Origin of the sequence: Zongyangia acetica (assembly GCF_038739695.1) — a bacterium.
Lineage (GTDB): Bacteria > Bacillota > Clostridia > Oscillospirales > Ruminococcaceae > Zongyangia > Zongyangia gallinarum.
This window is the reverse complement of record NZ_JBBEWN010000013.1, coordinates 1-57,671: the sequence shown is the minus strand read 5'-3', so window position 1 is coordinate 57,671 and position 57,671 is coordinate 1. Positions and strand designations below refer to the sequence as shown.

48 protein-coding genes and 1 pseudogene are annotated in these 57,671 nt (G+C 55.7%); 24 read left to right on the top strand and 25 right to left on the bottom strand.

All coding sequences use genetic code 11. The features are described from left to right. Window positions 1-408: 408 nt before the first annotated feature. From WGC32_RS11970 to WGC32_RS11955, 4 genes are all read right to left on the bottom strand, one after another. Entirely contained in the window at window positions 409-2,496 is a 2,088-nt protein-coding gene (locus WGC32_RS11970; protein WP_191482499.1) for a sodium-translocating pyrophosphatase, read from the bottom strand. A gap of 312 nt (window positions 2,497-2,808) precedes the next feature. Further along, window positions 2,809-3,483, bottom strand: coding sequence for a potassium channel family protein (locus tag WGC32_RS11965; protein WP_342682205.1), 675 nt, complete (start codon window positions 3,481-3,483; stop codon window positions 2,809-2,811). A gap of 21 nt (window positions 3,484-3,504) precedes the next feature. Beyond that, window positions 3,505-4,809 (bottom strand): TrkH family potassium uptake protein, encoded by a 1,305-nt coding sequence (locus tag WGC32_RS11960; protein WP_342682204.1) that lies wholly within the window; start codon window positions 4,807-4,809, stop codon window positions 3,505-3,507. Between the two features lie 74 nt (window positions 4,810-4,883). Then, window positions 4,884-5,123, bottom strand: a complete 240-nt coding sequence (locus tag WGC32_RS11955; RefSeq protein WP_342682203.1) for a hypothetical protein — start codon at window positions 5,121-5,123, stop codon at window positions 4,884-4,886. 597 nt (window positions 5,124-5,720) lie between these two features. Between WGC32_RS11955 and WGC32_RS11950 the strand changes: the two genes are divergently transcribed. The 3 genes from WGC32_RS11950 to clpB all read left to right on the top strand — a co-directional run bounded on the left by WGC32_RS11950 (window position 5,721) and on the right by clpB (window position 10,817). Continuing rightward, window positions 5,721-6,233 carry a ferritin-like domain-containing protein gene (locus tag WGC32_RS11950; protein WP_191510027.1) on the top strand — a complete coding sequence of 171 codons (513 nt, stop codon included), beginning with the start codon at window positions 5,721-5,723 and terminating at the stop codon, window positions 6,231-6,233. Beyond that, window positions 6,233-6,433 carry a (2Fe-2S)-binding protein gene (locus WGC32_RS11945; RefSeq protein WP_191510028.1) on the top strand — a complete coding sequence of 67 codons (201 nt, stop codon included), beginning with the start codon at window positions 6,233-6,235 and terminating at the stop codon, window positions 6,431-6,433. Before WGC32_RS11950 ends, WGC32_RS11945 begins: the two co-directional genes overlap by 1 nt. Before the next feature lie 1,753 nt (window positions 6,434-8,186). Beyond that, window positions 8,187-10,817, top strand: a complete 2,631-nt coding sequence (gene clpB / locus WGC32_RS11940; RefSeq protein WP_342682202.1) for an ATP-dependent chaperone ClpB — start codon at window positions 8,187-8,189, stop codon at window positions 10,815-10,817. An 83-nt stretch (window positions 10,818-10,900) separates the two neighbouring features. Here the strand turns inward: clpB and WGC32_RS11935 are convergent, their stop codons facing one another. The 3 genes from WGC32_RS11935 to WGC32_RS11925 form a co-directional block, all read right to left on the bottom strand. After that, window positions 10,901-11,821 carry a class II fructose-bisphosphate aldolase gene (locus WGC32_RS11935; RefSeq protein ID WP_342682200.1) on the bottom strand — a complete coding sequence of 307 codons (921 nt, stop codon included), beginning with the start codon at window positions 11,819-11,821 and terminating at the stop codon, window positions 10,901-10,903. 661 nt (window positions 11,822-12,482) lie between these two features. Continuing rightward, complete coding sequence (locus tag WGC32_RS11930) at window positions 12,483-14,129, bottom strand: GLUG motif-containing protein (protein ID WP_342682198.1); 1,647 nt, start codon at window positions 14,127-14,129, stop codon at window positions 12,483-12,485. Window positions 14,130-14,297: 168 nt separating this feature from the next. After that, window positions 14,298-15,632, bottom strand: a complete 1,335-nt coding sequence (locus tag WGC32_RS11925) for a carbohydrate-binding domain-containing protein (protein ID WP_342682196.1) — start codon at window positions 15,630-15,632, stop codon at window positions 14,298-14,300. 260 nt (window positions 15,633-15,892) lie between these two features. On the opposite strand from WGC32_RS11925, the gene WGC32_RS11920 reads away from it, so the two are divergent. Further along, the gene (locus WGC32_RS11920; protein ID WP_342682195.1) at window positions 15,893-16,318 is read left to right on the top strand and encodes an acyl-CoA thioesterase; all 426 of its coding nucleotides are present in this window, start codon (window positions 15,893-15,895) and stop codon (window positions 16,316-16,318) included. Window positions 16,319-16,375: 57 nt separating this feature from the next. Here the strand turns inward: WGC32_RS11920 and WGC32_RS11915 are convergent, their stop codons facing one another. The 13 genes from WGC32_RS11915 to dnaA all read right to left on the bottom strand — a co-directional run bounded on the left by WGC32_RS11915 (window position 16,376) and on the right by dnaA (window position 32,786). Further along, a complete protein-coding gene (locus WGC32_RS11915) occupies window positions 16,376-16,843 on the bottom strand; it encodes a nucleoside deaminase (RefSeq protein WP_342682194.1) in 468 nt (155 codons plus the stop codon). Between the two features lie 12 nt (window positions 16,844-16,855). Further along, window positions 16,856-17,953 (bottom strand): CPBP family intramembrane glutamic endopeptidase, encoded by a 1,098-nt coding sequence (locus tag WGC32_RS11910; RefSeq protein ID WP_342682192.1) that lies wholly within the window; start codon window positions 17,951-17,953, stop codon window positions 16,856-16,858. Between the two features lie 1,622 nt (window positions 17,954-19,575). Next, complete coding sequence (gene gyrA, locus WGC32_RS11905) at window positions 19,576-22,089, bottom strand: DNA gyrase subunit A (RefSeq protein ID WP_342682190.1); 2,514 nt, start codon at window positions 22,087-22,089, stop codon at window positions 19,576-19,578. A gap of 30 nt (window positions 22,090-22,119) precedes the next feature. After that, entirely contained in the window at window positions 22,120-22,884 is a 765-nt protein-coding gene (locus WGC32_RS11900) for a hypothetical protein (RefSeq protein ID WP_342682188.1), read from the bottom strand. 24 nt (window positions 22,885-22,908) lie between these two features. Then, complete coding sequence (locus WGC32_RS11895; protein WP_342682187.1) at window positions 22,909-23,424, bottom strand: YcxB family protein; 516 nt, start codon at window positions 23,422-23,424, stop codon at window positions 22,909-22,911. 18 nt (window positions 23,425-23,442) lie between these two features. Continuing rightward, on the bottom strand, window positions 23,443-24,036 hold the full coding sequence (locus WGC32_RS11890; RefSeq protein ID WP_342682186.1) for a YcxB family protein: 594 nt from the start codon (window positions 24,034-24,036) through the stop codon (window positions 23,443-23,445). 907 nt (window positions 24,037-24,943) lie between these two features. Next, a complete protein-coding gene (locus tag WGC32_RS11885) occupies window positions 24,944-25,171 on the bottom strand; it encodes a hypothetical protein (protein WP_191482516.1) in 228 nt (75 codons plus the stop codon). A 76-nt stretch (window positions 25,172-25,247) separates the two neighbouring features. Further along, entirely contained in the window at window positions 25,248-27,176 is a 1,929-nt protein-coding gene (gene gyrB / locus WGC32_RS11880) for a DNA topoisomerase (ATP-hydrolyzing) subunit B (RefSeq protein ID WP_342682185.1), read from the bottom strand. A gap of 31 nt (window positions 27,177-27,207) precedes the next feature. Next, complete coding sequence (remB, locus tag WGC32_RS11875) at window positions 27,208-27,477, bottom strand: extracellular matrix regulator RemB (RefSeq protein WP_191482518.1); 270 nt, start codon at window positions 27,475-27,477, stop codon at window positions 27,208-27,210. After that, window positions 27,434-28,603, bottom strand: a complete 1,170-nt coding sequence (gene recF / locus WGC32_RS11870; protein ID WP_342682183.1) for a DNA replication/repair protein RecF — start codon at window positions 28,601-28,603, stop codon at window positions 27,434-27,436. Before recF ends, remB begins: the two co-directional genes overlap by 44 nt. Then, window positions 28,593-28,817, bottom strand: a complete 225-nt coding sequence (locus WGC32_RS11865) for an RNA-binding S4 domain-containing protein (protein ID WP_191482520.1) — start codon at window positions 28,815-28,817, stop codon at window positions 28,593-28,595. The genes recF and WGC32_RS11865 overlap by 11 nt, the downstream gene beginning before the upstream one ends. Before the next feature lie 1,069 nt (window positions 28,818-29,886). Then, complete coding sequence (dnaN, locus tag WGC32_RS11860; protein ID WP_342682180.1) at window positions 29,887-30,993, bottom strand: DNA polymerase III subunit beta; 1,107 nt, start codon at window positions 30,991-30,993, stop codon at window positions 29,887-29,889. 452 nt (window positions 30,994-31,445) lie between these two features. Then, window positions 31,446-32,786 (bottom strand): chromosomal replication initiator protein DnaA, encoded by a 1,341-nt coding sequence (dnaA, locus tag WGC32_RS11855; protein WP_191482522.1) that lies wholly within the window; start codon window positions 32,784-32,786, stop codon window positions 31,446-31,448. Window positions 32,787-33,169: 383 nt separating this feature from the next. Here dnaA and rpmH point away from each other — a divergent pair, with 383 nt between their 5' ends. From rpmH to guaB, 13 genes and pseudogenes are all read left to right on the top strand, one after another. Next, window positions 33,170-33,304 (top strand): 50S ribosomal protein L34, encoded by a 135-nt coding sequence (gene rpmH, locus WGC32_RS11850; RefSeq protein WP_191482523.1) that lies wholly within the window; start codon window positions 33,170-33,172, stop codon window positions 33,302-33,304. Window positions 33,305-33,898: 594 nt separating this feature from the next. Further along, window positions 33,899-34,243 (top strand): ribonuclease P protein component, encoded by a 345-nt coding sequence (gene rnpA, locus WGC32_RS11845; RefSeq protein WP_191482536.1) that lies wholly within the window; start codon window positions 33,899-33,901, stop codon window positions 34,241-34,243. After that, window positions 34,243-34,446 (top strand): annotated as a pseudogene (gene yidD, locus WGC32_RS11840) (membrane protein insertion efficiency factor YidD); the annotation flags it as partial. The gene rnpA and the pseudogene yidD, both read left to right, overlap by 1 nt. A gap of 692 nt (window positions 34,447-35,138) precedes the next feature. After that, window positions 35,139-36,260, top strand: a complete 1,122-nt coding sequence (locus WGC32_RS11835; RefSeq protein WP_191509751.1) for a membrane protein insertase YidC — start codon at window positions 35,139-35,141, stop codon at window positions 36,258-36,260. Window positions 36,261-36,317: 57 nt separating this feature from the next. Next, the gene (gene jag / locus WGC32_RS11830; protein ID WP_342682175.1) at window positions 36,318-37,160 is read left to right on the top strand and encodes an RNA-binding cell elongation regulator Jag/EloR; all 843 of its coding nucleotides are present in this window, start codon (window positions 36,318-36,320) and stop codon (window positions 37,158-37,160) included. A 417-nt stretch (window positions 37,161-37,577) separates the two neighbouring features. Then, window positions 37,578-38,954: a tRNA uridine-5-carboxymethylaminomethyl(34) synthesis GTPase MnmE gene (gene mnmE, locus WGC32_RS11825; RefSeq protein WP_342682174.1), complete on the top strand. Its 1,377-nt coding sequence runs from the start codon at window positions 37,578-37,580 to the stop codon at window positions 38,952-38,954. Window positions 38,955-39,387: 433 nt separating this feature from the next. After that, window positions 39,388-41,283 (top strand): tRNA uridine-5-carboxymethylaminomethyl(34) synthesis enzyme MnmG, encoded by a 1,896-nt coding sequence (gene mnmG, locus WGC32_RS11820; protein WP_342682172.1) that lies wholly within the window; start codon window positions 39,388-39,390, stop codon window positions 41,281-41,283. Continuing rightward, a complete protein-coding gene (gene rsmG / locus WGC32_RS11815; protein WP_191509747.1) occupies window positions 41,276-41,992 on the top strand; it encodes a 16S rRNA (guanine(527)-N(7))-methyltransferase RsmG in 717 nt (238 codons plus the stop codon). Before mnmG ends, rsmG begins: the two co-directional genes overlap by 8 nt. Window positions 41,993-42,709: 717 nt before the next feature. After that, window positions 42,710-43,543: a ParB/RepB/Spo0J family partition protein gene (locus WGC32_RS11810; protein ID WP_191482530.1), complete on the top strand. Its 834-nt coding sequence runs from the start codon at window positions 42,710-42,712 to the stop codon at window positions 43,541-43,543. 321 nt (window positions 43,544-43,864) lie between these two features. After that, window positions 43,865-44,632, top strand: a complete 768-nt coding sequence (locus WGC32_RS11805; protein ID WP_342682170.1) for a ParA family protein — start codon at window positions 43,865-43,867, stop codon at window positions 44,630-44,632. A 12-nt stretch (window positions 44,633-44,644) separates the two neighbouring features. After that, the gene (locus WGC32_RS11800; protein WP_342682169.1) at window positions 44,645-45,508 is read left to right on the top strand and encodes a ParB/RepB/Spo0J family partition protein; all 864 of its coding nucleotides are present in this window, start codon (window positions 44,645-44,647) and stop codon (window positions 45,506-45,508) included. Window positions 45,509-45,523: 15 nt separating this feature from the next. Next, window positions 45,524-46,795: a serine--tRNA ligase gene (serS, locus tag WGC32_RS11795; RefSeq protein ID WP_342682168.1), complete on the top strand. Its 1,272-nt coding sequence runs from the start codon at window positions 45,524-45,526 to the stop codon at window positions 46,793-46,795. A gap of 1,017 nt (window positions 46,796-47,812) precedes the next feature. Beyond that, a complete protein-coding gene (gene guaB / locus WGC32_RS11790) occupies window positions 47,813-49,291 on the top strand; it encodes an IMP dehydrogenase (protein ID WP_191509744.1) in 1,479 nt (492 codons plus the stop codon). 352 nt (window positions 49,292-49,643) lie between these two features. Here guaB and aroE read toward each other — a convergent pair whose 3' ends face one another. Further along, window positions 49,644-50,498 carry a shikimate dehydrogenase gene (aroE, locus tag WGC32_RS11785; RefSeq protein WP_191509743.1) on the bottom strand — a complete coding sequence of 285 codons (855 nt, stop codon included), beginning with the start codon at window positions 50,496-50,498 and terminating at the stop codon, window positions 49,644-49,646. Between the two features lie 250 nt (window positions 50,499-50,748). Here aroE and WGC32_RS11780 point away from each other — a divergent pair, with 250 nt between their 5' ends. Next, window positions 50,749-51,441 carry an ABC transporter ATP-binding protein gene (locus tag WGC32_RS11780; RefSeq protein WP_342682166.1) on the top strand — a complete coding sequence of 231 codons (693 nt, stop codon included), beginning with the start codon at window positions 50,749-50,751 and terminating at the stop codon, window positions 51,439-51,441. Here the strand turns inward: WGC32_RS11780 and WGC32_RS11775 are convergent. From WGC32_RS11775 to WGC32_RS11765, 3 genes are all read right to left on the bottom strand, one after another. Next, complete coding sequence (locus WGC32_RS11775) at window positions 51,347-53,233, bottom strand: recombinase family protein (protein WP_342682164.1); 1,887 nt, start codon at window positions 53,231-53,233, stop codon at window positions 51,347-51,349. The two genes, WGC32_RS11780 and WGC32_RS11775, sit on opposite strands and share 95 nt — an antisense overlap. 100 nt (window positions 53,234-53,333) lie before the next feature. Continuing rightward, window positions 53,334-54,374 carry an Ltp family lipoprotein gene (locus tag WGC32_RS11770; protein WP_342682163.1) on the bottom strand — a complete coding sequence of 347 codons (1,041 nt, stop codon included), beginning with the start codon at window positions 54,372-54,374 and terminating at the stop codon, window positions 53,334-53,336. 528 nt (window positions 54,375-54,902) lie between these two features. Continuing rightward, window positions 54,903-55,256 carry a helix-turn-helix domain-containing protein gene (locus tag WGC32_RS11765; protein ID WP_342682162.1) on the bottom strand — a complete coding sequence of 118 codons (354 nt, stop codon included), beginning with the start codon at window positions 55,254-55,256 and terminating at the stop codon, window positions 54,903-54,905. 149 nt (window positions 55,257-55,405) lie between these two features. Between WGC32_RS11765 and WGC32_RS11760 the strand changes: the two genes are divergently transcribed. From WGC32_RS11760 to WGC32_RS11745, 4 genes are read left to right on the top strand one after another with little or no spacing between them, the layout of a single operon-like run. Then, complete coding sequence (locus WGC32_RS11760) at window positions 55,406-55,630, top strand: helix-turn-helix domain-containing protein (protein WP_342682161.1); 225 nt, start codon at window positions 55,406-55,408, stop codon at window positions 55,628-55,630. A gap of 60 nt (window positions 55,631-55,690) precedes the next feature. Next, the gene (locus WGC32_RS11755) at window positions 55,691-55,852 is read left to right on the top strand and encodes a hypothetical protein (protein WP_342682160.1); all 162 of its coding nucleotides are present in this window, start codon (window positions 55,691-55,693) and stop codon (window positions 55,850-55,852) included. A gap of 23 nt (window positions 55,853-55,875) precedes the next feature. Next, window positions 55,876-56,112 (top strand): helix-turn-helix domain-containing protein, encoded by a 237-nt coding sequence (locus WGC32_RS11750; RefSeq protein ID WP_342682159.1) that lies wholly within the window; start codon window positions 55,876-55,878, stop codon window positions 56,110-56,112. Then, a complete protein-coding gene (locus WGC32_RS11745) occupies window positions 56,082-56,237 on the top strand; it encodes a hypothetical protein (RefSeq protein WP_342682158.1) in 156 nt (51 codons plus the stop codon). Before WGC32_RS11750 ends, WGC32_RS11745 begins: the two co-directional genes overlap by 31 nt. 186 nt (window positions 56,238-56,423) lie before the next feature. Here the strand turns inward: WGC32_RS11745 and WGC32_RS11740 are convergent, their stop codons facing one another. Next, window positions 56,424-56,789, bottom strand: coding sequence for a hypothetical protein (locus WGC32_RS11740; protein ID WP_342682156.1), 366 nt, complete (start codon window positions 56,787-56,789; stop codon window positions 56,424-56,426). 80 nt (window positions 56,790-56,869) lie between these two features. Here WGC32_RS11740 and WGC32_RS11735 point away from each other — a divergent pair, with 80 nt between their 5' ends. Next, complete coding sequence (locus WGC32_RS11735) at window positions 56,870-57,136, top strand: hypothetical protein (RefSeq protein ID WP_342682155.1); 267 nt, start codon at window positions 56,870-56,872, stop codon at window positions 57,134-57,136. 98 nt (window positions 57,137-57,234) lie between these two features. Beyond that, window positions 57,235-57,671: transglycosylase SLT domain-containing protein (locus tag WGC32_RS11730; protein ID WP_342682154.1), on the top strand; the 437-nt coding region annotated here is incomplete at its 3' end.

Sequence of the window (57,671 nt, the reverse complement as noted above, 5' to 3'; positions counted from 1 at the left end):
CGCGCTGTGGTGTCAATCGCAACTCAGCTGCGGGCATCGCGGGCGGTGGTTTTGGCTAGGCCATGGGCGCGTCATCCCGCCCCGGCAGGGGCCCAGCTGCCGCTGGGGGATGTCGCGTTTATGTGTCAATCGCAACATGGTTGCGGGCATCGCGGGCGGCGAGTCGCCGCCGCCAAATCGCGCTGTGGCGTCAGCTATAACAAAAGCGCGTGGGCCGCGGCAATGTCGCTAACAAAACCCAGTGCGCGTCATGCCCGCCGCTAGGCGCGCCCCGGTAGGGGCAAAAGAAGCCGGGATTCAGACACCCACAAAAGGGTATCCGAATCCCGGCTTCTTTTCTTTTGCTATTTTTAAGCCACGGGGAAATCCCCGCCGGACAATGCTTTTAAAATAGAGTTCCCGTTTCTCTTAGCCCAGGATGGAGAACCATACAAACAGGGAAGAGGCCAGGGAAGATACCAGGGATACAACAGTGATCTGGGTATTGATGGAAGGACCAGCGGTATCCTTGAAGGGGTCGCCGACGGTATCGCCGATAACAGCGGCTTTGTGGGCTTCGCTGCCCTTGCCGCCTTCTTCGCCAGATTCCACATATTTCTTCGCGTTATCCCACAAACCGCCGGAGTTGGACATAAACAGGGCGATGAGCAGTCCGCTGACGATGTTGCCCAGCAGGAAGCCGCCGATGGCCAGAGGTCCGCCGATAAAGCCGACGATGAGGGTGGCGATAATGCTCATAAGGCCAGCGGGGATCAGTTCCCGGATAGCGCCGGAGGTGGCGATGTCGATGCACTTGCCGTACTCGGGTTTCGCGTCTTCCTTGCCTTCCTTCAGGCCGGGGATCTCCACAAACTGACGGTGGATTTCCTGTACCATCCGCTGCGCGTTCTTGTCCACGCCCAGAATCAGCATGGCAGAGAAGACAGCGGGGATGGCGGCGCCGATGAGGACGCCGAAGAAGACGGTGGGGGACATAATATCAAAGCCGGTAATCAGTTCTCTGCCGGCTGCTGCCAAGGCGTCGTTGGCCTCGGACATAAAGGCGCCGAGGAGGGAGATAACGGTCAGGCCGGCAGCGCTGATGGAAAAGCCCTTGGTGATAGCTTTTACAGTGTTGCCTGCGCTGTCCAGCTCGTCAGCGGTGCGGATGGTCTCGTCACCCAAGCCGCCCATTTCAGCCAGACCGCGGGCGTTATCCACGATGGGGCCATAAGCGTCGTTGGAGATAATCATACCGACGATGGAGAGCATACCAACAGCGGCCATGGAGATGCCGAAGATGGCGTAGCCAGCGCCCATGGGCTCACAGAGCTTGTAAGCGACCAGAGCGGAGAGGGCGATACCTACCATGGCGGGCAGAGCGGAGATAAAGCCATAGGACACACCGGAAAGAACGGTAAACGCCGGGCCGGAGCTGGAAGCATGGGCCACTTTTTTGACGATGGGTTTGGTGTCGTCGGTAAAGTAGTCGGTGGTAATACCGATGACAACGCCTACCAGCAGGCCTACTGCGGAAGCGCCCCAGATTCTCCAGGAGAAGCCGTCAAAGACCACAGTAGCCAGAGCGGTCAGCACCAGGAAGATGGCGGTGGTTACATAAGTAGAAGAGTTCAGCGCATGGGTGGGGTTGCCGTTTTTGCCAACCCTTGCGGTTGCGATACCGATGATGGAAGCCAGCAGGCCCAGGATGGCATAGCAGAACACCATGGAGATGTTGTTATATGCGCCGCCGGCCAGGGACTGGGCCAGAACCAGGGCGGAAGCCATAGCCGCTACGTTGGAATCGAACAGGTCGGCGCCCATGCCGGCCACGTCGCCTACGTTGTCGCCTACGTTGTCAGCGATAACAGCGGGGTTGCGGGGGTCGTCTTCGGGGATGCCCAGCTCTACCTTACCGGTCAGGTCGGCGGAAACGTCGGCTGTCTTGGTGAAGATACCGCCGCCGGCCTTGGCAAACAGGGCCAGGGAGCTAGCGCCGAAGGAGAAGCCCAGCAGGATGCTGGAGTTTCCTGTAATCCACAGAACAGCCGCCACGCCCAACAGGGAACAGCCTACCACCAGCAGGCCCATGACAGCGCCGCCGCGGAAGCCGATGAGGAAGGCGGGTTTCAGGCCCTTCTGGGCTGCTTCCGCCGTACGGCCATTGGAGTGGGTCGCCACCATGATACCGATTTTTCCGGCGATGGCGGACAGGACGGTACCTGCGATATAGGCGATGGCCATGGAGATGTTGTCAATAATGTTGCCTTGCCAGATGGGCATGGGCAGCAGCACCAGGATGACAATGGCCGCCACCAGGGCAAATTTGGCCAGTACCAGGTACTCACGGCGCATGAAGGTGTTGGCGCCTTCTTTAATTAAGGCGGAGACCTCCTGAATCTTTGCGTTGGTTGTCTTCTGTTTCTTTACCCACAGGTAGAGGTAAAACGCGAAGGCAAACGCGATGGCTACCGTGAGAAACGACAGCCCGTAGAAGAGTGACAGTTGACTTTCCACTTAAGGATCACCAAACCTTTCGATAAATTTTGAAAAAAGCAGGAGGGCAAATTCCAAACGCTGGAAAATTCCACGCGGTCAGAAAATAAAAAAGGGCAGCCCCCTTGGGTCTGCCCTTGCCTTAAAAATCGCGTCTTGTAAGAAAATTCCTTTCTTTTTTCGCAACCTTCTTGGAATAAATAGGGGTGTGATTGCTCCCTATGACAGACTCCACCGCTTATTCCATCATAAAGTATAAACGCTGGTTTTGCAATTGTCAATGCAATTGTGAATGCTTTGTTGCGAAAATTTAGACAAAAATTAACGGCAAATTTATTGCATATCGCTCTCAAACCGTTCTATGTTCCCCGTCTGCCCAATTACGGAGATAATGTCCCCCGCTTTGAACTGGTAGCTGGAAGAGAACTCCACATCTGTGTGATGATTATGCTCAATGGCAATGATGTTCAGCCCATATTTCTGCCGGAAATCCGTCTCCCGGACGGTGAGGCCAATCAGAGGCTCTGTCACCTGGATCCTGCGGACTTCTACGTTACCTTCCAACGCTACCGAGTCCAGGAAGCTGTGATAGACCAGGCCTTTGCCCAAGCGGATAGCCATATCCCGCTCCGGATAGACCACCTTGGCCCCCAGCCGTTTTAACACCTCGCCATGCATAATGCTGCTGGCCTTGGCCACTACATGGGGCACCTTCATATCCAACACCGTCATGGTGGTCAGGATGCTCACATCCACCTGCTCGGCGATGCAGATGATCACAGTATCGCAGTTCTGGATCCCCGCTTCTCCCAAGGACTCCCGATCCAGGGCACCCACTACCAGAGCCATATCCGTAAACCGTCTGGCCTCCCGGACCCTAGTTTCATCCTTGTCAATGGCAATGACCTCTTTGCCCGACTGGGCCAGGCACTCCACCAGGGCGGAGCCGAACCGGCCTAGGCCAATGACGCCAAAACTTTCCGCCGTCTCCCGTGTTTTCTTTTTCATCGTAGTATATCCTCCTCGAAATTAACCAACCGTAATCGCTTCTTCTGTGTAATGGGTTGTCGGAGCGGGACGCTCTATCCAGATGGAGAGCAGGGTGAACATTCCCACCCGTCCGGCAAACATGGTAAAGATGAGCACCAGCTTGCTGCCGTCGCAGAGCCCCGGCGTAATGCCGGTGGAAAGTCCCACCGTACCGAAAGCGGAAACCTGTTCAAACAGCAGCTGGATAAAGGTGCAGTCCGGCTCCAGAACGCACAGCAGGAAGGTGCCGCCGCACACCAGCAGCAGGGAGACCAGGGCGATCATGGACGCCTTGGCCAGCACGTCGTTGGAAATGCTCCGCTTAAAGGCGCCTACATGCTTTTTGGTGAAGATGCCCCGCACCTGCTGCATCAGGACAAAGAAGGTACTGGTCTTGATACCGCCGCCGGTAGACCCTGGGGAGGCGCCGATAAACATGAGCACGATTAAGGTAAACAATCCCGCGTTGGTAAACTCCCCGATGTTGTAGGTAGAAAAGCCCGCTGTACGGGCGGAAACGCTCTGGAAAAACGCCCCCAGCCAGGTGATATCCTCGGTGGCCTTCAGCAGCAGGGTCCCACCCACCAACAGGACAATGGTGGTGGTGATGACCACCTTGGAATGGAGGGTCAGCTTTTTAAAGGACCGTTTTTTCAAAACATCCAGAATGACCAGGAAGCCCAAGCCGCCGAAGATGATCAGCCCGCAGGTGGTCAGGTTGAGCAGCAGGTTGTCCGGATAGATGGTCAGGTTGCGGAGCCCTCCTAGGATGTCAAAGCCGGAGTTGTTAAAGGCGGCGATAGAATGGAAGGCGCTGATGCCCAGGGCGTGGGGGAAGGGGTAATCCTGGGCGAAGACAATAAGGCTCAGCACCATCCCCACCACCTCAAAGCAGAGGGTCATCAGCAGCACCGACCTCACCAGCCGCACCATACCTTTGATGCCATCCACGTTAAAGGCCTCTTTGACCAGCACACGGCCTTTGATGCCCACCCGCTTTCTAGCGGCCAGAATGAGCCCCACGCCGATAGAGGTCACACCCAGACCTCCGATCTGGATGAGGGCCGCCACCACCGTCTGCCCAAAAGCGGTAAAGTGGTCGGCCACATCAATGGCGATGAGCCCCGTCACACAAACGGCGCTGGTTGATGTAAACAGAGCGTCAATAAAGGTAACCGTAGCCCCATCCTTCACCGAAACCGGCAGCAGGAGCAGGGCGGTTCCCAGTAAGATGACCAGGGCAAATCCCATGACAATCAGCCTGCCGGGAGGCTGTTTTTTGATGGAAAATATAAAATGTTTCATTTTTGATACCGGGATTCTCAATACACCCGATGTTTTCCAACCTTTCTCTCTCTCATTATTTTCATCCGTGCTTCTCATTGCAGCATAGGAGCGCATTGAAAACCAGTACGCAGCATGGGTACAAAAGAATCCGGCCAATATCCATGGCAACTCAGGGTTTTTCGTCCCGCCAGGGAACCACCACCCTGCCTGTCCCGAATTTTATCCACCGATCCTTTTACAAAAAAATAGAAGGCCCATAAAACCCCGGCCCAAGGGCCTGGAGCGACTGCGCCCAATAAGTGTTTGTATGTTGCAAGAACCTGATCCATCATCGCCAGACTCCTTATGTTCCTCAGACTTTTCTTTCCCTCAAACAACCATGGAAAGAAGTCGATTCGGAAATATATCTCTGTTTCTTCTGTATTTATAAAGAAAGGACAAAACCCCGCTGTGGAAGTCCTGTCCCTCGCAATTCATCAAAAAATAGCCGATAACTCAGCTTTTCAAAAGCAAACACTGCGAATAAATAGAGACGATATTACTCCCTATGACAGACTCCACCGCTTATTCCAGCGATCTATAGTATAATGGACTTGCTATAGGAAGTCAAGTACATCTGAAACGAAAATTTCCCCCGGCTACCGCCGGGGGATGTCGCGTTTATGTGTCAATCGCAACTCAGCTGCGGGCATCGCGGGCGGCGAGTCGCCGCCGCCAAGTCGCGCTGTGGCGCAATTGGTAACCTAGTCGCGTGCGCCGCGAACAGTGTCGCTAACAAAAAACCCAGGGCGCGTCTTGCTGCCCGCTAGGGACTCTTTTCTCCATAAAGTTTGTATACTTTTTCGGTGTATATTTTGGTAAAAACCTTGTATACCACTGTTAGCGGTGCTATACTGAAGGCAAACAAACAGAAAAAGGAGTGTATTTTTATGTTGGATGCCAAAGTAGCTGCACTGTTAAACGAACAGGTCAACAAGGAATTTTATTCCGCCTATCTCTATCTGGATTTTGCCAATTTCTACACCGATGCAAGCCTGAACGGCTTTGCCAACTGGTACAATGTCCAGGCTCAGGAGGAGCGGGATCACGCTCTCCTCTTTATGCAATACATGCAGAACAACAGCGCTAAGGTGACGCTGGAGGCCATCGACCGGCCGGACAAAAAGCTGGTGGCGCTGAAGGATCCTCTGGTGGCCGGCCTGGAGCATGAGCAGTATGTGACCAGCCTGATCCACAACATCTATGACGCCGCTTACAGCGTCAAGGATTTCCGCACCATGCAGTTCCTCGATTGGTTTGTCAAGGAGCAGGGGGAAGAGGAGAAGAACGCCGACGACCTGATCAAGAAGATGGATCTGTTCGGCGGCGATCCCAAGAGCCTGTATATGCTGGATTCTGAGCTGGCGGCCCGTGTCTACACCGCTCCATCCCTGGTATTATAATGAACCCCCATAAGGTGGTCTGCCCCTGCCGCAAGGTGACCAAAGGGGATATTGCCCAGGCTGTGGCTCAAGGGGCCCAGTCCTATAAAGAGGTCAAAGCCCTGACCAAGGCGGGGAGTTCCTGCGGCAAATGCAAGGCCAAGGTGAAAAAACTAATCAAAAAGTTAAGGTCCGCGGACCTTGAAACAGGAGCCTCCTGAAATAGGAGGCTCCTGTTTTTGCACCCACGCTCCTGCGGAGAGCAGGTCGCGCCCACGGTCTAGTTGAAACTACTGTCGCGACACCCGCATTTTTGTTGCGAATAGCGCCACAACGCGACTCGGCTGCCGCCGAAACCGCCCATGCTCCCTCAGAGAGCATGACGCGCTCTAAGACTTATTTGCGACACTGTTCGCGAAGCACGCAAATAGGTCACTGACAGCGCTTATCCGCGACTCGGGAGCGGGCACTGCCCGCCAGCGCGATATCCCCCAGCGGTAGCCGGCTGGCTCTGCGCTCATGCCGCGGACCTGCGGTCAGCAGGTCGCGCCTCTGGTTTTATTTGCAACATTGCCGCGACCCACGCGTTTTTGTTGCGAATCGTGCCACAATGCGACTCGGCTGCGGCGACCCGCCGCGCCTTCCGGCGAGGATGACGCGCCTTCGGTTTTATTCGTGACATTGCCGCGTCACACGCAAATAGGTCTCGATTGACACATCAGCGCGACATCCTCCACCGGCAGGTGTTCTGCGCTCATGCCGCGCTCCTGCGGAGAGCAGGTCGCGCCTCTGGCTTTATTTGTAATACTGTCGCGTCGCACGCGTTTTTGTTGCCAATGGCACTACAGCGCCATCTGGCTGCGGACACTGTCCGCCATCCTTTTCTCTCAAGAAAAGGATGCAAAAGTGATCCAAGGGGGCACCCCTTGGATATCCCCCTAATGGGGCTCGCTGCTTTCCCAACAGTATGGGCGGCCCCTTCCGGGGCGGGATGACGCGCCCTTGGTCTTGTTCACAACACCGCCCGCGTTGCCCGCAGCTGCGTTGCGACTGACACATAAACGCGATATCCCCCACCGGCAGGTGGTGGCAGCGGGCACTGCCCGTCCGCGGCACACGCGATTTTGTTGCGAACGACACCACAGCGCAATATCCCCCAGCGGCAGCTGGTGTTCAAGAATTTCGTCATTTTTATTTTCATTTTATTCACCACCGTTTTGGGGAACCTGATATAATAAAGCCATAGAGAACAACAGAATTTCGGTTCTGGGTTCTCTGTCAATCCCCCTCCTTTATAATTAACTCCATACTACCTTTACTTGCGACGGGTTGCTTTGTAACCCGTCATCTTTTTTGCCCAAAAAGGATCCCCTGCCAGCTGTGGAAAGCACTGGCGGGGGATTCTCTCTTTTTCGCAAAGAATGTATACAAAATGTAATGGGAGGGCAAGATCTGGATATGAATTTTTCCACAACAGCCCTTTTTTCCCTTTTCCACCGCCTGTTGGGGGAAAACTGGAAAAGCAAATTTTGAAAAAACTTTGAACTTATGCGGTTTTCTCCTGACAAGCAGTCAGAAGTTTCCACGCTTTCCACCAAGTTATCAACTGGAAATCCGGACTTTTCACAAAACCAGTGGAAAAGTCGGTGGAATATGTTTAAAACTCGATTTTAATACCCGCCGTAGCATATCTACAATTTCTGGATTTTTAAAAAAATAAATCCACAAGATCTAGGATAAAATCCCCGTTTGCAATCTGTATAATTTTTGTTTCCCCCAAGCTTTTCCACGTTCCGGTTTCTGGAAAAAGTCTTTCATTCTTTACAAATTAGCACTCTCAATATTCGAGTGCTAATTTTTACAGTTTCGCCATAAAGTTTCTGTGATTTCTTCACAGCTGACCGGTATACTAAGTATCGTTGGCACAGGTGGGGCCTGGAAAGCCCTGCCCAGCCCCGAAAAGGAGGGAACTTTATGAACGCGCAGAAATTTACACAGAAGTCCCTGGAGGCCATCCAGGCGGCACAACAGATCAGTATAGAACATCAGAACATGCAGATTTCCCAGGAGCACCTGCTTTACGCGCTCCTGACCCAGGAGGGAGGCTTAATCCCCCAGCTGCTGCAGAAGATGCAGGTGGACGCCGGCGCCATGACCTCCCGGCTGGAGGGGATGATCGACGCACTGCCCCAGGTGTCCGGCCCGGGCCGGGATCCGGAGAAGGTCTATGTCTCTCAGGATGTAGACACGGCCCTGATCCAGGCGGAAAAGCTGGCCGACAACATGAAGGATGAATATGTCTCGGTGGAGCACATCTTCCTGTCCCTGATTTCCCAGGCCAACTCTAATCTGAAACAGCTCTTCCGGGACTACCGGATCACCAAGGACGGCTTCCTCAAGGTGCTCATGGGGGTCCGGGGTTCCGCCCGGGTCATGAGCCAGAGCCCGGAGGAAACCTACGACGCCCTGAAGAAATACGGCGACGACCTGGTGGAGCGGGCCCGGAACCAGAAGCTGGACCCCATCATCGGACGGGACGACGAAATCCGGAACGTCATCCGGATCCTCTCCAGAAAGAGCAAGAACAACCCGGTCCTCATCGGCGAGCCCGGCGTGGGCAAAACCGCCATTGCCGAGGGCTTGGCCCAGCGGATTGTCCGGGGGGACGTGCCCCATTCCTTAAAGGATAAAACCATCTTCTCCCTGGATATGGGTGCCCTCATTGCCGGCGCCAAGTACCGAGGCGAATTTGAGGAGCGGCTGAAAGCCGTCCTGGCGGAGATCAAAAAGAGCGAAGGGAAGATCATCCTCTTTATCGATGAGCTTCACACCATTGTAGGCGCCGGCAAAACCGAAGGCTCCATGGACGCCGGCAACCTGTTAAAGCCCATGCTGGCCAGAGGCGAGCTCCACTGTATCGGCGCCACCACCTTAAACGAGTACCGCCAGTACATTGAAAAAGACCCGGCTCTGGAGCGCCGGTTCCAGCCGGTGATGGTGGGCGAGCCCACGGTGGAGGACACCATCGCCATCCTCCGTGGCCTGAAGGAACGGTATGAGGTTTACCACGGGGTCAAGATCCAGGACAGCGCCATCATCGCCGCCGCCACCCTGTCTAACCGGTATATTACCGACCGGTTCCTCCCCGACAAGGCCATCGACCTGGTGGACGAGGCCTGCGCCATGATCCGCACCGAGATCGACTCCATGCCCACCGAGCTGGATGTGATCCAGAGAAAGATCATCCAGCACGAAATCGAGGAGGCGGCCCTGAAAAAAGAGAAGGACGCCCTCTCCCAGGAGCATCTGAAGGAGATCCAGAAGGAACTGGCCGAGATGCGGGAGCAGTTTAACGCCATGAAGGCCAAATGGGACAACGAAAAGGCCTCCATTGGCAAGGTCCAGAAGCTCAGGGAGCAGCTGGAGCAGTTAAACGGCCAGATTGAGAAGGCGGAGCGGGAATACGACCTGAACAAGGCCGCCGAGCTTAAATACGGCAAGCTCCCCGCCCTGAAAAAACAGCTGGAGGAGCAGGAATCCCTGGCCCAGAGCAGCAAGAAAGACTCCCTGCTCCGGGATAAGGTCACCGAAGGGGAGATCGCCCGGATTGTGGAGCGGTGGACCGGCATTCCTGTAGCAAAGCTCATGGAAGGGGAGAGGGAGAAGCTCCTCCACCTGGATGAGATCCTCCACAAACGGGTCATCGGCCAGGACGAAGCCGTCTCCCGGGTCACCGACGCCATCATCCGCTCCCGGGCCGGCATCCAGGACCCCAACCGTCCCATCGGTTCCTTCCTCTTCCTGGGCCCCACCGGCGTGGGCAAGACCGAACTTGCCAAGGCCCTGGCCGAATGCCTCTTTGACGACGAGCGCAACATGGTCCGGATCGATATGAGCGAGTATATGGAGAAATACTCCGTCTCCCGCCTCATCGGAGCGCCTCCGGGATATGTGGGCTATGAGGAAGGCGGCCAGCTCACCGAGGCCGTCCGCCGCAAACCCTACTCCGTGGTCCTCTTCGACGAGGTGGAAAAGGCCCATCCCGACGTCTTCAACGTCCTGCTCCAGGTGCTGGACGACGGCCGGATCACCGACTCCCAAGGCCGCACCGTGGACTTTAAGAATACCATCATCATCCTGACCTCCAACCTGGGCAGCCAGTTCCTCCTCGACGGCATCGACAAGGACGGCAGCATCACCCAGGAGGCCCAGGATCAGGTGAACGAACTGCTCAAACGCTCTTTCCGGCCTGAATTCCTCAACCGGCTGGATGAGATCGTCTTCTATAAGCCTCTGACCAAGGCGGATATCACCCAGATCATCGACCTGCTGGTGAAGGACTTAAACGAGCGCCTTGCCGACAAGCAGCTTTCCTGCCAGCTCACCGAGGAAGCCAAGGACTTCATCATCGACAGCGCCTACGATCCTGTCTACGGCGCGCGGCCTCTGCGGCGGTTTGTCCAGCATCATGTGGAGACCCTCATCGGCCGCCAGATCATCGCCGAGGACATCCAGCCCGGCAGCCGGATGATCATCGATTTCAAGGACGGCAAGCTGACGGTGGAGGTCATCCCCCCGGCGCCTCTCCAAACCACCCAAATATAATCCCAAGCCGGGGTTATCCCCTTGGGTTGTTATAAAAAAAGCGCGATGCTTTCTGCATCGCGCTTTTTTCTTTCTCAGGGGAATCAGCCTTCGCCGCCTTCGCCCAGCAGTTTGCTGGCGGCGGTGCAGTAGGTTCCTTCTACCTTCCAGGACTTGTCCTTGGAGCCTAAGTACTCGATCATCTCCAGTGCCTTTTCCATATAGGCCTCCTGGATGTACTGCCATACGTTGTAAGAGTTTGCCCCGGAGAAGTCCCGCTTCTGGAGGGATTTGGCAATGTTATCCATAAAGTCAAAGCCCATATTCACCTTGTTGATACCCATGGTTCCGGCTTTGGCAAGATCGGCATAGGGGACGCCGGAGCTGCCATGGACGACCAGGGGCAGGTTGCCTACCTCTTTTTTGATGGCTTTGATCCGGTCAAAGTCCAGCTTGGGGGTGGAGGTGTATACGCCGTGGGCCGTGCCTACCGCTACAGCCAGGCAGTCGATGCCGGTGCGCTCCACAAAGTCCTTGGCCATAGCGGGGTCGGTATACATGGAGGAACCGTCGGTGTCATATTTGGAGCCGGAGCCTACATGGCCCAGTTCCGATTCCACCGTCACACCCATGGAATGGGCGATTTTGGCCAGGATAGCGGTCTCTTTAATGTTTTCCTCATAGGGCAGGCTGGAACGGTCCACCATCACCGAGGTAAAGCCGGCGGTAATGGCCTGCATGATCTCCTCGGTGACCTCGTCAAAGCTCTTGTGGACGTCGCCGCCGTGATCCAGGTTCACCGCAACAGGAACTGCGGTTTGTTTCGCGATGTCCACCAGGTTGCGGCCGGTGACAACAATATCTTTGGTAGAACCGACGCTCAGATCGATAATCATGGGGGAATTGAGCTTCTCCGCCGCTGCAATGGCAGCCCGGGTGTCAATTTCACAGAACACGTTGGGGGCGATGACAGCGTAATTGCCTGTGCTTGCCCGATCCAGAATTTCCTTCATAGTGACTAACATAGTGCTACCTCCCTAAATAGATGATAATGACTTTACATATATTGTAGCCTCCCCGCTGGGCTTCTGTCAAGAAAATTCCCTTCATCCCACCAAAGGGGGAACAAGTACCACTCCTGCGGCGGGCATGACGCGGCCCTAGCGGGCAGCCCCTCATGCCGGGGCGGGCACATCCTTTTCTCTCAAGAAAAGGATGCAAAAGTGATCCAAGGGGGCTACCCCCCTTGGATATCCCCCTGATGAGGCTCGCTGCTTTCCCTGCGGTATGGGCGGCGATTTTTCCTCGATTCGCGGGGGCGAGACCTGAGGGAGTCCCCCGCTCAATTCGAAAAAATCGTCGGCTTTCGCCGAAACCGCCCACGCTCCTAGCGGAGGGCAGATCGCGCCCTGAGTTTTGTTTGCGACACCGCCGCATCACCCGCGGCCCTAGCGGGCGGCAGAACGCGCCTTGAATTTTATTCGCGACACCGCCGCATCACCCGCGGCCCTAGCGGCGGGCATGACGCGCCTTGAATTTTATTCGCGACACCGCCGCGTCACCCGCGTTTTTGTTACCAATGGCACTACAGCGCGATTTGGCTGCGGCGACTCGCCGCCCGCCCGGAAGGTGAAGAAACCGGCCCCCAACATTGGGAGCCGGTTTTCTTAATCATTCTATTTATTTTTATTTTCTCTTCTTAGAAAGGAGGATGCCGCCTACAGAGGCCGCTGCCAGCAGGGCAATGCCTGCCATCAGGGAACTGTCGCCGGTATCCGGGTTGAGCTTATCTCCGCTGGTGGAACCATTGGCGCTGCCGGATCCGCTGGTGGAGCCGCCGGAGGAGCTGGGCCAATCCCAGTCGCTGCCGCCTACCTGACCCACGTTGGAGCCGGGAATGCTGGGAGGAGCTGTGGCTGGCAGGGTGACAGAAGCGGGATCAATCTCAATGGTGCCCGTCTCGTCGGCAAAGCAAGCACCGCAGCGCTCACAGCGCCAGTACTCAATGTTGCCCGCAGAGGTGTCGGTGGGATCTACCTCCGGTACATGGACCAAGCTGTGACCACCGTAGTAGTCCTCACAGATGTTGCGGAGAACCTGGCTGGTAGAGACCGCCGCGATCGCATCCTCGCCTGGGACGGTGCCTTCCCCTACGCTGTTCAGGCCCGGGTTCTTATCGGCGTCAAAAGAGCAGCCGGTCAGGGTGGCGTCGTCCCAGTAGCCCACAAACCCGCCGGCGGGAATGGTGGGATGAGCGCCGGTGACCACTCCAGCCGCGTGGGAGTCGGTGATGGAGGGGGAAGTTCCGCCACTGCCGGCAAAGCCGCCAACCTTGGGCTGGAAGTTGGACGCGGAACTTGTCACATCCCCATAGGCAACGCAGTCGGTGATGGTTCCATCTTCCAGGAACCCGGCAAAACCGCCCAGGTTCCAGTCAAATCCGGTGACATCCACGTCCGCCGTACAGTGATCAAACACGTCGGGTCCTTCAACACCGATGGAAGAAGAGTAGCCGACAAAGCCGCCCAAAGACCAGCCGCCGTCCACCGTGCCGGTGGCGGTGCAGTCGGTGAAGGTGGACATGCCAGAAATCCCCGCGAAGCCGCCCATGTTGGTGCCGCCGGAGATGGCTACGCTATCGGCGTGGCAATCGGTATAGGTAACGCGGGTTGAGTCACCCACAAGCCCGCCGATTTTGTTGGATCCATCCGTCATCTCACATACGATCGTGCCCGAGACGGTGACGTTTGAGACGGTGATGCTAAGATTCGGATTGGCCATGACAAGTCCAGCCAGAATACCGGCGCTGTTTTCCATCAGGCCCTCTTCGGAAGTATAGATCGCCGCGTCCACAATGATCAGATCTTTGATGCCCACGTCCAAATGGTCATCTTTGGAGCAATTGACATAGCCGAACAGACCGGCGACGCTTTTGGTTTCCCGCTCGTCCACATAGAGCCCGGAGATGGTCTTGCTGTTCCCGTCAAAGTTGCCGGAAAAAGCAAGGCTTGTACTAGTCCCATTTATCGGCCAAATATAAGTGCCGATGGGGGTCCACACATGGGCCGAGAGGTCCAGGTCAGCCTCCAGCCTGAAATAGGTGTTGCTGTATTTTTCCCCCGCTTTCACGTCCGCGGCGAGCTTGGCCAGCTGCTCTGCGGTGGCGATGAGATAGGGATCGTCCTTGGCGCCGGTGCCGCCGGCGAATGCGTCCGCCGCGTAGTCGGCCCAGTTGCCTTCCGGCGTCCCGTTGGCCGCGAATGCCGCCGTGGGCAGCATGGCCAGGGCCATGACCAGTACGAGCAGCAGACAAATCCAATTTTTCCTCTTCACGAATATTACCTCCTTCGTTTTAGAAAGGAACATTTCTGTCCCTCAGAGATCTGTGGACAAAAAACGACTACTTATTTTATACCATATTTTTCATATATTTTCAATGAAATGGGCTTTTTAGAAATCAAAAACCCCCGGAGATTTCCGGGGGTTTTTGTGTAGGTTGGATTATTTCTTTCTAGTAAAGAGGATGCCGCCCAGGGAAGCCGCCGCCAGCAGGGCAATGCCTGCCACCGGGAAGCTGTCACCAGTGTTGGGAGGCAGTTTGCCAGAATCGGTGGAGGTGGAACCGGTGGAACCGGAAGAAGAACCGGAGCCAGAGGGCCACTGCCAATCACCGCCGCCTACCTGGCCCACGTTAGAGCCGGGGATATCCGCGGTGCCTTCCGGCGCCAGATAGGTGTCCGCCTCGGTGATCTCCTGGGCGCCCTCCGCGTCGGCAAAGTATGTGCCGCAGGCCTCGCAGTACCAGTACTCAATGTTGCCGGGTTTTGCCGGAGTGGGCGCTACTGCCGGCACATGGGTCAGCTCATGGGCGTGAGGCGCTACCTTTGCATAGAAATAGTTATCCATTCCTACAAAATACACGGTCTGGCCGGGCTCTATGGGGGAGCTTGCCGAGGGTTGGGCGCTTTCCGCGTCATCTCCCAACAGGACATCCACCCAGCCATCCGCCGGTGCGGTGACCTGGGTGCCGGTGGCGCCCCACATGCCGCCATTGGCGGTTATCTGGCAGTCCCCGGCGATGCGGAGCGAACCAGGGGTCCAGATGCCATAGTCGTCGGTGGAGGTAGCGGTGACGGTGGCATCCGTCAGGGAGATATCCCCTTGGCTATAGAGCGCGGGATAATAGCTCGATCCGATGAAGGTAGAATTTTCTATATTGATGCCATTTTGGCTAACAACGGCGTTGCCGTAATCTTCAGTAGCTTCAGCGTTCAGGGTGCTTTTTCCTGTCACTGAAACCTGCTGGGCGTTCACCCCATAATAACTGCCTGTCCCTTTTAGGGTAGCGCCGTTTTGGAGGGTGAGATTCGCCCCATCCGCCTGGATAGCGCCGTCATTTGTGGTAGTAACGGTGACCGTAGCGCCGTCGATCACCATGTCGCCTCTTGAAAGTAATCCAGCGGTGGTTCCCGTCGTAATGGTCAGGGTGCCCTGGCCGTCAATGGTCAATGGGCAGGAGGCCGTAATACCTTCAGAATGATTTTCTATGGTGTTATCTCCCACCAGGCGGATGGTCAATTCCCCTATACTGCTGGGGACGTCAATGACCCTGCTTTGCAAATTTGCCTGATTCAGGGTGGCGTTGGTCAGGGTCAGTATGGCGTTGTCCGGGTCATAGACCGCTGTGCCCTCGCCGCACTGGACGGTGTTGCCGTCCGCTGTCAGAATATCCACGCCGTTGACCCATAATTCACCGGCGGCAAAGGCTGTCACCGGCGCCAGGGCCAAGACCAGCACCGCGACCAGCAGGCCGCAGAGCAATTTTTTCATCTTCATCTTGCAAAACCCCTTTCTTTCCGTGGGAACAAAAATTCCTCCGGAAAATATCCGCTATTTTACAATATTAGGATGCCATTTTCCTTATGTTTTGTCATGGGTCCCCGCTGTTTTTTGCCCCTCCAGCGTGACAGTAAAAAACGGTTGCAAGGGGTTTCTTGGAAGTCCTGAATGGACTTCCCCCAATCGTCTAAAATGCGGTATAATAGCAGTAAGCTATGATACATTTTACAATGAAATCTTCGGAAAGGAAGAAACTCATGGTATATTCTGAGAGTAAAATTACAGTTCGTTATGCAGAAACCGACCAAATGGGGATCACCCACCATTCCGTCTATCCGGTGTGGTATGAGGTGGCCCGTACCGATTTCATCAAGCTCATCGGCGTCACCTATTCCCAGATGGAGCGGATGGGGGTCATGACCCCCTTGGTGGAGCTGACATCCCATTACAAAGGGGTGACCCGCTACGAGGACGAACTGACGGTGCGGGTCCATATTGGGCAGATCACGCCGGCCCGCATCCAGTTCTGCTATGAGGTCTACAAGGAGGGGGAGGGGAAGCCCTGCAATACCGGCTCCACCACCCATGCCTGGGTGGACTCCAAAACCTTTAAGCCCATGAATATGAAGCGGCATTATCCCGACCTGTATGAAAAGATGTACCGGATGGCCCAGGAGGGCTAGCCCGGTTCCCCAGAAGGGGCCCAAAAAAGCCTCCGGCTTCTGCCGGAGGCTTTTGTTCTATTTCTTTTTCCGCAGCTGCTGAAAAAACTGGGAGAGGATGGCCCTGCATTCCTCCTCCCGCACCCCTTGGGTCAGGGCGGGGCGATGACCCAGGGGCATATCAAAGAGGGAGCAGACCGATCCACAGGCGCCGGCCCTTGGATCCCGGGCGCCGAAGACCACCCGGGGCAGCCGGGCGTTGACGATGGCCCCGGCGCACATGGTGCAGGGCTCCAATGTGACATAGAGGGTGCAGCGGGTCAGCCGCCAGCCCCCTAAAGCTTTGCAAGCCCGGTCAATGGCCAGCAGCTCCGCGTGGCCCAGGGCATTTTTCTCCGTCTCCCGCAGGTTGTGGGCTCGGGCGATGACCTCCCCATCCCGGACGATGACCGCGCCGATGGGGACTTCTCCCAGCTGGGCGGCCTTCTCCGCCTCTTGGAGCGCCAAGCCCATATATTCCTGATCCGCCGCAAAATCCGTCTGCATCACGGTCCTCCTTTAACCAATCGCTGCGATATAAGGGTAAACTGTCAGCATGACCAGCAGCACCCCTGTAATGGTCATGGCCGGAGCCGCCGCAAAAGAGCGTATCTGCTCATAGACCCGGAGATAGCCGCTGTTGGGCCTCAGGGTAAACATACCGCTGTACCGGTTGACAAGCAGGAGCAGGGCCACAAATCCTAGAATAATCAGGGCGATACTGGATATATCTTGGAAAATAGGAAGCAATTCCGCCGGCATATTGGAGCCGATGAGCTCCTTGGTGAGCACATAGGTGTTGTTGACAAGGTGGATGGCCATTCCCGTCAGCAGGGAATTGGTTTTCATCACAAAATAGCCGATACACAGGCCCATGAGGAAGGTGTAAGGGATTTTGACCAAGCTCATATGAGCCAGGCTGAAGAGCCCAGCGGAGATGAACAGGGCCATTGGGTCAGAAAACTTCCGCAGGGACTGGAAAATAACGCCCCGGAATACCATCTCCTCCATGACGGCGGGCAATAGGGTCATCCGTAGGTAAAAGAGCACCAGCGCCGCCGTATCAGTGGGAGGTACAATGGAGAGCTCCTCTGTCATCGGGACGCCGATGGCGGAAGAGAGCGCCGCCAACATCTGGGTGGCCTCCATGGCAATGACCGTCACCGCCAGGCAGATGGGGATAGAAAGGAGCGCAATCCCACGGCTGCGGACCCGGAGGGGGAAGGAGTCTTGGCATTTTTCTTTGACCGAAAACCGGTAAATCAGAAGGAAGGGGAACAGGTATGCTATGATGGTAATCACCATACTCAGCAGTTCGTAGACCGCTGGATGGGCCACAAAGACCCCGTCGCCGGTGATCACCACATCACTAAAGATCATGGAGAAAAACACCATCATGATATTGGGAACAAAGGAGAGCACCAGGAAATAAACCAAAAAGGCGGCGCCTAAGGCGTTTCCACGGGATCGGATAGCCTGCCGCTCCGCCACATCCGGAGGGGTGGGGACAAATCCAAATCCAGAAACATAGGTATATGCATCATCCCCAGGGCCGTAAGAAGGCATTTGATAAGGATATTGATTGCTGTTATTGGGCTGTTCGTTCAAGTTTTCCACACCTGTTGCCTCCTTTCGTTGAAACTTTCTCCCGCGCCTAGCGGCGGGCAAGACGCGGACCTGCGGTCGGCAGATCGCGCTCTTGGTTTTATTCGCGACACCGCCGCGGCCCACGCAACTAAGTTACCCATTGCGCCATAGCGCGATCTGGCTGCGGCGACTCGCCGCCCGCGTAGCCCGCGCGCCTCCCGGCGGGGATGACGCGACCACGGTCTAGCCAAAACCGCCGTCGCGACACACGCGACTAAGTTACCCATTGCGCTACAACGCGGCTTGGCTGCGGCGACTCGCCGCCCGCTCGCCTTGCGGCGGGGATGACGCGACCACGGCCTAGCTAAAACCACTGTCCGCGATGCCCGCATTTTTGTTGCGATTGACACAACAGCGCGCTCCTAGTGGAGAGCAGGACGCGGACCTGCGGTCGGCAGATCGCGCTCTTGGTTTTATTCGCGACACCGCCGCGACACACGCGACCAAGTTACCCATTGCGCCGCAACGCGGCTTGGCAGCGGGCACTGCCCGCCAGCGCGGTGTCCCCCCACTGGCAGGTGGGTGGCGGCCCCTCATGCCGGGGCGGGCACATCCTTTTCTCTCAAGAAAAGGATGCAAAAGTGATCCAAGGGGAGCGCCCCTTGGATATCCCCCTGATTGGGGCTCGCTGCTTTCCCGCCAGTATGGGCGGCGATTTTTCTCCCAATCCCGGGGGCTAACACCACTGGATTCCCCCGGGATGTTCCAAAAAATCGTCGGCTGCCGCCGAAACCGCCCACGCTCCTGCGGCGCCTGGCGGCGGGCAAGACGCGCCTTTGGTTTTATCAGTGACTTTGCCGCGACACACGCGCTTTTGTTACAAACGATGCCACAGCGCGGCTTGGCTGCGGCGACTCGCCGCCCACCGGTAGGTGGGCCCCTACCGGGGCGGGAAGACGCGCCCGGAGTTTTATCTGCGACACTGTCCGCGATGCCCGCAGCTGCGTTGCGATTGACACATAGACGCGATATCCCCCACCGGCAGGTGGCCGCCCGCTGCGTCCATATTATAGCATATCCAACAATTGAAAAATACCGCATAAATATGAACAAACAGCCCTAGCGGGCGGCAAAACTCGCGCCTTCCGGCGGGGATGACGCGACCACGGTCTAGCTAAAACCACCGCCGTTTAGCCCGCGACTAAGTTACCCATTGCGCCATAGCGCGATTTGGCAGCGGGCACTGCCCGCCAGCGCGGTGTCCCCCCACTGGCAGGTGGGTGGCGGCCCCTCATGCCGGGGCGGGCACATCCTTTTCTCTCAAGAAAAGGATGCAAAAGTGATCCAAGGGGGCGGCGGCTGGCTGCCGCATAGCCTTTCTTTTATGGCTATGTCCTTTCTGCCAACACAGCCCTCCTGGGAATACGCCTCAGTCGCCCCATGGCCGCCTCTCCCCCTTGGATATCCCCCTGTTTGTGGGGTACGTCTAGCGGCGGGCAAATCGCGCTCTTGGTTTTATTCGCGACATTGCCGCGTCTCACGCAACTATGTTGCGATTGACACATGAGCGCGACTTCTCCCGGCGGTAGCCGGCCGCCCGGCGGCAGGTGGGGGTGAAAAAAGGACGCCGGATGGCGTCCTTTTTGATGGATTTATTCTTCTGCTTCCGGTTCCTCAGCGGGTGTTTCCTGCTCCTCTGGGGAGGGAGGCGTTTGCGTATCCTCTTCCTCTGTGTCGTCCTCCACCTCTTTGGGGGCCCGGGCCAGGGTAACCACGCTGGTATCGTCGGTCACCCGCATGCATTTTACCCCAGTGCTGTACCGGGAGTGGATGGGAATCTGGCTGACCGGGATCCGGATGATGACGCCGCCGTCGGTAATCATGATGACATCGTCATCCTCATCCACCACCTTGACGCCGGCCACATAGCCCTTTTCGTCGCTCACCCTGTAGTTGGTGACGCCTTTTCCGGCCCTGGACTGGGTCCGGTAGTCGGAAAGCCGGCTTCTCCGGCCTAAGCCCTTGTCGGACACGGTGAGGAGGGTTGCCCCCTCCCGGACCCGGGCCATGCCGATGACCATATCACCATCCTCCAGGGTGATGGCTTTGACGCCCCGGGCGGTCCGGCCCATGGGACGGACATCGTTTTCATCAAACTTGATGGCCATACCATTTTTGGTGGCCACAATCAGCTCATTGGCGCCGCTGGTCATCCGCACCCAGGCCAGCTCATCCCCCTCGTCAATGGTCAGGGCAATGAGTCCCGATTTGCGGATGTTGCGGAAGGCGCTGATGGCCGTGCGCTTGATGATGCCCTGGCGGGTGACCATGACCAGATATCCCTCCTGGTCAATGGAATCCAGCTTAATCATGGAGGCCACCTTTTCGTCGCTTTCCAGGGGCAGGAGGTTGACGATGTTGGTGCCCTTGGAGGTCCTGGAGCTCTCGGGGATCTCGTAGCACTTGAGCCGGTACATCCTGCCCTTGTTGGTCAGGAAGAGGAGGTAATCATGGGTAGAGGAAATATACAGATCCTCCACGAAATCCTCCTCCCGGGTGGTCATGCCGGAAATACCCCGGCCGCCCCGGCGCTGGGTCTTATAGGAATCCACCGCCTGGCGCTTGATATATCCAAAGTGGGTCAGGGTGACCACACAGTCCTCTTCGGGGATCAGATCCTCAATATCCACCTCGCCGGATACCGACTGGATCTCGGTGCGCCGCTCGTCACCGAATTTCTCCTTGATCTCCTGGAGCTCTTCCTTGACAATGGCGTAAACCTTGCCGTCGTCGGCCAGGATGGCCAAAAGCTCCTGGATCTTTTCATGGAGGGCAGCCAGTTCATCCTCAATTTTCTGCCGCTCCAAGCCGGTGAGCTGGCCCAGCCGCATGGCCACAATGGCCGAAGCCTGGGCGTCGGAAAGTCCGAAGCGCTCCATCAGCTGGGTTTTGCCGTCGGCAATATTCTTGGAAGCCCGCAGGATGGCGATGACCTCGTCGATGAAATCCAGGGCGATCTTTAAGCCCTCCAGGATATGGGCCCGCTCCTGGGCCTTCTTCAGGTCATGCTGGGTCCGGCGGGTGATGATCTGGAACTGGAACTGGTTGTAATGGGTGAGCATCTCCTTCAGGCCCATGACCTTGGGCGCCCCGTCCACCAGGGCCAGCATGATGACGCCGCAGGTCTCCTGCATCTGGGAGTAGGAATAGAGCTGGTTTAGGACCACCTGGGCGTTGGCGTCCTTTTTCAGCTCCACCACAATCCGCATGCCGTCCCGGTCCGACTCGTCCCGCAGGTCGGAGATGCCGTCAATCCGCTTTTCTTTGACCAGGTTGGCGATGGACTCGATGAGCCGGGCCTTGTTGACCATATAAGGCAGCTCGGTGACCACAATCCGCATCCGGCCCTTTTTGCCCTCCTCAATGGAGGCCCTGGCCCGGACAATGACCCGGCCACGGCCGGTGGCGTAGGCGCTGCGGATGCCGGCACGGCCCATAATCACCGCGCCGGTGGGGAAGTCGGGGCCCTGGATGTACTCCATCAGCTCCGGCAGGTCCGCGTCTGGGTTGTCGATGAGATGGCAGGCCCCGTCGATGACCTCCCGCAGGTTGTGGGGCGGGATGTTGGTGGCCATACCCACGGCGATGCCGGTGGAGCCGTTGACCAGCAGGTTGGGGAAGCGGGAGGGGAGGACCGCCGGTTCCTTCAGGCGGTCGTCGTAGTTGGAGACAAAGTCCACCGTATCCTTATCGATATCGGTGAGCATCTTCACCGCGATTTTGCTCATTCTGGACTCGGTATAACGGTAGGCGGCAGGGGGATCCCCGTCCACCGAACCGAAGTTGCCGTGTCCGTCCACCAGGGGATAGCGCATGGAGAAATCCTGGGCCAGACGGACCATGGCGTCATAGACCGAGGCGTCGCCGTGGGGATGGTACCGGCCCAGCACAGCGCCTACAGTGTCGGCGCATTTGCGGTAGGGCTTGTCCGGTCCCAGGCTGTTCTCGTAAAAGGTATAGAGGATCCGCCGGTGGACCGGCTTGAGCCCGTCCCGCACATCCGGCAGGGCGCGGCTGACGATCACCGACATGGAATAGTCCAGAAAGGACTTTTTCATTTCCTTTTCTATGTCGATGGTAATGACCTTGGATCCGTTGTTTTCCATAATATTTTTCACCCTAAATCTTTTTTATCGTTACCCGTTGGGATTATTTTCTTTCTCTTTTCCATGATCCGGGCTCTTGCTAAACCGGTTTTTCACCTTATCCCAGAACCTTACCGCCCCGGTGCCGATGGTGATATATTTGGCCATGAGCTTTGCCTTGAGGACGGAGCGGACCCTCTCTTCCTGCTCCCCTAACGCGGCCTTGGGGACAATGATAATATCCAGCCGGTTGTAGACAAAGAGCAGCACGTTGCCCGAATCATAGCATTTAAAGCTCTTGTTGGTAAATTCCAGCAGTGTGGTTTCGTCCCCCTCCCGCACCATCACATGGTCGGGGAAGATCTCCATGGTCCAGGGGGTCTGAGCGTCGGCCATCTTCCTCGCGTTTTGCAGCCGGTGGACCTTGGGGAAGTGCCAGGCGGCGTAGATGCCGTATATACAGGCCAGGATGATGACAATACCTACGATGAGGATGGCCGGATCCCGCCAGCCGCCGGAGATGGCGGGCCAGATGAAGGTGATAATCACAATGCCAAAGGCCACGGTCTGTAAGCTCCGCTGGGATTCCAGCAGCATCCTGGCCGCCAGCTTGAGCCCCTCTAAAGCGGTATCATAATCCAGGGTAAAGTCCACATGGATCCATTCGTCAGCACCCAGGGCGTCCTGGGCCTTTTTGTCCATTTCATCCATGTCCTCCCGGTCAATTTCCGCCAGGATTTCCTTGTCCTGTTCCGATAAATCCTCCCCCTGCTGGGGGATGTTTCCCTCTGTAGTCCTATCCTTTTTTTCTTCCATTGGCGCTTCCTCCTGCCGGTGATGTTATTTTCCAGCCTTGGCGGCACGGTATTTCTCCCCAAAGACCTTTGCGAAAAAACCGCTGACAGCCTGCTGCAGCTCCGGTTCCAGATCCCCCTTGGGGATGGGGATGATCTTTTCCTTTGTCACGCTGATCATAAAAAACTCCTGGGTCTCATAGATCTTATGGACATTTTCATAACCGATGTCATAGGGATGGTGCTCCTCGCCGAAAGGGGAGGATACATCCACGGTGATCTTAGGCTCTTCAAAGACCAGCCGGTAATAGAGCTTCTGAGCCGATGAAAAAGCCGCGGACTTCCGGATGCCAAAGAAGGGCACCAGCACCACCGCTACCGCGGCAGCCAAGCTGATTACACCTACAAAATAATTGGCGACCCAGAAAAAGTCCACGCCGGCCAGCAGAAAGACCAGGGCGAAAATCCCCGTCTTCCAGCCCTTCTGCCTGAGCCAGACCTGACTGAGGCTCATTCTGATCTCCTCTTCATCCAAGCGGTAATCAATCGAAAACTGCTCCATATCCTACCTCCCGCCCTATTACCGGGCAGCCGATTCCTTGTGGAGGGCTGTGATCTCATGGTGATGGATCTGCCGTTCCAGGTATTTGAGGAACTCGGTGTCAAAGTTACGGATGCTGGTTCTGGGGATGATGACACACCGCCGGTTTGCCAGCATCAGGACGATCAAATGGTCGGTGTAGAGGATCCGCTGGACCTCCTCCCAGTCCACCGTGTTGTCGGTTTCCGCTGAGATCTCCCGGAAGGCGTCCTCGTAAAAGCGGAATTCTACCTCATTTTGCAGATAAGGGTTCCTCGCGTATTGTTTCTTGGCCGCCTTTTTCAGACGGCTGGGGAAGACATAGCGGTAAAACAGCATGCCGTAAATTCCCAGCAGGATGAGCACCGCCGCCAGCAGGGAATAGACCCAGTTGGCCCTTTCCTGGGAAAAGAGGGTGACCAGCAGAAAAAGGACGCCAATGACAATCTCAATGATCCCCAGCACCTTGACCTGCCTTTTCTTGTTTTTTACCATATCCTCCACCATGAGGAAGTTGAAGTCCTCATAGGTCTGCTCATCAATCCTCTGCCGGATGGTGAAAAGGGCTTTCTGCTGTGCATTTTCTTCCGCCATATCTTTTCTCCTTTCAGGCCCCTGCCGGGGCGGGATGACGCGCCCACGGCCTAGTTAAAACCATTGTCCGCGATGCCCGCAGCTGCGTTGCGATTGACACATAAACGCGATATCCCCCACCGGTAGGTGGGCCCCTTCCGGGGCGGGATGACGCGCCCTGGGTTTTGTTTGCGACACTGCCGCGTCTCACGCAACTATGCTGCGATTAAAACCACAACGCGGCTTCCTCCGGCGGTAGCCGGCGCGGTTTGGCTGCGGGCACTGCCCGCCCGGCGGTAGCTGGTTCTGCGCTCATGCCGCGGACCTGCGGTCAGCAAGTCGCGCCCACAGTTTTATCCGAGACACTGTTCGCGTTGCCCACGACTTTGTCTTGAATGACGCCACAGCGCGGTTTGGCAGCGGGCACTGCCCGCCATCCTTTTCTCTCAAGAAAAGGATGCAAAAGTGATCCAAGGGGAGTGCCCCTTGGATATCCCCCTGATGGGGCTCGCTGCTCTCCCGGCAGTATGGGCGGCCCCTACCGGGGCGGGATGACGCGCCCACGGCCTAGTTAAAACCATTGTCCGCGATGCCCGCAGCTGCGTTGCGATTGACACATAAACGCGATATCCTCCAGCGGCAGCTGGCCCCGGGATGTTCCGAAAAATCGTCGGCTGCCGCCGAAACCGCCCATGCTCCTGCGACGCCTGGCGGTAGGCAAGACGCGGACCTGCGGTCAGCAAGTCGCGCCCACAGTTTTATCCGAGACACTGTTTGCGTTGCCCACGACTTTGTCTCGAATGACGCCACAGCGCGCTCCTAGCGGAGAGCAAGTCGCGCTTCGAACTTTATCTGCGACACTGTCCGCGACACCCGCGTTTTTGTTACGGACGACACCACAGCGCGGCCTGGAAGCGGGCACTGCCCGCTATTTTTTGCGGCCAAGGAAGACGGCGGCTACCGCGGCGGCCACAGCGATGGCGCCGCCGCCGATGGCCCAGGGCAGAATGCTGTTGTCACCGGTGCCGGGGTTATCCTTAACCTGGCTTGTGGTGGTCTCCACAGGCTCAGCCATGGCCACCATACCGAAGGCGTTCATGGTTGCCATGGAAAACATCATGATCAGTACCATCATCATTGCAGCTATTCTTTTCATTTTTCTTTCCTCCTGCGTTTTTTTCCTATCATATCATGTTTATGGAACAAAAGGATGAACAATTCCAAAGAAAATCTTAAATATCCAAATTATTGACATATTTGGCGTTCTGCTCGATAAATTCACGGCGGGGGAGGACCTTGTCTCCCATCAGGATGGTGAAGATCTCGTCGGCCTTGGCCGCGTCCTCCATACTCACCTGGAGCATGGTCCGGTATTCCGGATCCATGGTGGTCTCCCACAGCTGTTCAGGATCCATTTCGCCCAAGCCTTTGTACCGCTGGATATCCACCTTGCCGTGCTCAGGACCGCCCAGCTGTTCGATATACTCATCCCGCTCCTTATCCGAGTAGGCGTAGCGGACCTGCTTGCCCCGGGTCAGCTTGAACAGGGGAGGCTGGGCCAGATAGATGTTGCCGTTTTCGATGAGGGGCCGCATAAACCGGAAGAAGAAGGTCAGCAGCAGGGTGCGGATATGGCTGCCGTCCACATCGGCATCGGCCATGATGATGACCTTGCCGTACCGCAGCTTCTCAATATCGAACTCGTCGCCGATGCCGCAGCCCAGGGCTGTCACCACCGGCATCAGCTTGTCGTTGCCATAGACCTTGTCCAGGCGGGCCTTTTCCACGTTGAGCATCTTGCCCCACAGGGGAAGGATGGCCTGGAACCGGCGGTCCCGTCCCATCTTGGCGGAGCCTCCGGCGGAATCTCCCTCTACAATGTAGATTTCGGTATAGACATTGTCCCGGGAGGAACAGTCGGCCAGCTTGCCGGGGAGGGAAGCGGTCTCCAGCGCTGATTTGCGGCGGGTCAGCTCCCTGGCCCTCCGGGCGGCCTCCCTGGCCTTGGAGGCGGTGATGGATTTATCCAGAATGGCCCGGGCAATGGACGGATTCTCCTCAAAGAAGGTGTCCAGCTTCTCATAGACCATCCCCTCCACCAGGGAGCGGATGTCGGTATTGCCCAATTTCGCCTTGGTCTGTCCCTCAAACTGGGCGTCGGTGAGCTTGACGCTGATGACGCAGGTCAATCCCTCCCGCACGTCGTCGCCGGAGAGCTTTTCCCCGTCCTTGAGGATGTTGTATTTCTTCCCGTAATCGTTAAAGACACGGGTCAAGGCGTTTTTAAAGCCCATTTCATGGGTGCCGCCTTCGGTGGTGGGGATGTTGTTGGCAAAGGAGAGGATCAGGGCGTTATAACTGTCGTTATACTGCAAAGCCACCTCGGCGGTGGTATCCCCATCCACAGCGGAAAGGTAGATCACATCGTCGTGGAGCACATCCAAACCCCGTTTTTTGTGGATGTACTCCACAAAGGAGCGGATGCCGCCTTCATAGTGAAGGTGCTCCGACTGTTCCTTGCCCGGCCGTTTGTCCTCCACCACAATGTGGACCCCGGCGTTTAAGAAAGCCTGTTCCCGCAGCCGGGTCATCAGGGTGTCGTAATCGTATTCCACCGTCTCGAAGATCTCCGGGTCGGCGGAGAAGGTGACCTGGGTGCCGGTGGCGTCGGTTTCCTCGATGATGTGCAGGTCGTCCACCGCCTTGCCCCGCTCAAAGCGCTGTTTGTAGCGGTGCTGCCCGTCGCAGATCTCCACCTCCAGCCAGGTGGAGAGGGCGTTGACCACCGAAGCGCCTACGCCGTGAAGGCCGCCGGAAACCTTGTAACCGCTGCCGCCGAACTTGCCACCGGCGTGGAGGACGGTAAAGACCACCGTAGCCGCCGGGATGCCCAGCTTTGGCTGGATGCCCACCGGGATGCCTCGGCCGTCGTCCCGGACCCGGATGACCTCTCCGGGAAGTATCTCCACGCTGATCTTGTCGCAGTAACCGGCTAGGGCCTCGTCGATGGAGTTGTCCACAATCTCATAGACCAGGTGATGCAGGCCCCGGCTCCCGGTGGAGCCGATGTACATACCCGGCCGTTTGCGCACCGCTTCCAGGCCTTCCAGTACCTGTATCTGACTGCCGTCATAGGCAGGCGTTTGCTGCTTTTCGCTCACTGATGATTACCTCCGTATCTCAGTTTTTTCTCTATATAGAAATTTCTTTGACGAAATTGGTTCTCTTTTTTAGGGTGGCGGAGGAGATTTGGGAGATATACACGGTGTTTTTCCCCTTCTCATCCACACAGACCACAAAGGATTTGGGAAGCTCTGTGGATACGTTGACCACCAGGCCCTGTTTCTGGGCCAAAGCCAGATACCGCTTGGTGGCCTTGGCGATGGAGGCGTTTTCCAAATCAAAGATGGCTACCACCTCACTGAGCTTGACCACCGTGTCCTGTCCCAGATGCAGATACATGGGATTCCTCCTTTTCCTTGGTTTCCTCCTGGGTGAGCCGGCCCTTTTCAATGGAGAAAAGGAGCCCTTTTTCCAGATCCTCCCGGATATGCCGGTCACAGCAGGTGATAAACACCTGCATCCCCGCCATCTCCCCCAGCAGATAGGCCTGGCGCTTGGCGTCCAGCTCGCTTAGCACATCGTCCAGCAGGATCACCGGCGTGTCGTCCAGCACCTCCCGGAGGATCTGCCCCTCGCTGAGCTTTAAAGCCAGCACACAGCTGCGCTGCTGGCCCTGGCTGCCAAAGCTTCGGGCGGAAAGTCCGTTTAAGGTGATCTCCAGGTCGTCCCGGTGGGGGCCGACGGAGGTCGTTTTATAGGTCATATCGTTTTCCCGGCTCTCCTCCAGCGCCTTCTGATAGGCGTCTTTCAGCGCCGGGCCGTCCAGGCCCTGGATCTCCCGGCCCAGGCTGCACTGGTACCGGAGGGAAAAATCCTCCCGCCCGCCGGAAATCTCCCGGTAGAAGGCGGTGGCATGGTCTTTGAGCTTTTCAATATAGCTTCTGCGCATCACCGTAATGACAGCCGCCGTCTGGGACAGATGCTCGTCATACACCTCCAGCAGGGGGAGAAGCTCCCCGTGGGCCTGGACATCCTTGAGCAGGGTGTTGCGCTGGAGGAGGATGCGGTTGTAGTTTTGCATGTATTTTTGATACCGCTCTTTGATCTGGCCGATGGCCGTGTCCAGGAATTTCCGGCGTTTGTCCGGGCCGTCCTTGACAATCTCCAGATGGACCGGGGAAAATACCACAGCGCCGAAGGCTTCGGCCAGCTCCCCGTGGGAGGAGACCGCTACCCCGTTTAAGGCGCTCTGCCGCTTGGGGCCCAGCTGGATGGAGATGGACTGCTCCCGCATCTGGCCGAAGAAGGCGGCTTCAATCCAAGCCCTTTCCTCCCCAAACCGGATCAGGTCCCCGTCCCTGCTGCCCCGGAAGCTCCTGGCGCCGGTGAGCAGCCAGATGGCTTCGATCAGGTTGGTTTTTCCCTGGCCGTTGTCCCCGCAGATGAGATTGACCCCCGGGGAAAAGGATACCTGGGTATCCTCTAAATTGCGGTAGTTTTTTAATGACAGCCTTTCAATCCTCAAAACCTGTGACCTCGATCAAGATATCATCCACCTGCAGGGTATCCCCGGGGAAGAGCTTCTTCCCCCGCTGGATGCAGATGGCTCCGTTGACCTTGCAGACACCCTCCTCCACAATCTCCTTGGCGTGGCCGCCTGTCTCCGCCAGGCCGCAGAACTTCAGCATCTGGTCCAGCCGGATAAAGGGGGTGTCAATCTGTATTTCATGTTTTTCCATCTCAACTCTCCTTTCCGCCTACCGGCGGGGATGACGCGCCCTGGATTTTGTCTGCGGCACTGCTCGCGATGCCCGCGCTTATGTCTCGAACGACGCCACAGCGCGCCTACTGGTGAGGAAGACGCGCCCGCAGATCGCGCCCTGGATTTTGTCTGCGGCACTGCCGCGTCGCACGCGGACCTGCGGTCAGCAGATCGCGCCCTGGATTTTATCTGCGACACTGCCGCGTCTCACGCAAATAGGTCGCTGACAGCGCCCATCCGCGACATCCTCCACCGGTAGGTGGGCCCCTCCCGGGGCGCGCCTAGCGGCGGGCAGATCGCGCTCTGGGTTTTGTTTGTAACACTGCCGCGTCGCCCGCGCGCCTAGCGGCGGGCAGGTCGCGCCTCTGGTTTTATTCGCGACACTGCCGCGTCTCACGCAAATAGGTCGCTGACAGCGCCCATCCGCGACTTCCTCCACCGGCAGGTGGTTCTGCGCTCATGCCGCGCGGGCACATCCTTTTCTCTCAAGAAAAGGATGCAAAAGTGATCCAAGGGGTGCTCCCCTTGGATATCCCCCTAATGAGGCTCGCTGCTTTCCCACCAGTATGGGCAGCGATTTTTCTCCCAATCCCGGGGGCTAACACCACTGGATTCCCCCGGGATGTTCCGAAAAATCGTCGGCTGCCGCCGAAACCGCCCATGCTCCTGCGGAGAACAAAACGCGCCCGGAGTTTTATCTGCGACACTGCCGCGTCTCACGCAAATAAGTCGCTGTCAGCGCCCATCCGCGCCTCGCGGCGGGCAAAACGCGACCACGGCCTAGCTAAAACCATTGCCGCGTTGCCCGCAACTATGTTGCGATTGACACATAAACGCGATATCCTCCAGCGGCAGCTGGCCCCGGGATGTTCCAAAAAATCGTCGGCTGCCGCCGAAACCGCCCACGCTCCTGCGGCGCCTGGCGGCGGGCAAGACGCGACCACGGCCTAGCTAAAACCACTATCCGCGATGCCCGCATTTATGTTGCGATTGAAACCACAACGCGATATCCCCCACCGGTAGGTGGTGGCTGCGGCGACTCGCCGCTAGAGGTCGGATTTTAGGCGGACAGGGAGGACCAAGAACAGGAAGCTGTCGTCCTCCAAAGAGACAACCTTCATGGGGGACAGGCTGCCGGAGAGCAGGAGCTTGACCTTATCGCAGCCGGTGCCCTTGAGGGCGTCCAGGAGATAACGGTTGTTAAAGCCAATGGTCACATTTTCCCCCTGGATTTCACAGCCCAGGGAGTCGGATGCTTTTCCCATGGCGGTGACACAGTGGAGATAGATCATATTATCCTCAAACTTAACGCTTAAGGGACTTTTCAGCCGGTCGTTGATGAGCAGGGAAGTCCGTTCAATGGAATCGCAGAAAGCACGGGTATCCACAATCACGGTGGTCTTTTCCCCCTGGGGGATGGTGGCGTTATAATCCAAAAATTCCCCGTCCAGCAGCCGGGAGATGACATGATAGCTGTCAATGGAAAAGACAATATGCTTTCTGGAGAAGGAGATGGAGACATCCTCCTCCCCGTCGTCGATGAGTTTGGAAACCTCGGAAAGGGTCTTGCCCGGCACAATAAAGCGAAGCTCTTCATCCGAGTCGATTTTTTCCCTGCGCATGGCCAGCCGGTAACCGTCCACCGAAACCACGGTCAATTCCCCGTCCCTTGTCTCAAACAGGGAGCCGGTATACACCGGTTTGGCGTCGTTTTGTGCCACCGCGAACAGGGTCTGATCGATCATAGCCTTGAGTTTAAACTTGGGTACGTTGAAACCCTTTCCATCGGTGATGCTGGGCATCTCGGGGAACTCGGAAGGGGAGAGGCCCATAATGGAAAATTCACTGGGCCCGCTGATGATGGTGGTCATCAGGTTTTCGTCGCTTTTGATTTCCACCTGTTCCGCCGGCAGACGGCTGACCATGGAAAAGAAGATCTTGGCGCCCAGTACAATGGAGCCGGGCTCCTTGACCGCTGCTTCCATAGAGGTGGTCATCCCCATCTCCAGGTTATAGGCGGAAAATTTAACCTTTCCGTTTTCCGCTTCAACGAGGATGCCCTCCAATGCGGTAATGGCAGATTTGGAGCAGACAGATCGGGAAATATTGCTGACCGCCTGGGACAGGGTGTTTTTATCACAGACAATTTGCATGGGGTTTCCACTCCTTTGTTTGAGGATTTCCTATCAGATTCAAAAAACATGGAAAGAATAGGATAGGAATATATAGAAAAAATAGTATTAGTCGTAGAGGCTGTGAATTTGTGGAAAAGGCGGAAAATGCCTTTTTCTAAGCCAAAAACAGGATTTTTTCTTTGGGGAGGCCCTTGTGAGCCGGTTGTGGACAAGTGAAAGGAGAAGATCATTTTCCACAAGGCAGTGTAAAACAAAAGGTGCAATGTGAAAAATAGGGGGAAAATCCGGTGTAAAACAGGGGCTGTTTTTCCATCGGATTTTTTGCCTGTGGAAATGGTGGAATCTTTCCCTGTGGAAAGCCCCTCCCGGGGCGGGAGGACGCGGCCTAGGTTTTCTTCAGAAAATTGCCGCGACACACGCGTTTTTGTTTCGAACGACGCCACAGCGCGACTTCCCCCACCGGCAGGTGGCTAGGAGTTGCGAATGTTTTTGATGATATCCTCAATGGTCTCCTTATAGCGGGAGTTTTGCTCCATGTTCTTCTCCACCTGCTGGATGGCGTAGACAATGGTGGAGTGATCCCGGCCGCCGAATTCCTCGCCGATGGAGGACATGGACATCTGGGTGATCTCCCGGACAATGTGGATGGCCACCTGCCGGGCGTTGGAGATGGGAGCGCTGCGCTTGTTGGAGCGGATATCCGCGGCGGAGACGGAGAAGGTCCGGGCCACTTCGGAGATGATCCGCTCTACGGTGACAGGCACCGGCTGGTTGTCGTTGAGGATGTCCCGGATGGCGTTCTGGGCAATGGAGATGGAGGGCGGCGTATTGGCCAGCAGCTTGTAGGCCTTGAGCTTTTTCACCGCTCCCTCCAGCTGGCGGATGTTGTTTTTCAGCCGGTTGGCGATATATTCCGCCACCTCGTCGGGAATCTCAATATCTAAAAGCTGGGCCTTGCGGCGGATGATGGCGATCCTGGTCTCAAAATCCGGGGGCTGCACGTCGGCCAGAAGTCCCCATTCAAAGCGGGTCCGCAGCCGCTCTTCCAGGGTTTTGATCTCCTTGGGCGGCCGGTCAGAGGTCAGGACAATCTGTTTTTCCGCGGTGTAGAGGGCCTCAAAGGTGTGGAAGAACTCCTCCTGGGTGCTCTCCTTACCGCCGATAAACTGGATATCGTCCACCAGCAGCACGTCCGCCTGGCGGTATTTGTTGTGGAATTCCGGGGTGGTCTTGTTTCCAATGGCTTCGATCAACTCATTGGTGAATTCCTCGCCCTTGACATAGATGATGTTGGTGCCCGGCTTGTTTTCCCGGATCTCGGCGCAGATGGCGTGGAGCAGATGGGTCTTGCCCAGGCCGGAACCGCCGTAGATAAACAGAGGGTTGTAGGCGCCGGATGGATTGGCCGCCACCGCCAGGGAAGCGGCATGGGCAAACTTGTTGGAGGGGCCTACAATAAAGGTGGAGAAGGTGTATTCATAATCCCCGCCCTGGGCGCTTTTCTCCACCTCCTCGGGGGTATAGGTGGAAAGGACCTTCTTGGCCTGTTCCGAATCCACCTTATCCTCATCGCAGGTGATCTGGATGGTGACAGGGAAACCCAGTACCTCCTCAAAGGCCTTGTTGAGCAGGGCGGAATACTTTTGCTCAATGATATTTTTTTGGAACTCGCTGCGCACATAAAGCTTTGCCACCCTGCCGTCAAAGCCTACCGGTTCGATGCAGCTGATCCAAAGGTCATGGGCCACTGAAGAAATCTCGTGCTTACAGTAATCGCTGACCAGACCGAACACTTCTTTGAATGATTCCATGGCGATGAACATCCCCCTCAAACAGCATTTCTATGGGATAAAAAGAAGGAATCCACAGAAAATCAAGATTGTCTGTGGAAAACCTGTTGAAACAGTGGAAAAGTATCCTGGAAAACTTGGTGAGAAACTAAAAAATGGACAGAAATATCCGATTTCTATTGTAGCATATTTCCGGCCCGCAAGCAAGCTTTTCCACCGGTGTATTTGAACCTATTATAATATGTAAGGAGTGCGGATTTTTCCTTGCAAAGGGGAAAATGAAGCGAAAATGTGATGGATAGGCCAAAAAACCTGGATTTTCCGCCATAATGATATTGACACGGGCGGGTTTTATCCTTTATAATGTAACCTTGCAAGGTTAGCCTCGAAAGGAGGGTATGAAAGTGAAAAGAACTTATCAGCCGAAAAAGATTCATCGCGCTAAAGAGCACGGATTCAGAAAGAGAATGGCCACCAAAAACGGCCGTAAAGTACTTGCTCGCAGAAGAGCCAGAGGCAGAAAGCAGCTGTCTTACTAACATAGGGGCCACAAAACATTGTGGTCTTTCTTTTTACCACCGCTCCTGCGGAGAGCAAGACGCGCCCACGGCCTAGCCAAAACCACCGTCGCGACACCCGCGATTTTGTCTCGAACGACGCCACAGCGCGATATCCGCCCCGGGAGGGGCGCGGTCCGGCTGCGGGCACTGCCCGCCAGCGCGCCTAGCGGCGGGCAAGACGCGCTCCGAGTTTTATCCGCGACACTGCCGCGACACACGCGGCCACAGTCTAGTGGAAACCACTGTTTGCGACACACGCGCTCCTGCGGCGGGCAAGACGCGCGCCTGGTTTTATTCGCGACATTGTCGCGTCACACGCGCTTTTGTTTTCCGTTGTGATACAGCGCGACTCGGTTGCGGGCACTGCCCGCCAGCGCGCCTAGCGGCGGGCAAGACGCGCCCCGAGTTTTATCCGCGACACTGCCGCGACACACGCGACCCCTGCCGGGGCGGGATGATGCTCCCTGGGTTTTGTTTGAGACATCGTTCGCGACACCCGCAATTACGTTACGATTGAAACATCAGCGCGGTTTGGCAGCGGGCACTGCCCGCCGGCTGGGGGTGGGAGGAAGTATGGAACACACCCAGATGCTCAATGAAAATAGGGATTTCCGGCGGCTGTATGGAAGAGGAAAATCAAGGGCCGGAAATGTGCTGGTCACCTATGCCCTGCGCACAAGGCGGGGCTATAACCGGATCGGTATTACCACCAGCAAAAAAATCGGAAAAGCAGTACAGCGCAACCGGGCCCGCCGGGTCATTAAGGAGGCTTACCGCCTGCTGGAACAGCAGGTGCCCCCTTCCTGGGATATTTGCTTTGTGGCCCGGAGCAAAACCTGCCGGGTCCCCATGGGCCTGGTGCAGAAGATGATGCGCCAGCAGCTGGAGGCCATCGGCGCATTGCAAAAAGAATCATGATCAAAAAGTGCATGTTAGGGCTGATCCGCCTGTATCAAAAGTTTATATCCCCTTTAAAGCCTGCCTGCTGCAGGTTTTATCCTACCTGCTCTTCCTATGCCATGGAGGCGATTTCCCGCTTCGGCGTGGTGAGGGGCGGGCTATTGGCGTTTTATAGGCTGTTGCGCTGTCAGCCCTTTTGCAGAGGCGGCTATGATCCTGTGCCGGATCACTTCACCTTCCGCCGGTCCCTGCCAAAGCAGGACGACGCGCGCCTAGCGGCGAGCAAGACGCGCGCCTACCGGCGAGGATGACGCGCGCCTACCGGCGAGGATGACGCGCCCTGGGTTTTGTTTGAGACACTGCCGCGTTGCCCGCGTTTTTGTTGCCAATGGCACTACAGCGCGGTGTCCCCCAGTGGTAGCTGGCGCGCCCTGGGTTTTGTTTGAGACATCGTTTGCGTTGCCCGCAATTACGTTGCGATTGACACCACAGCGCGATATCCCCCAGCGGTAGCTGGCGCGCCCTGAGTTTTATTTGAGACATCGTTCGCGTTGCCCGCGATTTTGTTTCGATTGATGCCACAGCGCGACTTGTCAGCGGCAACTTGCCGCCAGCGGCCCTAGCGGGCGGCAAGACGCGCACTTAGTTTTCTTCGTAACTTTGCCGCGTCTCACGCGAATGGGTTACCGCTAGTGCCCATCCGCGACTTGTCAGCGGCGAGCAAGACGCGCGCCTACCGGCGAGGATGACGCGCCCTGGGTTTTGTTTGAGACATCGTTCGCGTCTCACGCAATTACGTTGCGATTGACACATAAGCGCGATATCCCCCAGCGGTAGCTGGCCCCGGCGGTAGCCGGTGATTTTGAAAATTACCCGGTAGAAGATACACTGCCGGTTTGGAGGATTAAAATCCATGAGTTTGCTTTATACCATCTTTGGAACACCTTTGGGCTATGTCATGTGGGCCTGTTATTCCCTGGTGCAGAATTATGGCATTGCCCTGATTTTCTTTACCCTGCTCGTCAAGCTGCTGCTGCTGCCGTTGGCGGTGAAACAGCAGAAATCCACCGTAAAAATGGCCATGTTCCAGCCAAAGGTGATGGAACTGCAGAAGAAATACGGCAACAACAAGCAGAAATATCAGGAAGAGCTGATGGCCCTGTATGAAAAGGAGCATTACAGCCCCACGGCTGGCTGCCTTCCCATGATCATCCAGATCCTGATCCTCTTTGGCTTGATTGACGTTATATACCGGCCCCTGACCCATATCCTTCATCTGTCGGCGGATACCATTACCACCCTGACCAATATTGCCACGGGAACGGGACAAGCACTCAGCTCCTACAGCCCCCAGATCAGTATCCTCAACATCTTCCACGCCAATCCGGAGGCCTTTGCGTCGGTGGGGGCGGAGATCACCGACAAGCTTTCTTCGGTGAGCCTGAACTTCCTGGGGATGAATTTGGGTGAGATCCCCACCTGGAGCCTGAATATCCTGATTTTGATCCCCATTTTGTCCGGTGTGACGGCGCTGTTATCCTCTCTGATTGTCACCCGGTTAAACCCCACCATGAACCAGGGCCAGGCCGGCGCCGGCGCTATGAAAGGCATGACCTTCATTATGCCTATCTTTTCTGTCATCATTGCCTTCCAGGTACCGGCCGGCGTCGGTATGTACTGGATTTTGTCCAACGTGTTCCAGACCGTTCAGTCCATTGTCCTCAACCGGATCTATAATCCCGCTGAAATGATCGCGGCGGCCAAGGAGAGGGAAGAGGAAGAGCGGGAAAGAAAACGGCAGGAGCGGTTGGAAGCCAGAAAACGGGCGGCGGAAGAGGCTGCAAAATACCACAACGAAAACGCGAAAAAGGGAAAGAATAAGAATATTAAGCCCATGAAAGTGGAGGAGTTCCTCAGCGATGAGGAGCTGACCCAGAAGGAAATCAACCGCCGTAAGCTGGCGGAGGCCCGGCGTCGGGACGCGGAGAAATACGGCGAAGAATATGTGGATGTAACCGACGACGACCTGAAGTGAGAAACTTTGGTTGCCGATCATTTACAGGAAAATCCAGGATAGAGGAGATGTAACAACATGGTACGAGAGATTGAGATGACAGGCCGGACGGTAGAAGAAGCGGTCAATCTCGCATGTGAAAGCCTGGGCGTAGAGCGGGATGCTGTGGAAATTGAAATTATCGATCTTCCGAAAAAGGGATTTTTCGGCTTGAAAAATACCCCCGCAAAGGTCAAGGTCACCTATCGGACATCCAAAGCCCAGCTGGCTGTGGATTATGTCACGGAAGTCCTTCACAACATGGGCCTTGAAAATGTGGAGATCCAGGTCAAAGAAGAAGAGGATAACGCCACCCTGGTTTTGGAAGGGGAAGGCCTGGGCATCATCATCGGACGCCGGGGCGAGACCCTGGACGCGCTCCAGTACTTGGCGGGCCTGGTGGCCAACCGGGGCGAGGGCGGCTATTTCAGAATTACCCTTGACAGCGGCAATTACCGGGAAAAACGGGAAAAAACCCTGGAGCATCTGGCTGTCAAGATCGCCAATACTGCGGTGAGAACCGGCCGCAGCACCACCTTGGAGCCTATGAACCCCTATGAGCGGCGGATCATCCATTCCGCTGTGCAGCAGGTAGAAGGCGCTACCTCCTCCTCTATTGGAGAGGAGCCAAACCGCCGGGTGGTCATCAGCTCCAAGAACCCCCGTCCGGCCCGCTACGGCAACCGTGACCGTGGCTCCAGAGGGGATCGGAATCGGGGCGGATACAACAAACGTCCCTATAAAGAGGGCCGTGGCTCCCGTCGGGACAACCGTCCGCCCAGGGAGGACAACGCTCCTTCTGAGCCGGCTAAGATCCGGTCCACCCCGCCCACCGAGGCGGAGGGAGCACCCCTGTTCGGCAAGATCAACCTGGACGACTGATCCGCGCCAAGGGGCATCAACTTGGCACCAAGGGGTTTCTTTCATAGAAACCCCTTTTTCTTTCGCGCGCCTAGCGGCGGGCAAGACGCGCCTTTGGTTTTATCAGTGACTTTGCCGCGGCGCACGCGACTAAGTTACCCATTGCACCATAGCGCGAAATCCCCCGGCGGTAGCCGGCGGACCAGCGGGCAGCAAAACGCGCCCGGAGTTTTGTCGGTGACATTGTCGCGATGCCCGCGATCAAGTTACCCATTGCGCCACAATGCGGCTTGGCTGCGGCGGGCAAGACGCGACCACGGCCTAGCTAAAACCACTGTCCGCGATGCCCGCATTTATGTTGCGATTGATACATAAGCGCGATATCCCCCACCGGCAGGTGGTGGCAGCGGGTACTGCCCGCGGAAGGAGGAGATTTGGATGGAAGAAAAGGAAACAACCACCATAGCAGCCATTGCCACACCGCCAGGCGTAGGCGGCATTGGCACGGTGCGGGTTTCAGGGCCCAGGGCCCGGCAGATCACCTCCTGTGTGTTCCGTTCCGCCATGGGGGATGACCTGTGCGGGATGGAGGGCTATACCGCTACCTTTGGCCATGTTTTTGACGGGGACGGCGATTTTGACGAAGCAGTGGTGCTGATCTTTAAAGCGCCCCGCTCCTATACGGGGGAGGATGTGGCGGAAATCTCCTGCCATGGAGGCCCCTATCTCCTCCAGCGGCTGGTGTCGGCCCTGATCCGCCAGGGCGCCAAGCCCGCAGGGCCGGGGGAATTTACCAAGCGGGCCTTTTTAAACGGCAAACTGGATTTGACCCGGGCGGAAGCGGTGGCGGATCTGATCGCGGCCCAGGGACGGCAGGCGGCCCAGTCCGCCCTGGCGGCTAAAGAGGGAACCCTCTTCCGAAAGATTCAACAAATCACCGGGGACTTGGTGGAAAACGCCGCCCATCTCGCCGCCTGGATTGATTATCCCGAAGAGGACGTCGAAGAGGTGGAAGGGGAAAGGCTCCTGGCCCGGCTGCAACAGACAGAGGAGGAGCTGAGATCCCTCATCGCCACCTTTGATACCGGCCGCCTGCTCCGGGAGGGGATTGATACCGCCATTGTGGGCCGGCCCAATGTGGGCAAATCCACCGTGATGAATATGATGGCCGGCTTTGATAAGAGCATTGTCACCGCCATCCCCGGCACCACCCGGGATGTGGTGGAGGATACCATCATTGTGGACGGCATCCCCCTCCGGCTGGCGGATACCGCCGGCATCCGGGCCACCGACGACCCGGTGGAGCGCATCGGTGTCCAGCGGGCCAAGGAGCGGATCAACCAGGCCAGCCTGATCCTGGCGGTCTTTGACAGCTCCAGCCCTCTCACCGAGGATGATCGGGAAATCATAGCCGCCTGCGGGGATAAGCCGGCCATTGCCATTATCAACAAGCAGGATCTGGATCAAAAAATTGACGAAAAGTATATTCAAAATAGATTTCAACATATAGTTTATACATCTGCCAAGGCGGGGGAGGGCCGGGAAGCCCTATCCCAGGCCATCAGCCAGGTTATGACATTGGAGCATCTGGATCCCCAGGCGCCGATGATTGCCAACGAGCGGCAGAAGGACTGTGTTTACCGCGCCCTTGCCGCTGTGCAAAGCGCAGTGGAAGCTTTGACCATGGCCTTCACCCTAGACGCGGTGGATGTCTGTGTGGAGGATGCCATCTCCTGCCTCATGGAGCTGACAGGGGAGCGGGCCTCCGAAGCTGTGGTGGAGCAGGTTTTTGCCCGCTTCTGTGTCGGCAAATAGCCCGCGCCTAGCGGCGGGCAAATCGCGCCCTTGGTTTTATTCGTGACATTGTCGCGGCGCACGCGACTTAGTTACCCACTGCGCCCATCCGCGGCTTGTCAGCGCTCCTGCGGAGAGCAAGACGCGCTTTGAGTTCTGTCGACGACATTGCCGCGTCTCACGCGACTTAGTTACCCATAGCGCCACAGCGCGGTATCCCCCAGCGGCAGCTGGCGCTCCTGCGGAGAGCATGACGCACCTTAGATTTTATTTAAGACATTGTTTGCGATGCCCGCAACTATGTTTCAATTGACACTACAGCGCGCGCCTAGCGGCGGGCAAAACGCGCTTTGAGTTCTGTCGACGACATTGCCGCGTCTCACGCGACTTAGTTACCCATAGCGCCACAGCGCGGTTCGGCGGCGGGCACTGCCCGCGGAAGGAGGAAGAGAGAATGGAATATGAAGCAGGCAGCTATGACGTAGCGGTGGTAGGCGCAGGCCACGCGGGGGTGGAAGCGGCCTTGGCCGCGGCGCGGCTGGGGGCGAAAACCATCCTGTTCACCATCACCTTAGACGGGATTGCCAACATGCCCTGCAACCCCTCCATTGGCGGCACGGCCAAGGGCCATCTGGTCCGGGAGCTGGACGCGTTGGGCGGGGAGATGGGGAAGGCGGCAGACGCCACCTTCCTCCAAAGCCGGATGCTCAACCGTGGAAAGGGGCCGGCGGTTCACAGCCTCCGGGTCCAGTCGGACCGGGAGCGGTACCATGTCTATATGAAACAGGTGGTGGAATCCCAGCCCGGCCTGGACATCAAACAGGCGGAGATTGTGGAGGTCCGAGCCGACGGCGGCCATGTTTCTCAGGTGGTCACTGGTTTGGGTGCAGTCTATCAGGTGAAAGCCTGCATCCTGGCCACCGGCACCTATCTGCGGGGCAAGATCTTTGTGGGGGATGTGTCCTATGCCTCCGGCCCTGACGGCACCCATGCCGCCGGGCCCCTCAGCGACAGCCTCCGGGCCCTGGGAATCGAGCTGCGCCGCTTTAAAACCGGCACCCCGGCCCGGGTCCATCAGGATTCCATTGACTATTCCCAGCTGGAGGTCCAGGGCGGGGATGAACCCATTACCCCCTTTTCCTTTGAGACAACCGGGCCTTTGGAAAATAGAAAGGTCTGTTATATCGCCTATACCAATGAGCGGACCCACCAGGTCATCCGGGACAATATCCACCGCTCCCCCCTCTACGGCGGCATGATCGAGGGCATCGGCCCCCGGTACTGCCCCAGCATTGAGGATAAGGTCATGCGGTTTTCCGATAAACCACGGCACCAGCTCTTTATCGAGCCCATGGGAGCCGAGACCCGGGAGATGTACCTCCAGGGGATGTCCAGTTCCCTGCCGGAGGATGTGCAGATCGCCATGTACCGGACCATCCGGGGACTAGCGCATGTGAAGATCATGCGCAACGCCTACGCCATTGAATACGATTGCTGCAACCCCCTGGACCTGCTGCCCTCCCTGGAGTTTATCAAGGTGGGAGGCCTTTACGGCGCCGGCCAGTTTAACGGCACCAGCGGCTATGAGGAGGCCGCCGCCCAGGGCCTCATCGCCGGCATCAACGCCGCCCGGGCTGTCCAGGGCAAGGAGCCGGTGATCCTGGATCGCGCCTCCTCTTATATCGGCACCCTCATCGACGACCTGTGCACCAAGGGGTGCATGGACCCTTACCGGATGATGACCTCCCGCAGCGAATACCGGCTCATCCTCCGGCAGGATAACGCCGACGCCCGCCTGACCCCTTTGGGCCATGAGATCGGCCTCATCTCCGAGGAACGATACGCCCGGTTCCTCCAGAAGGAGGAACAGATTGATGCGGAGATAGCCCGGCTGGAGAAGACCTCCGTCGCCCCCGGTGACGGCCTCAACCGCATGCTTGTTTCACATGAAACGGCGCCCCTTTCCACCGGCACCAAGCTGGCGGATCTCATCCGCCGGCCCCAGATCCACTATGAGGACCTGGCTCCCTTTGATCCCGACCGGCCGGAGCTTGACAGGGCGGTCCGGGAACGGGTGGAGGTGGAGATCAAGTACGCGGGCTACATCAAGAAGCAGCTGGCCCAGGTGGAGCAGATGCGGCGGCTGGAGCGAAAGGAGCTGCCGCCGGATGTGGACTATAAAACCATTGCCGGGCTGCGGCTGGAGGCCCAGGAGAAGCTCAACAGGATCCGGCCGCTGAATCTGGGACAGGCCTCCCGGATTTCAGGGGTCAACCCGGCGGATATATCGGTGCTGCTGATCTGGCTGTCCCAGAGAAACGGCCGGGGAGAGGAGGAAACCCATGATTAACAAGGAAAAGATGCGGCAATACGGGGCCATGATCGGGCTGGAGCTGGTAGAGGAAAAGCTGGATCAGCTGGACGAGTACGCCCGGTTCCTGGTCGAATACAACGAAAAGGTGAATTTGACCGCTATTACCGACCCGGATGAAATCATCCGGAAACACTTTGCCGACAGCCTGCAGCTGCTGGCTCAGGTGCCCATGGCCCAGGGAGCCCGGCTCATCGACGTGGGGACGGGAGCAGGGTTTCCCTCCCTGCCCCTGAAGATTGCCCGGCCGGATCTGCAGGTGACCCTGCTGGACAGTCTGAACAAGCGGATTGTCTTTTTACAGCAGCTCTGCCAAAGGCTGGGGATTCAGGCGGAGACCATCCATGCCCGGGCCGAGGAGGCAGGCAGACGGCCTCAGCTGCGGGAAGGGTTTGACTTTGCCACCGCCCGGGCGGTGAGCCATCTGAGGGAGCTGTCGGAATACTGCCTGCCCTTTGTTAAGGTCGGCGGCAGCTTCCTGGCCATGAAGGGCCCGGAGGTTGAGCAGGAATTGGAGGAAGGGGAGCGGGCCGTCAAACTGATGGGCGGACGGGTAGGTCAGGTGATCCACTATGAGCTGCCGGAAATTGGGGAAGGGCGCACCCTTTTGGTTATCTCCAAAGAAAAGCCAACCCCCAAAGAATATCCCCGCCCCTCTGCGAAAATCGCAAAAAAGCCATTGGATTAACTGGAGCCGCCTTTTGGGCGGCTCTTTTTTGCGCCTACCGGCGGGGAAGCCGCGGACCTGCGGTCGGCATGACGCACCCGGAGTTTTGTTTGCAACGCTGTCGTGACACCCGCGCTCCTGCGGCGAGCAAGACGCGCCCTGAGTTCTGTTTGAGACACTGCCGCGGCACACGCATTTTTGTTTTAGACAGCGCCGCAGCGTGACATCCCCCACCGGTAGGTGGGCCCCTCCCGGGGCGGGATGACGCACTCCAGGTTTTATGCGTAACACCGTCGCGGCACACGCGTTTTTATTGCCAATGGCACTACAGCGCGATATCCCCACCGGCAGGTGGCGCCCTGGGTTTTGTTTAAGACGCTGTCCGCGATACACGCGACTAAGTTACCCATTGCGCCTATCCGTGACCTCCCCCAGCGGTAGCTGGCGCGCCCACGGCCTAACTAAAACCACAGTCCGCGTCGCCCGCGTTTTTGTTTTAGACAGCGCCGCAGCGCGGACCTGCGGTCGGCATGACGCGCTCTAGGTTTTATCCGCGACATTGCCGCGTTTCTCGCGCTTTTGTTACAAACGACGCCGCAGCGCGATCTGGCTGCGGCGACTCGCCGCCCAGCGGCAGCCGGTGTCGAAAATGGTAGGAAATTTTTGGAAAAAATTTTTGGAAAAGACTGGAAATCCTTGTAAACATATGGTAGAATATGGATAAAGGATGTGACAGCAATGAAAATCATGGGACGAAATAAACAGCAAACAGAAAATCTCAATCAAATCCGAAATCTTCCTATTGCGCAGGTGCAGCCCAACCCCATGCAGCCGCGGAAATATTTCTCCCAGGAGGAGCTGGCCTCCCTGGCGGCAAGTATCCGGGAAAACGGCCTGCTCCAGCCCATCACCGTCCGGGCGATGGAGGGCCACTATGAGCTGGTGGCGGGGGAGCGGCGGCTCCGGGCCTCCAAGCTGGCAGGACTCACCGTCATCCCCGCCATTGTGCTGCGGATGGATGACAACCAAAGCGCCATCCTCTCCCTGGTGGAGAATATCCAGCGGGCCGACCTGAACTTTGTGGAGGAGGCCCTGGCCATCAAAAGGCTGATGGCCCAGTATAGTTACACCCAGGAGGATGTGGCCCGCCTGCTTGGGAAAAACCAATCCACCGTGGCCAATAAGCTGCGGATCCTTCGGCTGCCCCACCATGTGCTGCGCTACCTCAGTGAGCACCACCTGACCGAGCGCCACGCCAGAGCCCTCCTCAAGCTGGAGGGGGAGGAGCTGATCCGGGAAACTGCCCAATCCATTGTCAAGTATGACTGGAATGTGGCCCAGACCGAAAAATATATTGAGGACCTTTTGACCCGCAAGCCCAAATCCGCTCATAGCAATATCCTGGTGGTCAAGGATATCCGCCTCTTCCTCAACACCATCAACAAGGCCCTGGGGAAGATGAAAGCCTCCGGCATCCCCGCCACCGCCGTGAGTATGGAAAACGGGGATTACATCGAATACACCATCAAGATCCCCAAGATCACCCAGAAGCGGGGGAAATATCCCGCATAGAACAGCACCCCAACTGATTCCTGAGAAATTCGGAGGATTGCCTGCACCAGTCCGCCGGTTTCTATAGATTCCCCCATGCGGCCTTTACCATAAGGGGCCGCTGACAAACTTCCTGAACCGATGGAAAAGGCGGGAGGGCTTTCGCCCTCCCGCCTTTTCTTGCCTTTTTGGGGGAAGTTTCACGTGAAACATCCTGACAAGGGAGGGGGCTTTACAAAAATGTTTCATGTGAAACAGGGAAATTGGTTTAAAAGTAGAGGCAAGTGTGCTATAATATCCAACATACGGAAGATTGGAAAAGATCCGGAGGGATGCAGGAACATGGGAAGAATTATTGCCATCACCAATCAGAAGGGCGGGGTGGGGAAGACCACCACAGCGGTGAACCTGTCCGCCGCCCTGGGACAGCTGGGAAAACGGGTGCTCCTCATTGACATTGACCCCCAGGGCAACGCCACCAGCGGATTAGGTGTCAACAAGCGGGACATCCCATCCTCCACCTACGATCTCATCATCGCCGCGGCGGATGTAAAGGATGTGATCCGGAAGACGCCCTATGAGAATGTGGACATCCTGCCCTCCAACATTGAGCTTGCGGGGGCGGAGATTGAGCTGGTAGAGCTGGATCACCGGGAATCCCGGCTGAAACGGGCCATTGCCCCGGTGGTGGAGCAGTACGACTACATCCTCATCGACTGCCCTCCCTCCCTGGGGCTGATCACCCTCAACGGACTTACCGCCTGCGGCAGCATCCTGGTTCCCATCCAGTGCGAGTACTATGCCCTGGAGGGTCTCAGCCAGCTCATCGCCACGGTGCGGCAGGTCAAAAGGCTCTATAATCCCCGGATTGAGATTGAAGGCGTCCTCCTGACCATGTATGACGCCCGGCTGAACCTGACGGTCCAGGTGGTCCAGGAGGTCAAGAAATATTTTGCCGACAAGGTTTACGCCACCGCCATTCCCCGGAATGTGCGGCTGTCGGAGGCTCCCAGCTTTGGCCAGCCGGTGGCCTATTTTGACCGGAGCTCCAAGGGAGCCAAGGCCTATGAAGAACTGGCCAAAGAGATACTGGAACAGCATCGGCAGTAGAGGAGGGAAGACATGGCAGGAAGAAAAGGCGGATTGGGCAAGGGGCTGGAGGCTTTGTTCACAGACAACGCCACAGGGGATGTGAACAGCGCCACCCGGCTGCGGCTCAGCGAGATTGAGCCCAACAAGGCCCAGCCTCGAAAGGACTTCGACGAGGAGGCTTTGGCTTCCCTGGCGGATTCCATCAAAGAGCATGGGGTGATCCAGCCCCTGCTGGTGCGGCCCTTGGACAACGGCTCCTACCAGCTGGTAGCGGGGGAGCGGCGCTGGCGGGCGGCCCGGATGGCGGGAATGAGCGAGGTGCCGGTGATCATCAAGGAGCTCAGCGACCGGGAGACCATGGAAATCGGCCTCATTGAGAACCTCCAGCGGGAGGATCTCAACCCCATTGAGGAGGCGCTGGGCTATCAAACCCTGATGGAAACCTATGATTTCACCCAGGATGAGATTTCTAGGCGGGTAGGACGATCTAGACCGGCGGTGGCCAATGCCCTGCGGCTGCTGCACCTGCCCCAGGAGGTCATCGCCCTGGTACGGAAAAAAGAACTTTCCAGCGGACATGCCCGGGCCATCCTGGCCCTGCCCGACGAGGAGACCATGATCGAGACCGCCAAGAAGGCGGCCAAGGGGAATGTGTCGGTGCGGGAGATTGAACGCCTGGCCCAAGGAAAACGGGAGCGGCCCCAAAAGGGGAAGGCCGGCGCCCGGGACAGCTTTTACGACGAGGTCGAGCTGGCCTTGGCGGCGGAGCTGGGCCGGAAAATCGCCATTCAGGTGAAGAACCAGGAAAAGGACCGAGGCACCATTACGGTGGAATTTTACAGCAAGGAAGAACTTGCCGACATTGCCAATCGGCTGGCCGGCACAGAAAGATAGAAGGAGTTAATCGCTATGTTAGACATTAAGCTGATTCGGACGGAACCTGACAAGGTCAAGGCGGCCATGAGAAAGAGAAATAAGGACATGGACGCCCAGGTGGATGAAATTTTAGCCATTGACGAGCGGCGGCGGCAGCTGTCCAGCGAATCGGACAACCTCAAGGCCCAGCAGAACAAGGCCAGCAAAGAGATCCCCCGCATCAAGAAGGAGGGAGGGGACACCACCGCCATTATGGCGGAGATGAAGCTCATCGCCGAAAAGGTGAAAAACCTGGCGGGAGAGATCTCCCAGCTGGAGGAAAAACAGAGGAATATCCTTCTGAGCATCCCCAACATCCCCAATGAGGCGGTAAAGCAGGGGGTCGACGACACCGAAAACGAGGAGCTCCGCCGGTTTGGCGAGCCTCGGAAATTTGATTTCGAGCCAAAAGCCCACTGGAACATCGGCGCCGATCTGGGGATCCTAGATCCGGAGACGGCGGCTAAGGTCACAGGCGCCCGCTTCCATTTCTATAAGGGATGGGGCGCCAAGCTGGAGCGCGCTGTCATCAACTTTTACCTGAACACCCACAGCCAGCGGGGCTATACCGAGGTATTCCCGCCCTACATGGTCAACCGGGCGTCCATGACCGGCACCGGGCAGCTCCCCAAATTTGAGGAGGACGCCTTTAAGCTGGCCAATATGGATTATTTCCTCATCCCTACGGCAGAGGTGCCGGTGACCAATATGCACCGGGATGAGATTCTGGACGGGGACAGCCTCCCCATCAAATACTGCGCCTACTCCGCCTGCTTCCGGGCAGAGGCGGGCAGCGCCGGCCGGGATACCAGAGGGCTGATCCGCCAGCACCAGTTTAACAAGGTGGAGCTGGTTAAGTTCACAAAGCCGGAGGAATCCTATGCGGAGCTGGAAAAACTGACGGCCGACGCCGAGTATGTCCTCCAGCAGCTGGGCCTGCCCTACCGGGTGGTGCGGCTGTGCTCCGGGGATCTGGGCTTCTCCAGCGCCGAGACCTATGATATTGAGGTTTGGCTGCCCTCCTATAACAGGTATTGCGAGATTTCCAGCTGCTCCAACTTTGAGGACTTCCAGGCGCGGCGGGCCAACATCCGCTTCCGGAACGGCCCCAAGGAAAAACCCCAGTTTGTCCACACCCTCAACGGTTCCGGCGTGGCAGTAGGCCGCACCGTGGCCGCCATCCTGGAAAACTACCAGAACGCCGACGGCACTGTCACCGTGCCTGAGGTGCTCCGTCCCTACATGGGCACCGATCTGATCAAATAAACGCAAGAAAAGGGATACCGCTCCGGCGGTATCCCTTTTTCCACCTACCGGCTACCGCCGGGGGAAGTCGCGGATGAGCGCAATGAAAAACAAAAATGCGTGAGACGCGGCAATGTCGCCAATAAAACCTAGGGCGCGATCTGCCCGCCGCTAGGCGCGCGTGAGCCGCGGTAATGGCTTTAACTAGGCCGTGGGCGCGTCTTCCCGCCCCGGTAGGGGCCCACCTGCCGGTGGGGGTCATCGCGCTATGGTATCAATCGAGACATGGTTGCGTGAGCCGCGAACAGTGTCGCAAATAAGCCCAGGGCGCAACCTGCCGCCGCCACCACCTGCCGGTGGGGGAGGTCGCGGATAGGCGCAATGGGTAGCTTAGTCGCGGGTATCGCGGATAATGTTTTAAACAGAACTCAGGGCGCGTCATCCCGCCCCGGGAGGGGCCCACCTGCCGGTGGAGGACACCGCGCTATGGTATCAATCGAGACATGGTTGCGTGAGCCGCGAACAGTGTCGCAAATAAAGCCCAGGGCGCGACCTGCCCGCCGCTAGGCGCGCGTGAGCCGCGGCAATGGCTTTAACTAGGCCGTGGGCGCATCTTCCCGCCCCGGGAGGGGCCCACCTGCCGGTGGAGGACACCGCGCTATGGTATCAATCGAGACATGGTTGCGTGAGCCGCGAACAGTGTCGCAAATAAAGCCCAGGGCGCGACCTGCTCGCCGCTAGGCGGGCGCTGTGGGGATAGGTTCTATAATTTGCCGATTTATCATGAAAAAGCACAAAAGCAAAAATAGAATTTTGTAAAAACCAACAAGAAAAAGCGGTTTTTCTATTGAAAAGAATGATGGATCGTGATAAAATATAATACAAACTTTTTATCGTCATGCGGTAAGACTTCCCATAGAGAAAGCACAAACCGCAGGCAACAATGAGTAAGGAAATCCGGGGCAGGGGAGCTGAAATCGGCGCAGTTGCAACGGAGATTTTTTTCACTTTCGGACAAATCAAGAGAGGAGAAGGCAAATGTTGACAACAGACTTTTCAAAAAAGTTTCCCAAAGAGGGCCTGACATTTGACGACGTATTGCTGATCCCCGCCAAAAGCGATGTTCTGCCCAAGGAGATTGAGGTAAAAACGCGGCTGGCCGGGGATATTATGTTAAATACGCCCATTGTCACCGCCGCTATGGATACCGTCACCGAGACCGAGATGGCCATCGGGATCGCCCGGGAAGGCGGCATCGGCATCATCCATAAAAACATGTCCATCGAACGGCAGGCCGACGAGGTGGATAAGGTCAAGCGCTCGGAAAACGGCGTCATCGTCAACCCCTTCTCCCTCTCCCCAGAGCACTTTGTCTTTGACGCTGACGAGCTCATGGGGAAATATAAGATTTCCGGCGTCCCCATCTGTGAAAAAGGGAAGCTGGTAGGCATCCTCACCAACCGTGACCTGCGGTTTTTAGAGGATTTCAGCGTCAAGATCAAGGACGTCATGACCCATGAGAACCTGATCACCGCCCCGGTAGGCACCACCCTGGCCCAGGCACAGGAGATCCTGCGCCAGCACAAGATTGAAAAGCTGCCTCTGGTGGATGAGCAGGGCTACCTCAAAGGACTCATCACCATCAAGGACATTGAAAAGGCGGTACAGTATCCCAATTCCGCCCGTGACAGCAAGGGAAGACTGCTGTGCGGCGCGGCCATCGGCGTCACCAGCGATGTGCTGGACCGGGCCGCAGCGCTGGTGGAGGCACAGGTAGACGTGCTCTGCCTGGATTCCGCCCATGGCCACAGCAAAAACATCCTCAACTGTGTGGAGAAGGTCAAGAAGGCATTCCCCCAGATCCCCCTGATCGCAGGCAACATCGCCACCGCGGCTGCTGCTAAGGACCTGATCGCGGCCGGCGCCGACGCCATCAAGGTGGGCATCGGCCCCGGTTCCATCTGCACCACCCGTGTGGTCGCCGGCATCGGCGTGCCCCAGATTACAGCGGTTTATGACGCGGCCTGCGTAGCGGCGGAATACAACATCCCCGTTATCGCCGACGGCGGCATCAAATATTCCGGAGACATTGTCAAAGCTTTGGCCGCCGGCGGTTCCACCGTCATGCTGGGCTCCATCCTGGCTGGCTGTGAGGAGTCCCCAGGCGCCAGTGAGATCTATCAGGGCCGCCGCTTCAAGGTCTACCGGGGCATGGGCAGCCTAGGCGCCATGGCCCAGGTCAATGGCAGCCGGGACCGCTACTTCCAGGAGGACAACAAAAAGCTGGTGCCCGAAGGGGTGGAGGGCCGCGTCCCCTACAAGGGCCCGGTATCCGACACCGTCTATCAGCTCATGGGCGGCCTGAAGTCCGGTATGGGCTACTGCGGCTGCCGGACCATTGAGGAGCTCCACGAGAAGGCCCAGTTTGTCCGGATCACCGGCGCCGGCCTGAAAGAGAGCCATCCCCACGACATCTATATCACCAAAGAGGCGCCCAACTACTCTGTCAATCCCTAACCCACGGTTTTCCGGGGGCGGAGGTCATCCCTCCGCCCCCTTTTTTGGGTAAGAGAACCACCGCCTCCGCCGGTGGAGGTGACCGGCAAAAAAGCTTTAGCTTCAAGCGACGAGGGAAGGAAGCTGCTAACAGCGGGCCGCCCATAAGGAAAAACTTTCGTTAGAGGGGTGGTTGCCCGTTTACGGGCCGCTGGGCAAGTGATGCGAGAGAAATAAAATTCAGCGCGTCTTAAGACGTATGCCGGTAACAGGCCCTGATAGGCCCACTCCAAGCCTTCGGCTCAGCCGGTGGTTATGACTGGCGCAAAAAAGCCCGGGACAGAAACTGTCCCGGGCTTTTTTCCCGTTTCGCTTAAAGGCCGAATTCGTCCTTTAAAGTCTGGGTCATCACATCAATAGGCGCTTCCACACCGGTCCAGAGGGTGAAGTTGACAGCGCCCTGGTTGACCAGCATCCCCAGGCCGTTGACCGTTTTAGCCCCACGTTTCTCCGCCTCCTGGAGGAAGAGGGTGTGGGGATCGTTAAAGATGACGTCGCTGACCACCATGTTGGAGGTGACGGTATCATAGTTGACGTCCGGTTTTTCGTTGACATTGGGGAAAAGTCCTACCGAGGTGGCGTTGACAAAGATATCGGTGTCAGCGGGAACCTCCACCGGATGATCCCACAGGATAAACTCCGCGTCCGCCTGGGTTCGCTCATTGATCAGCTTCACCAGCTCTTCACCGGTTTCTTTGTCAATATTGGCGATGGTTAGCTTTTTGGCTCCGGCCAGGGCACACTCTACCGAAATAGCCCGGGAAGCGCCGCCGGCTCCCAGGACGGTGATATTTTTGCCCGCCACAGAGACGCCTGCGTCCTTCAGGGCAGTGATAAACCCTTTGCCGTCAGTGTTCTCTCCAAAGAGCTTGCCGTCGTTGTTGATGATGGTGTTGACGGCGCCGATGATCTCGGCGGCTTCAGAAAGCTCATCCAGATATTTGAGCACCTCCACCTTGTGGGGGATGGTGCAGTTGACGCCCCGCATATTGAAGGCCCGGACCGCCTGGACGGCCGGTTCCAGATCTCCCTTGTTGACCTTGATGGTCAGATAGCGGTAGTTGAGCCCCTTGGCGGCGAAGGCAGCTTCCTCCATGACGCCGGTGGGATTTTCATCGATGGGGCAGCCAAAAGCGCCCACCAGTTCCGCGCGGTAACATTTTGCCATAATCTTGCTCCTTTTCTCCGGAAACACCCGGTTTTCTAAGGGATACCGCCTTCGGCCCTGCGCCGGAGGATCAGTACAGGCATCGCCTTGCTTTGTGTTTTTAGTATACCACGGAAAAGGGAAGGGAAGCAACCATACAGTCCAAGGGATTCAAAAAGGGGGCCGTAAATCCATACTTTACGGTTAAAAAGGCGGAAAAGTTCCATAATAGTAAGGAAAGATGACAGATGAGAAAGGCAGGGGAGGCAGGATGGGACCGCTTATCCAATTGGATCATATCTATAAAATCTACAACCAAGGGGACAACGAGGTCCGGGCCCTGGAAGATGTATCCATCACCATGATGGACGGGGAATTTACCGCCATCATTGGACATTCGGGATCGGGAAAGTCCACCATGATGAATATCCTGGGCTGCCTGGATGTGCCCACCTCGGGAGAATATCTCCTGGCAGGGGAGAAGGTTTCGGATATGGATGACGACCGGCTTTCCCGTATCCGGGGCAGGCAGATTGGCTTTATCTTTCAGGGGTTTAACCTGATCCCCAGCCTGGACGCCATGGAAAATGTGGAGCTGCCCCTCATCTACCGGAAGGTGCCCCGGGAGGAGCGCCGCCGGATGGCCCGGGAAAGCCTTTGCCGGGTGGGCCTCCAGCACCGGCTTCATCACCGGCCGGGCCAGATGTCCGGCGGCCAGCAGCAGCGGGTGGCCATTGCCCGGGCCATTGCCGCCCGGCCCCCCATCCTTTTGGCCGATGAGCCCACCGGCAACCTGGATTCCGGCTCCGGCCAGGAGGTCATGGAGATCCTCCGGGGTCTGCATCAGGAGGGTCACACCGTCATCCTCATCACCCACGACGGGGAGATCGCCGCCAGCGTCCCCCGGGCCATCCGCCTGCTGGACGGCAGGGTGGTGGAGGACACCCCTCCCGGGGTGGGATGACGCGGCCCCTCCCGGAGCGGGATGACGCGCTTTGAGGCTCATTTGTAACATTGCTGCGGCACACGCGCTCCTGGCGGAGAGCAAGACGCGCCTCAGGTTTTCTTCGAGACACTGCCGCGTCGCCCGCGCTCCTGCGGCGAGCAGGTCGCGCCCATGGCCTAGCCAAAACCACTGCCGCGTTGCCCGCGATTTTGTTGCGCATAGCGCCTATCCGCGACATCCTCCACCGGCAGGTGGGTGGAAAAAGAGCCGGTACGCAATGCGTACCGGCTCTTTTTTGCTCCTGGTGAGCCATTGCTTGCTCAATACGAACATTATCCGCGACATCGAAAGATTCGACCATCTCTTGTGTCTTTTCTATATCTCCTATATAAGAGGATTGTTGACCTCCTTTTATATTATAATAAACCACAACTTTGTCATCGTATAAGTAGATCGAATTGATAAAGACGTCGATAATTTTTTTTCGGAATGACTCATCCATAAGATCGCCTTTACAAAATTGCTTCAGCCATACGATAATATCTTCTTTCCTTATACGAATATCGTTAGCGATCTTGAGTTTTGCTAAGTCTGCGGAAATGTCATCCCGCTGGAAATCCAATGATTCGAGTTTGTCATAAATCGCCTTTCTCGCGCTTTTAGGCATGTCCACAACAATGTCTACATTTTTTTGTATTTCTCGGTCTATCTTGGCAATGCGTTTTTCCAATTCCTGAATACGGTCATCATTGAATTCTTTATCATATTCGGCGACGATGCGTTCGGCAATGTATTCTATGCGAGCTGGATCAAGAACATAAAGGATTGTCTGTTCTACCACATACCATTCAATGAAGTCTTTCCGCTCGTTCTTTTTTCTGCACTTATGTGATTTCTTTTTGGTGGCGCAAGCGTAGTAATTATATACAGCGCCTCCAGCGCTCCTTCCGCTCTCTCCTACCATTTTATCACCGCAGTAGCCGCAATAAGCCTTTCCACGAAGATAATACTCAACAATGGCCTTGGGGGACTTTTTAGCTCGTTTGCGCAGCGCCCGCCGGTCTTGTACCCGATCAAATAATTCTTTGTCTATGATAGGCGGCCAAGAATAAGTCTCAATTCCATTCCAAGAAGAAAGCCCGTAATATTTGGTGTTTGACACCATGCTGTTGATTGTCGAAATGGAGCACGGGCCGCCTTTGGCATTGGTTACGCCCTTGCTGTTAATCCATTTCACTATATCTGTCGCAGAAGTTCCCTCTGCGTACATCCGAAATACACCGCGGACTATTTCTGCCTTTTCTTCGTCAATCACAGGATTTTTATTAACGCGTTTGTACCCAAATGGAGTAACTCCGCCGGTAGACGTGCCTTTCATAGCGCTTTCTCTCATGCCACGCAGCACTTTTTGAGAAAGGTCACGGCTATAGTATTCGGCACTGGCCTCTAATACAGCCTCTAGGATAATGCCCTCCGGGTTATCTCCGATGTTCTCCATGGCCGAAAGCACTTTAACGCCATATTGTTTAAGTTTGTGTTTGTAAATGGCGCTGTCATAACGATTACGGGAAAAACGGTCTAGCTTATAGACAATGACATACTGGAACTGGCGTTTAGCCGCATCAGCAATCATTTTCTGAAACTGTGGGCGGTCATCACTTCTGCCAGTGAGCGCGCGGTCAATATATTCCCCGATAACAGTCAGCCCTTCCCGATCGGCAAAGTTATGGCAATCGCGCAGCTGTCCCTCGATGCTTTGTTCAGTTTGAGAAGAACAACTATAGCGGGCATAAATAACGGCATTATTCATAATATGGCCCTCCTTTTACGGGAAAATAAACGGGTCGAAACCGGCCCGGTTAAAAACGGTATCCCGTCTGGTGTTGGCGCACCGGGCGGGATTTTTGTCGTTAATAGCCATTTTGAGTGACACCATAGACAGCTTGATCATAGGTGAAACCTTCATACTGAAGTTGCTCAATAAGTCCTTCCCGAGAGAATGACATGATCTCAAGATAAGAGGCGGCGGATTTTGCAGCCTGTTCATTCCAATCAGCTCCGCAGTTATCAGCTCCGTATGTAGCTTGTTCAGTGGTGAATTTCTCATATTCCAACTGTTCAATAAGACCAGTATAGGAAAAAGAACTAACTTCTAAATAGCTTTTGGCGGATGACAATGCTTGTTCGTTCCAGTCGGCTCCACAATGATCTGCACCGTAGGTCGCTTCGTCAAGAGTGTATCCCTCATATTCCAACTGATCAATTAATCCCTCATACGAGAACGACGTGACCCGAAGATAGCTTAATGCTTGTTCTAAAGCGTTTAACTGACCAAATGTAGCGCTGCTGGCGGACGGATCCTCGGTTGCAGGGACAGATGTGGTGACGGGAGCCTCTGAAACCGGAGCCTCGGTGATAGGCGCCTCTGCTGTTGGCGATTCAGAAGAGCCTTCTCCAACTTCTAACAGATATTCTGTTTCAACATCGTTGTGATTTAGTGTAAAGTAGTAGGGTTCTCCATAAAAAGGAGGCCAATAACTGGCAGAATAATCCCCGCAATAAATGAAGACATATTCCAGTTGCTCGAGTCCTATTTTTTCTAATAAATAATCGATTGTGGAACCGAATAAATTGGGAGCCTGTGCTTCTTCTGGCGATGCATCATAAATACTTACCGTGATATAATTAAAACCAATAGAGTCAGACACCTTGTGCTCTAAAGAGAATCTGAAACTCTGATCTTTTGAGTTAATCATCAACGTTTTTTCAGTGTCACTCTCTAGGCAGCGGTCAAAGGCATCCGCATATTCTTCGTAGGCTTCGGCCACATAGTCAGGCAAAGAAGCGATATCGAAGGGTACATCCATACTTTTAACTTCGGTTTTTGAATTGCATCCGGCCAAAGAAAACGCCATACAAAAAGCTAGGACAACGGAAATTATTTTTTTCATGCCCAAATCCTCCCCCTACCGACACAGCGAGGATAATACTACATAAAATGGAAAGATTATATTGAATTTTGTCGGTATTTGAAATATAATATATTTTGATAGGAGAACCAACCTATACTCCCTATCCTTAAAGCCGTCTTGGTGTTGCAGCACTGAGGCGGTTTTTTATATTTAACACAAAATTGCACGAATTAAAATACCAATTCCCAAATATTGTAGAAAGAATCAAATACATGCGGCTTTTTTGACAGAAATGACGAAAAACGCCACAAACATTTGTACGCAATTTGGATTGAAAGCGCATTCAATACGAGTTATAATAACAATAAATTGAACTAATGTTCAAAATAAATATAAATGCAACCATGAACAAGGTGTTTCTATTTGATGTTGGTTAGGGAAGACCATAAGGGGGAAGCATGATGGATAATGGCCAGAAGCTGAAACTTAAACATTTAGCAACACAAGAACTTAGAACTTTAGCCCTCTACCTATTTTCCAGATTAAGCGAAAACAAACGTGAAGAAGCTATTCATTATCTTTGCGAGAAGAAAGATCGTCAAGAAAAGAAATAAACTCAATTAAATCATCATTGTCTAGTTGTGAAATTTTATCTATTATTTGATCAAAATCAATATTACTATCAAGGTTGTTGAGTCTGTCGATTTTGCCGTCGATGGGCTCATTTTTATCGGACAAAAAGAATGAGACATCTATACCAAGCACATTGGAAATAGATAAGAGTGTGTCAACGCTAGGATGATATCTATTACCCTCAATATCACCTAAATATGATCTAGAAATATTGGCCTTTTCGGCCAACTGAACTTGAGTAAGCCCTTTCATTTTACGGGCCTTTTTGATTTGACGCCCTATATCCATTGGCCGCTCCTTTCTCTTGTCGGTATTTCCGTCAATTCTATTATAACAGTTTTTTTGAAAATATCTACAGAAAAGGGTTGACATTTTGACGGAAATACCTTACAATACAGTTAAAGACGGAAATACAAGACAAAAACGGAGGTGAAACAATGACCGTAGGAAAAGTGATCGCAGACTACCGCATCAAAAAAGGGATGACTCAAGATAAATTATCCGAGTTATCTAAATTGAGCCGCAGTTATATTTGTGATATAGAGAACGACCGGTACAATCCGTCAGTAAAGACGCTGGTTATTTTAGCAGATATATTAGATATAGACTTAAATTTTTTACGAGAAATGACGGAAATACAAGATTTTAAAACTATCAACTAGAAGAGGATGAGCAACCAGTGACTTTCATCTCATCGCCAATCAGGAAAGGAGGGAAAGATAATGGAAATCATCATCGAAGGTAATCCCAAAGAAATAGCCGCTCTTGTATTAGAGTTACAAGAACGGCAAGTTGGAACACTTAAAAAAGATATTGAAGAAATTCAGCAATACATTTTATGCAACAGAAAAGAATGGATTGAGAGCGACAAATCAAAAAACTAATTCGTTTAAAAGGAGGTGAGACAATGCGAATCGACAGAGTAAAGCTAATTGCCGAAATGGCACGGCAGGAAATCAAGGTGCAGGAGCTGGCCAAAAAGGCCGGAATCTCCCGCATGACGGTTTCCGCCATGAGAAGTGGCAAATCCTGCACGGAAAATTCCGCGAAACACGTTGCCCGGGCGCTGGGTGTACCCATAGAGGCCCTGATGATGGATGAGGAGGATTCCAATTGTTCGAGAGAAAAGAGCTTCCCTACCTAATTGCGGCAATGCTGCTGCAAAAGCTGCCGGAAGAAAAGCGCAATATAGCAGAATGCGAGAAGGTGCTTGCTGAGGCTATGGCAGCCCTAAAACTAGTTACTTTAGATAGCTCAGAATTGCAATAAAGGAAGGATAAGAAGTGAAAAGACCATATGCAGAGATCATGCATGATGTGGCAAAAGCGCCCTACGGAAAAGAACAGCGAGAGCTGCACCGGGAACTCAAAAAATACTACCATAGCGGGTTGCCGCTGTTCATGAGATATCCTAAAGCTCCATCGACATGTTTCATAATTTACCTGGTTGTTTCCCTTATACTGCTTGCAATATTAACGGGGCTAATTCTTTTAGAATTTGCCAAAGTGCTGCCGCCAATGATACAGCTGCTGACAAGGTAGAGATTGCGACGGGAATCCACCAGTGATGGAAAGAAGCTTTGTACGAATAGAGCTGGGCTTTGCCGGACTGAGTTAATTCTAGCTTCTCTGGCAATGAACGTTCAACGCAGACTAATTTTGTAGCATGATCAAGATGGGAAAATTCCCTAGATTTTAAGAGTTCCTGATTCATAAGGAATTTACAGATTTCAAGTTCGTATTCTGACATTTCGGTGGCATTGATTTTTGACTTATTAATGCGTTTTAACATTTTGTATTGTTCTTTGTCAATTTCAACCACAGTAATCACCTCAAGGCAGATTATATCACGGTTCGTTCAAGTGCAACAACTAATTATCGCGTAGAAAGGAGGGAAATAGGATGAAGGAAACGTTTGTACAGGTAGGATTTTCTGGTTTGCGAGCGCCGGACGGTTCGTTTCTCCCATCGGTGCCCATTTACATAAAAGTGCCCGCTGAAACTGTTAATCCAGAGACGGGAGAATATACGGGAGAGGATAAGATGGTTAGGGAATTTTCCTCCATGTGTCTTCCGTATGTAAAACAGTACATTGAGGGAGGGAGACAGAGGAAGGCGAGAGAAAAAGGAGGCGAAACGACATCAAAGCAAAATCAATTAGACTTCTAACAACAGCCACAGTAACAGCGGTGATCCTAGGACTTTCAAGTTTCGCGGCATGTCCAACAGCACCCCAGCAAGCAGCACCCCAAAAGCCGCAGAGCGTTGTGAATCTTCCTGTCTCTGTGGCTCTGTATGAGCCGATAGTGGACGAGCCTGTCTACTACGATGTGCCGTTGGAACACCCCTTGCAAGACCACCTGTTTGATCTGTGCGAGGAATACGGCGTGCCGGTAGAGATGGCGCTGGCGGTGATGGAACAGGAGTCCCGCTTCCAGGCGGACGTAGTCAGCGAGGGAGGAGATCAGGGACTTTTCCAGATCAATCCCGTGAACAATGACTGGCTCCAGGAGACTTTGGGAATTGACGACGTCATGGAGCCCATGCAGAACATGGAAGCCGGTGTCTACATGCTGAGCCTGTTTGACTATGAGGATCCGCACAAGCGGCTGATGGCTTACAATTGCGGGATAGGACGAGCCAAAGAACTATGGGAGGGTGGAGTCACCAGGACAAGCTACAGCGAAGAGGTGACAGAGAGGAT

Coding starts and splice junctions, on each gene's coding strand:
- WGC32_RS11735 (WP_342682155.1), top strand. CDS start 56,870: ATGAAGGAAACGTTTGTACAGGTAGGATTTTCTGGTTTGCGAGCGCCG.
- WGC32_RS11755 (WP_342682160.1), top strand. CDS start 55,691: ATGGAAATCATCATCGAAGGTAATCCCAAAGAAATAGCCGCTCTTGTA.
- WGC32_RS11955 (WP_342682203.1), bottom strand. CDS start 5,123: ATGATGGATCAGGTTCTTGCAACATACAAACACTTATTGGGCGCAGTC.
- mnmE (WP_342682174.1), top strand. CDS start 37,578: ATGGAAGAAAAGGAAACAACCACCATAGCAGCCATTGCCACACCGCCA.
- WGC32_RS11960 (WP_342682204.1), bottom strand. CDS start 4,809: ATGAAACATTTTATATTTTCCATCAAAAAACAGCCTCCCGGCAGGCTG.
- WGC32_RS11760 (WP_342682161.1), top strand. CDS start 55,406: ATGACCGTAGGAAAAGTGATCGCAGACTACCGCATCAAAAAAGGGATG.
- WGC32_RS11935 (WP_342682200.1), bottom strand. CDS start 11,821: ATGTTAGTCACTATGAAGGAAATTCTGGATCGGGCAAGCACAGGCAAT.
- WGC32_RS11810 (WP_191482530.1), top strand. CDS start 42,710: ATGAAAATCATGGGACGAAATAAACAGCAAACAGAAAATCTCAATCAA.
- WGC32_RS11885 (WP_191482516.1), bottom strand. CDS start 25,171: ATGAAAAGAATAGCTGCAATGATGATGGTACTGATCATGATGTTTTCC.
- dnaN (WP_342682180.1), bottom strand. CDS start 30,993: ATGCAAATTGTCTGTGATAAAAACACCCTGTCCCAGGCGGTCAGCAAT.
- serS (WP_342682168.1), top strand. CDS start 45,524: ATGTTAGACATTAAGCTGATTCGGACGGAACCTGACAAGGTCAAGGCG.
- WGC32_RS11915 (WP_342682194.1), bottom strand. CDS start 16,843: ATGCAGACGGATTTTGCGGCGGATCAGGAATATATGGGCTTGGCGCTC.
- rnpA (WP_191482536.1), top strand. CDS start 33,899: ATGGAACACACCCAGATGCTCAATGAAAATAGGGATTTCCGGCGGCTG.
- dnaA (WP_191482522.1), bottom strand. CDS start 32,786: ATGGAATCATTCAAAGAAGTGTTCGGTCTGGTCAGCGATTACTGTAAG.
- WGC32_RS11765 (WP_342682162.1), bottom strand. CDS start 55,256: ATGGATATAGGGCGTCAAATCAAAAAGGCCCGTAAAATGAAAGGGCTT.
- WGC32_RS11775 (WP_342682164.1), bottom strand. CDS start 53,233: ATGAATAATGCCGTTATTTATGCCCGCTATAGTTGTTCTTCTCAAACT.
- guaB (WP_191509744.1), top strand. CDS start 47,813: ATGTTGACAACAGACTTTTCAAAAAAGTTTCCCAAAGAGGGCCTGACA.
- WGC32_RS11890 (WP_342682186.1), bottom strand. CDS start 24,036: ATGGCGGAAGAAAATGCACAGCAGAAAGCCCTTTTCACCATCCGGCAG.
- WGC32_RS11805 (WP_342682170.1), top strand. CDS start 43,865: ATGGGAAGAATTATTGCCATCACCAATCAGAAGGGCGGGGTGGGGAAG.
- WGC32_RS11780 (WP_342682166.1), top strand. CDS start 50,749: ATGGGACCGCTTATCCAATTGGATCATATCTATAAAATCTACAACCAA.
- WGC32_RS11770 (WP_342682163.1), bottom strand. CDS start 54,374: ATGAAAAAAATAATTTCCGTTGTCCTAGCTTTTTGTATGGCGTTTTCT.
- aroE (WP_191509743.1), bottom strand. CDS start 50,498: ATGGCAAAATGTTACCGCGCGGAACTGGTGGGCGCTTTTGGCTGCCCC.
- WGC32_RS11750 (WP_342682159.1), top strand. CDS start 55,876: ATGCGAATCGACAGAGTAAAGCTAATTGCCGAAATGGCACGGCAGGAA.
- WGC32_RS11925 (WP_342682196.1), bottom strand. CDS start 15,632: ATGAAGATGAAAAAATTGCTCTGCGGCCTGCTGGTCGCGGTGCTGGTC.
- WGC32_RS11895 (WP_342682187.1), bottom strand. CDS start 23,424: ATGGAGCAGTTTTCGATTGATTACCGCTTGGATGAAGAGGAGATCAGA.
- jag (WP_342682175.1), top strand. CDS start 36,318: ATGGTACGAGAGATTGAGATGACAGGCCGGACGGTAGAAGAAGCGGTC.
- WGC32_RS11800 (WP_342682169.1), top strand. CDS start 44,645: ATGGCAGGAAGAAAAGGCGGATTGGGCAAGGGGCTGGAGGCTTTGTTC.
- WGC32_RS11950 (WP_191510027.1), top strand. CDS start 5,721: ATGTTGGATGCCAAAGTAGCTGCACTGTTAAACGAACAGGTCAACAAG.
- mnmG (WP_342682172.1), top strand. CDS start 39,388: ATGGAATATGAAGCAGGCAGCTATGACGTAGCGGTGGTAGGCGCAGGC.
- WGC32_RS11945 (WP_191510028.1), top strand. CDS start 6,233: ATGAACCCCCATAAGGTGGTCTGCCCCTGCCGCAAGGTGACCAAAGGG.
- WGC32_RS11900 (WP_342682188.1), bottom strand. CDS start 22,884: ATGGAAGAAAAAAAGGATAGGACTACAGAGGGAAACATCCCCCAGCAG.
- rsmG (WP_191509747.1), top strand. CDS start 41,276: ATGATTAACAAGGAAAAGATGCGGCAATACGGGGCCATGATCGGGCTG.
- WGC32_RS11835 (WP_191509751.1), top strand. CDS start 35,139: ATGAGTTTGCTTTATACCATCTTTGGAACACCTTTGGGCTATGTCATG.
- WGC32_RS11865 (WP_191482520.1), bottom strand. CDS start 28,817: ATGGAAAAACATGAAATACAGATTGACACCCCCTTTATCCGGCTGGAC.
- WGC32_RS11920 (WP_342682195.1), top strand. CDS start 15,893: ATGGTATATTCTGAGAGTAAAATTACAGTTCGTTATGCAGAAACCGAC.
- WGC32_RS11965 (WP_342682205.1), bottom strand. CDS start 3,483: ATGAAAAAGAAAACACGGGAGACGGCGGAAAGTTTTGGCGTCATTGGC.
- gyrA (WP_342682190.1), bottom strand. CDS start 22,089: ATGGAAAACAACGGATCCAAGGTCATTACCATCGACATAGAAAAGGAA.
- clpB (WP_342682202.1), top strand. CDS start 8,187: ATGAACGCGCAGAAATTTACACAGAAGTCCCTGGAGGCCATCCAGGCG.
- remB (WP_191482518.1), bottom strand. CDS start 27,477: ATGTATCTGCATCTGGGACAGGACACGGTGGTCAAGCTCAGTGAGGTG.